This window comes from Pseudomonas sp. QD4, assembly GCF_049199125.1.
Taxonomy (GTDB): domain Bacteria; phylum Pseudomonadota; class Gammaproteobacteria; order Pseudomonadales; family Pseudomonadaceae; genus Aquipseudomonas.
On record NZ_JBLZOM010000005.1, the window covers coordinates 1 to 56029 of the forward strand.

The following is a 56029-nucleotide window of genomic DNA, read 5'->3' on the forward strand; positions in this document are numbered from 1 at the left end:
GCTGTCAAGTGATTATTTTCAGAAGTTTTCGAAGATTTCTTCAACAACTTCAACCACTTGCGCTTCCGATCTCTCGTTAGCGGGAGGCGAATTCTACAGCGTTACTCGCTGTTGTCAACACCTTCTTCTCACCGCTTTCGACCGAGAAGATCGAACCGTTAATAGAGCCAAACAACACCGCTCTATCAACTCCTTCTGGGCTTCGATGACCTGAAGCAGCTCACTGTCGAAAACCGCGTAACTCTTTGTTTACCAAGGAGTTTTCCGTTTCGACTGCGCCGGAAGTGGGGCGAATTATAGACTTCCAGAATCTGCCGTCAACCCCTAATTTCACAATTCTGTCATATCGATCAAAAAAGCCCTTAAAAGCAAAGGCCGGCCCCTGTGGGGCCGGCCTTTACCTTTCTACCTACAAGCTAGGGAAGGCGAATTGCGAGGCTTCGTGGCTCGCGCGTTGCGGCCAGCGCTGGGTAATGGCCTTGCGACGGGTATAGAAGCGCACACCATCCGGGCCATAGGCATGCAGGTCACCGAACAGCGAACGCTTCCAGCCGCCAAAGCTGTGGTAAGCCACCGGCACCGGCAGCGGCACGTTGACACCCACCATGCCCACTTCAATCTCATCGCAGAACAGGCGCGCCGCTTCACCGTCGCGGGTGAAGATGCACGTGCCGTTGCCATACTCGTGATCGTTGATCAGTTGCATGGCGTCTTCCAGGCTGTTGACCCGGACCACGCACAGCACCGGGCCGAAGATCTCTTCTTTATAGATGCGCATCTGCGGGGTTACCCGATCAAACAGGCAGCCACCCAGGAAGAACCCGTCTTCGTTACCCGCCACACTCAGGCCACGACCATCGACCACCAGTTTGGCGCCCGACGATACGCCGTCTTCTATATAGCCACTGACCTTGTCCCGCGCCTGGGCGGAGACCAGCGGCCCCATGTCCAGGCCACACGAAGTGCCGGCACCGATTTTCAGCGCCTTGATCTGCGGCACCAGCTTGGTAATCAGGGCGTCCGCCACCTGGTCGCCGACACACACGGCCACGGAGATCGCCATGCAGCGCTCGCCGCAGGAGCCATAGGCCGCGCCCATCAGCGCACTTACTGCGTTATCCAGGTCGGCATCCGGCATCAGCACCGCATGGTTCTTTGCCCCACCCAGCGCCTGAACGCGTTTGCCGCGCTTGGTGGCTTCGGAATAGATGTACTCGGCAATCGGCGTCGAACCCACGAAGCTCAACGCTTTGACTTCCGGCGCCTCGATCAGCGCATCCACTGCACCCTTGTCGCCGTGCACCACACTCAGCACACCTTTAGGCAAGCCGGCTTCCAGCAGCAGCTGGGCGATCAGCAGCGTCGAGCTTGGATCACGTTCCGAGGGTTTGAGGATGAAGCAGTTGCCGCAGACGATCGCCAGCGGGTACATCCACAGCGGCACCATGGCTGGGAAGTTGAACGGGGTGATACCGGCCACCACGCCCAGAGGCTGGAAGTCGGACCAGGCATCGATGTTCGGGCCGACGTTGCGGCTGTACTCGCCCTTGAGAATTTCCGGAGCCGAGCACGCGTACTCGACGTTCTCGATACCGCGCTTCAGTTCACCGGCAGCGTCTTCCAGGGTCTTGCCGTGCTCTTCGCTGATCAGTTGCGAGATCCGCGCCTCGTTCTGCTCCAGCAGTTGCTTGAAACGGAACATCACCTGAGCGCGTTTGGCCGGTGGCGTGTTGCGCCAGGCCGGAAACGCAGCCTTGGCCGAGTCGATGGCGACTTGCATGGTTTCACGGCTGGCCAGCGGCACCTGGTGGATCACTTGGCCGGTGGACGGGTTGAAGACATCAGCGCTGCGACCGTTGTCGGTCACCAGTTCGCCGTTGATCAAATGCTGGATAAGGCTCATGCAGGGCTCCTGAAAGTTGTCCACAGGCGCCCATCGCTGCGCGCCTGATCAGTGTTCTATATAGAAGGGCGAATCAGTCGATCTTGTTCAGCACTTCGCCGACCGCGTCGAACAGGCGATCCAGGTCCTGCGGCTTGCTGTTGAAGGTTGGGCCGAACTGCAGGGTGTCGCCGCCAAAGCGCACGTAGAACCCGGCCTTCCACAGGGCCATGCCGGCTTCGAATGGACGGACAATCGCATCGCCATCGCGCGGGGCGATCTGGATCGCGCCGGCCAGGCCGTAGTTGCGAATGTCGATCACGTTTTTCGAGCCCTTGATGCCGTGCAGGGCATTCTCGAAATGCGGCGCAACCTCGGCCACGCTCTGCACCAGGTTTTCCTTCTGCAGCAGATCGAGTGCCGCCAGGCCGGCCGCGCAGGCCACCGGGTGAGCCGAATAGGTATAGCCGTGGGGGAATTCCACCGCGTACTCGGGCGTCGCCTGGTTCATGAAGGTCTGGTAGATCTCGGAGCTGGCAATCACTGCCCCCATCGGGATCGCGCCGTTGGTGACTTGCTTGGCGATGCACATCAGGTCCGGGGTCACGCCGAAGCTGTCGGCGCCGAACATCGAGCCGGTACGACCGAAGCCGGTGATCACTTCGTCGAACACCAGCAGGATGCTGTGCTGATCGCAGATTTCACGCAGGCGCTTGAGGTAACCCTGTGGCGGCACCAGGACACCGGCGGAACCGGCCATCGGCTCGACGAACACCGCCGCGATATTCGAGGCGTCGTGCAGTTCGATCAATTTCAGCAGCTCATCGGCCAGGGCGATGCCGCCCTGCTCCGGCATGCCACGGGAAAACGCGTTGCTGGCTAACAGGGTGTGCGGCAGGTGGTCGACGTCCATCATCGACTGGCCGAACAGCTTGCGGTTGCCGTTGACCCCACCGAGGCTGGTACCGGCGATGTTCACCCCGTGATAGCCACGGGCGCGGCCGATCATCTTGGTCTTGGTCGACTGGCCTTTCAGGCGCCAGTAGGCACGCACCATCTTCACTGCGGTATCGGCACATTCCGAGCCCGAGTCGGTGAAGAACACGTGGTTCAGGTTGCCCGGAGTCAGGTCGGTGATTTTTTCGGCCAACTGGAACGACAGCGGGTGGCCGTACTGGAAGCCCGGCGAGTAGTCGAGGGTGCCCAGTTGCTTGGAAACGGCTTCCTGGATTTCCTTGCGCGTGTGACCAGCGCCGCAGGTCCACAGACCGGACAGGGAGTCGTAAACCTTGCGCCCCTTGTCGTCGATCAGGTAGCTGCCTTCTGCAGCAACGATCAGCCGTGGGTCGCGCTGGAAGTTGCGGTTGGCGGTGTACGGCATCCAGTGAGCATCGAGCTTGAGCTGGCTGGCCAGGGAAGCTGGAGCGTTTTCAGGCATGTTCATGAGCAAAACCTCGCGGGGCAATAAGCGGCGTAGGAAGCCAAAAGCGTTGTTGCAGCTAAGTTGCCACGGCTATAAAGTCTGTGAAATCCAACTTTTATAACCTTCAGTCAGGCCTTTACTAAACTATGAGCAGCCGTCGAGCCGATCCGCTGGCCCAAGTCAGCGACTTTGATATCCGCCTGCTGCGGATCTTTCGCAGCGTGGTCGAATGTGGCGGATTCTCTGCGGCAGAGACCGTACTCGGGATCGGGCGCTCGGCCATCAGCCAGCAGATGAGCGATCTGGAACAACGCCTCGGCCTGCGCCTTTGCCAACGCGGGCGCGCGGGGTTCTCGCTGACCGAAGAGGGCCGCGAGGTCTATCAGTCGGCCTTGCAACTGTTGAGTGCCCTGGAAAGTTTCCGCACCGAAGTCAACGGCCTGCACCGCCACCTGCGCGGTGAATTGATCATCGGCCTGACCGATAACCTGGTGACCCTGCCCCACATGCGTATCACCCACGCCCTGGCGCAGTTGAAGGAGCGCGGGCCCGACGTGCAAATCCAGATCCGCATGATCGCCCCCAACGAAGTCGAGCAGGGCGTACTCGACGGCCGCCTGCACGTCGGCGTGGTGCCCCAGGCCAGCGCCTTGTCCGGTCTCGAATACCAGCCGCTGTACAGCGAGCGTTCGCTGCTCTACTGCGCGGTCGGCCATCCGCTGTTTTATGTCGACGATAAAAAGCTCGAGGATGCGCGCCTCAACGATCAGGACGCCATCGCCCCGACCTTCCGCCTGCCGGGGGAGATCCAGGCCCATTACCAGGCACTCAATTGCACCGCCAGCGCGTCGGACCGCGAAGGCATGGCGTTCCTGATTCTCACCGGGCGTTACATTGGCTACCTGCCGGACCACTACGCCCAACTCTGGGTGCAACAGGGGCGGCTGCGTGCGCTCAAGCCCGCTTCGCGCTTCTATGACCTGAGCCTGGCATCGGTCACGCGCAAGGGCCGACGCCCCCATCTGGTGCTTGAAAGCTTTCTCGAGAGCCTGGCGGCCACTCGCTGAAGATTATTAGCCCCCACGGAAAACCCGTATCCATTGGGCACCGGCAGCCATACGGGAAAATAACCTGAGCACCTGGACAGCTTTTTGCAGGGCATGGAGACCTTGAACCGTCAGCCCAGAGTTCCACGCCCATGCAAGAACAATCGTCCACCCCCAACGATCTGATCTACGGCCTCGATGATCGCCCCAAACCCCTGGCGGCCCTACTTGCCGCGTTGCAGCATGTGCTGGCGAGTTTTGTCGGCATCATCACTCCGCCGCTGGTGATCGGCTCGGCCCTGGGCCTGACGGCCCACCTGCCCTACCTGATCAGCATGGCGCTGATGGTGTCCGGGGTCGGGACCTTTATCCAGGCGCGCCGTCCGTTCGGCATCGGTGCCGGGATGATCTGCCTGCAAGGCACCAGCTTCGCCTTCCTTGGCGCCGTGCTTTCGGCCGGGTTTCTGGTCAAACAGCGCGGTGGCAGCCCGGAAGACATCCTGGCGATGATCTTCGGCGTGTGCTTTTTCGGCGCACTGGTGCAGATCGTGCTCAGCCGTTTTATCGGCCAGCTGCGCCGGGTGATCACCCCGCTGGTGACCGGCATCGTCATCACCCTGATCGGCATCAGCCTGATCAAGGTCGGCATCACTGACCTGGGAGGTGGCTTCAATGCCGCGGACTTCGGCGCGCCGGGCAACCTGGCAATGGGCCTGTTCGTGCTGCTGACCATCATCCTGCTCAACCGCTCCAATACCCCGTGGATCCGCCTTTCAGCCATCATCATCGGCCTGGCCCTGGGCTGCGTGGCGGCCTGGTTCAGCGGCAAGCTGGTGCCCCAGCCCCTGCCCGACCTGCCGCTGGTAAGCCTGCCGATCCCGTTCAAGTTCGGGTTCAATTTCGACTGGAGCGCCTTTCTGCCGGTGGCCCTGATCTACCTCATCAGCACCATCGAAACCGTGGGCGACCTCACGGCCAACTGCATGCTCGCCCGCCAGCCCATCAGCGGCCCTTCTTATATAAGCAGGCTCAAGGGCGGGGTCCTGGGGGATGGCGTCAGTTGCATGATCGCCGCCACCTTCAGTGCCTTTCCCAACACCACCTTTGCCCAGAACAACGGGGTGATCCAGTTGACCGGCGTGGCCAGCCGCTACGTCGGCCTGTACATCGGCCTGGTGCTGTTCTGCCTGGGGTTGTTCCCGCTGATTGGCGCGGTGTTGCAGCAGATTCCCAAGCCGGTGCTGGGCGGCGCAACCCTGGTGATGTTCGGCAGCGTGGCCGCCGCTGGTGTGCGCATCCTGGCCCAGGCGCCGCTGGACCGGCGCAGCATGCTGATCATCGCCACCTCGTTTGGCGTGGGCCTGGGCATCGCCGCGCAGCCCAACCTGCTGCACCTGCTGCCCAAGCTGGTGCAAAACCTGTTCGACTCGGCGATCACCAGCGGCGGCCTGACTGCGCTGATCATGTGCCTGCTGCTGCCGGAAACCTCCCGCGATGCCCGTGACACAAAACCGGCCCTGGAAAGCGATACCCTGGAACCGCTTTAAGGCTTTTATGGCCATAAGGCTTGTCTGATGCCTGTGGGTGCGCTATCAACGCACTGGTTGCACCCACATACCCGCTCGGAAATGCCTATGACCCTTGAAGTCCCTGCCCACGCCGGTGCTCATTCCGGAAAACCCGCCAGCCGCATTCGTCAAAAGAACGAAGAGGCGATCATCAAGGCCGCCGAAGACGAGTTCGCCCGTCATGGTTTCAAAGGCACCAGCATGAACACCATTGCCCAGAATGCCGGGCTGCCCAAGGCGAATCTGCATTACTACTTCACCAACAAGCTTGGCCTGTACATCGCCGTGCTGAGCAACATCATCGAGTTGTGGGACAGCACCTTCAACGCCCTGAACGCCGATGACGATCCCACCGAAGCCCTGACCCGCTACATCCGCGCCAAGATGGAATTCTCGCGTCGCCAACCCCAGGCCTCGCGGATCTTCGCCATGGAAATCATCAGCGGCGGCGAATGCCTGAGCGAATATTTCAGCCAGGACTATCGCGCCTGGTTCCAGGGCCGTGCCGCGGTGTTCCAGGCCTGGATCGACGCCGGCAAGATGGACCCGGTGGACCCGGTGCACCTGATTTTCCTGCTGTGGGGCAGCACCCAGCACTACGCCGACTTCGCCACCCAGATCTGCCGCGTCACCGGACGCAGCAAGCTGACCAAGCAAGACATGGAAGACGCCGGCAACAACCTGATCCGCATCATCCTCAAAGGCTGCGGCCTCAAGCCCGTCATCTAAGAAACCTGCGCATGCCCTTTACCCTTGCCGGCCTTTGCGAGTACCGCGAAGAGATTCGCAAAAGCCGCTTTATCGCCCTCGCCGCGCCTATCACTAGCGCGGCCCAGGCCCAGGCCTTTATCGAGCAACACAGCGACCTCAATGCCTCCCATAATTGCTGGGCCTGGAAGCTGGCCGACCAGTACCGCAGCAGTGACGACGGCGAACCCGGCGGCACCGCGGGGCGGCCGATCCTGGCGGCCATCGAGGCTCAGGATTGTGATCAGGTGGCGGTGCTGGTGATCCGCTGGTACGGCGGTATCCAGCTCGGCACCGGCGGCCTGGCCCGGGCCTACGGCGGGGGCGCCAACAAGTGCCTGCAAGGCGCCGAACGCATCGAGCTGATCAAGCGCGTGCCGGTGCACTGCGCCTGCGCGTTCAGCGAGTTGGCACTGGTCAAGCTGCGGGTTGCGGAACTGGGTGATCTGGTGGTCGCCGAAAACTTCACCGCCAATGGCGTGGAGTTGCAACTGGCACTGGGCGAGGCGCAACTCGACACCCTGCAAAACCAACTGGCGGATTTGAGCCGCGGACGCATCCTCTTGCAGCGCTGATTGCACCAAGACGGCCCGGCACCGCCTCGCCCACCTGTGCACAACCTTTTGCGCCGCTCCGAACTTGCCCACATCTGCTGTGCACCCGGCTGTGGATAAACTGGGCACATCCGGCTGTAACCCTTCTGTAACGTGGCTTTGCGGCGGTTGTTCAGTTTTTGTCCAATCCGCGACTGATACGCTTTTTTCCACAGCAAAACAGCGGCTTAGGCCGGTTTATCGCCTTTGGAACAAAGCCCCTCGACGCTTATGCCCGCGCGCAGCGCTTGCACACAAATACTGTGGAGCAAGCTGTGGATAACCCGTGCAACGCTGCGCCAACTCCATATCCTTCCTGGCTCGCAGACGCCTGACTGTTTTTTGATCAGGAAAATTTTCGCACCTCGCCGCTTTTTTCAGCCACTTGCCCCGAAGTGGTGCCGCCGCGGCCTGCAATAAATCCCCCCAAGGTGCACGCAGCCGCAGCCCGCTGCGCTTTTTGGCGGTTTCCTGACTCACTGGCCAGGAAATTGCTTTATCCACAGGCATAACGCCAAGCGACCCGAGTCCGTCATGCCAAACCCCGTGCCCGTCCCTGATCCAACGCCTCGCCTGCAACTGCGCCGAATCAGCAAGCGCTACCCCGGTTGCCTGGCCAACGACGCCATCGACCTGAGCATCCAGCCCGGTGAAATCCACGCCCTGCTGGGTGAAAACGGCGCCGGTAAAAGCACCCTGATGAAGATTATCTACGGCGTGACCCAGGCCGACTCCGGAGAACTGCTGTGGCAAGGACAACGCCAGCTCATGCGCAACCCGGCCCAGGCACGGAGCCTGGGGATCGGCATGGTGTTCCAGCATTTCTCGCTGTTCGAAACCCTCAGCGTGGCGCAGAACATTGCCCTGGCCATGGGTGCCAAGGCGGGTACGCCGAAAGCGCTGGAACCGAAGATCCGCGAAGTCTCGCAGCGCTATGGCATGGCCCTGGAACCGGACCGTCTGGTGCACAGCCTGTCGATGGGTGAACGTCAGCGGGTGGAGATCATTCGTTGCCTGATGCAGGACATCCGCCTATTGATTCTCGACGAGCCGACCTCGGTCCTGACCCCGCAGGAGGCCGACGAGTTGTTCGTGACCTTGCGCCGCCTGGCCAGCGAAGGCTGCAGCATTTTGTTTATCAGCCACAAACTCGGCGAGGTCCGTGCCCTGTGCCACAGCGCCACGGTGCTGCGCGGCGGACGGGTGGCCGGGCATTGCGTGCCGGCCGACTGCTCGGACCAGAAACTGGCGCAGTTGATGGTCGGCGAGGCCGCGGGATTGCTCGCCCACTACCCGAAAGTCAGCGGTGGCCCGGCCTTCCTGCGGGTGCAGAACCTTGCGTGGCACAACCCCGACCCGTTCGGCTGCTCGTTGCAAGGCCTGGACCTGGAGGTGCGCAGCGGTGAAATCGTCGGCATTGCCGGGGTCGCGGGCAATGGCCAGGACGAACTGCTAGCGTTGCTCAGCGGCGAACAGACATTGCCCCGCGCGGACAGCCAGCGCATCTGCTTTGCCGAGCACGCCGTGGCCCACTTGCGGCCCGATGCGCGCCGCGCCCTGGGCCTGGCATTCGTCCCCGCCGAGCGCCTGGGCCATGGTGCGGTGCCGGAATTGAGCCTGGCGGACAACGCCCTGCTGACCGCCTTCCAGCAAGGCCTGGTCAGCCATGGCCTGATCCAGCGCGACAAGGTGCAAGCCCTGGCCCAGCAGATCATCCAGCGTTTCGGGGTCAAAACACCCGACGCCCAGACCCCGGCGCGCAGCCTGTCGGGGGGCAATCTGCAGAAATTCATCCTGGGCCGGGAAATTCTCCAGCAACCCCGGCTGCTGATTGCCGCGCACCCGACCTGGGGCGTCGACGTCGGCGCCGCCGCCACCATCCACCGCGCGCTGATTGCCCTGCGCGATGCGGGGGCGGCGATCCTGGTGATCTCCGAAGACCTCGATGAACTGTTCCAGATCAGCGACCGCCTCGGCGCCCTGTGCAGCGGCCGCCTGTCGGCGCTCAAAGCCACCGGCGACACCACCTTGGTGGAAGTGGGCGGCTGGATGGCCGGCCAGTTCGACGCACCCTGCCACCCAACCGCCCCGGCGCTTTGACGGAGTTTCCCATGCTGCTTTCTCTCGAACCCCGTGGCCAGCAATCGCGCCTGATGCTCTGGTGCTCGCCGCTGCTGGCGGCGGCCTTGACCCTGAGCTGCGGCTCGCTGCTATTTATTGCCCTGGGCCATGACCCGCTGCTGACCCTGCACACGCTGTTGATCGCCCCCATCAGCGACCTCTACGGCGTCTCGGAATTGCTGGTCAAGGCCTTGCCGATTCTGCTCTGCGCCCTGGGCCTGGCCGTGGCCTACCGGGCGCGGATCTGGAACATCGGCGCCGAAGGCCAACTGCTGCTCGGCGCCCTGGCCGGCAGTGCCCTGGCGGTGAACATCATCGATATGCAAAGCCGCTGGGCGCTGGTGCTGATCCTGCTCACCGGGACCCTGGCCGGCGCCGCCTGGGCCGGGCTCACGGCCTGGCTGCGCACGCGCTTCAACGCCAATGAAATCCTCACCAGCATCATGCTCAACTACATCGCCCTCAACCTTTTGCTGTACTTCGTCCACGGCCCGCTCAAGGACCCGGAAGGGTTCAACTTCCCGCAATCGGCGATGTTCGGCGACGCCAGCCGCCTGCCGCTGCTGCTCGACGATGGCCGGGTCCACGCCGGGGTGTATTTCGCCCTGCTGGCCCTGGTGGCGGTCTGGGTGCTGCTGCAAAAGAGCTTTGTCGGATTTCAGATCAAGGTGCTCGGCCTGGACCCGCGCGCTGCCGGCTTTGTCGGCTTTCGCGAGAAGCGCCTGATCTGGCTCGCGCTGTTGATCAGCGGCGGGCTTGCGGGGCTGGCCGGGGTCTGCGAGGTCACCGGGCCGATCGGCCAACTGGTGCCGCAGGTATCCCCGGGTTACGGCTATGCGGCGATCACCGTGGCCTTTCTCGGGCGCTTGAACCCGATCGGCATTCTGTTCTCCAGCCTGCTGATGGCCCTGCTGTACATCGGCGGCGAAAGCGCGCAAATGAGCCTCAACCTGCCCCAGGCCATCACCCAATTGTTCCAGGGCATGATGCTGTTCTTTCTGCTGGCCAGTGATGTGCTGATTCTCTATCGGCCACGCCTGAACCTGCGCTGGGCCCGCCGCGCCGCCACCTCTTCCGTGCACGCAGGAGCCCTGTGATGGATATCGATCTGCTGAGCAATATTTTCTACGCCATGGTCCGTTGCGGCACGCCGTTGCTGCTGGTGGCCCTGGGCGAACTGATCTGCGAGAAAAGCGGCGTCCTCAACCTGGGCCAGGAAGGCATGATGCTGTTCGGCGCGGTGATCGGTTTTATCGTCGCCCTGAGCAGCGGCAACCTGTGGCTCGGGGTGCTGCTGGCGATGCTCGCCGGGATGCTGCTGTCGGCGCTGTTTGCCCTGGTGGCGCTGGTGTTCAATGCCAACCAGGTGGCCACCGGCCTGGCCCTGACCATCTTTGGCGTGGGCCTGTCGAGCTTTGTCGGCGCGGCCTGGGTCGGCAAGCCCCTGGCCGGTTTCGAGCCCCTGGCGATCCCGCTGCTCAGCGAGATCCCGTTGATCGGGCGCATGCTGTTCGCCCAGGACCTGTTGGTCTACCTGTCATTCGCCCTGTTTGCCCTGGTGGCCTGGGTCATTCTCAAAAGCCGGATCGGTCTGATCATCCAGGCGGTGGGCGAAAACCCCGATGCCGCCAGTGCCATGGGCCTGCCGGTGCTGTGGGTGCGTACCCTGGCGGTGCTGTTTGGCGGGGCCATGGCCGGGCTGGCCGGGGCCTATCTGTCGTTGGCCTATACACCGATGTGGGCCGAGAACATGAGCGCCGGGCGTGGCTGGATCGCCCTGGCCCTGGTGGTGTTCGCCAGTTGGCGGGTGTGGCGCCTGCTACTCGGCGCCTACCTGTTCGGTCTCGCCAGCATCCTGCACCTGGTGGCCCAGGGGCTGGGGCTGGCGATCCCGTCGAACCTGCTGGCGATGCTGCCGTATGTGGCGACCATCGTGGTCCTGGTGCTGTTGTCGCGGGATGCATTGCGCACCCGGCTGTATGCCCCGGTGTCACTGGGGCAGCCGTGGCAGGCGGGGCATTGAAGCCGGGCCCGGCGTTCAGCTCAGGAGCCTGGGGGTTCAGGGTTTACGCCTGCTGCGCAGGCGAGCGGAAGCCCGTTCCCTCGCTAGATTGCACCGGCAGCAGTTGCGCGATGCACCAGGCCAGTTCGAAAAACACGATGCCCCACAACAGCGCCGTGGCGCCGTGGGCGATGGCGTAGATCTGCCAGGTGGCGAACAGGATGCGCCCCACCGCGTCATAACGGCCGAACGCTTGCTGCGGATCGCGGATACGCAGCACTGACCACACGCAGACAATCGAACCCATCAGGTTGGCCATCAACAGATGAGCGGGTTCGAACGCCGGTAATTCACCGGGCAGGTTCAAGCTCTGGGCCAGCCCTTGCAGCAGCCCGTGCAGGGCCAGGAAACTCCAGGGGGTGACAAACGCCACGGTCACCAGCAGGTCGTACCAACCGCTGGCGCGGACCAGTGTCCGGTAATGCTGTGCAGTCCACATAAAACTCGCTCCGAATATTCAAGGAGCGCGCAGGCTAAAGCCTGGAGTATGCTCCAGGGTCAAGCCCTCTTGAGCGATCCCCATGCGCATCGGCGAACTCGCCCAGGCCTGCGACGTCAGCCGCGACACCCTGCGTTTCTATGAAGAACGCGGGCTGATCGCCGCACAACGTAGCGCCAACGGTTACCGGCACTACCCGGCGGAAATGGTGCAACTGGTGCTCTACATCAAGACCGCCCAGCGCCTGGGCTTTAGCTTGGGCGAGATCGGCAGCAGCGTCGGCGCACTGTGGCAAGCGGCCGACCCCGACAGCGCCGTCAGCCAACTGCTGCGAGACAAACTGACCCTGATCGAAACCCGCATCAATGAACTGGGCGAGCTGCGCCAGGAGCTGCAACAAAGGCTCGGGCAAAGCTGTCCATTGAATCCGTGACATTCATTTATCAAGGAAGCCACTCATGTCTACGCCTAAACACGCCCTGATCATCGGCGCCTCCCGCGGCCTCGGCCTGGGCCTGGTCCAGCGCCTGCTGGAAGATGGCTGGCAGGTCACCGCCACCGTGCGCAACCCGAACAAGGCTGAGGCCTTGCAGGCGCTGGGCGCGGTGCGCATCGAACAGTTGGACATGGATGACCAGCAGGCCGTGATCGCCCTGAACCAGAAGCTCAAGGACCAGGTGTTCGACCTGCTGTTCGTCAACGCCGGGGTCAAGGGCCCGGATGACCAGACGCCGGGCAAGGCGACCCTGGCCGAAGTCGGCCAATTGTTCTTCACCAATGCCGTGGCCCCGATCAACCTCGCCCAGCGCTTTGCCGGGCAGATTCGCGATGGCAGCGGCGTACTGGCGTTCATGAGTTCGGTACTGGGCAGCGTGACCATGCCCGACGCGCCGGACCTGGCGTTGTACAAGGCGAGCAAGGCGGCGCTCAATTCCATGACCAACAGTTTCGTCAGCCAGCTTGGCTCGCAGAAGCTCACCGTGCTGTCGTTGCACCCGGGTTGGGTGAAAACCGATATGGGCGGCGAAGGCGCCGACATCGACGTGGAAACCAGCACCCGAGGCCTGATCGCCCAGGTCAATGCCTACACCGGCAAGGGTGGGCACCACTTCGTGAACTACAAGGGCGAAACCATTCCCTGGTAAGCCGAGAGCCGCTGTAGCCGTGGCCCCTGGCTGCGGCTGCAAGGCGCCGCCGAGAAGTTTTGTCGAGCGCCCGATCTTTCGCTAGACTGCGCACCTCGTCCCCGCGACGAACCTGGATCAGCAGACAGGAAAACACTGAGCTGGCTAACCTGAACCCACTTTCAGAGGAGCCGGCCACCATGCCTGCGACCCGTACCTGGTTAAAAAACCCCCTCGCCATTTTCACCGGCAATGCCCTCGACGCCCGTGGCGGCCTGGTGCTGCAAGACGGCCTGATCGTCGAAGTGCTCGGCGCCGGACAGCAACCGTCCGTGCCCTGCGCGCAGGTCTTCGACGCCCGCGAGCATGTGCTGCTGCCCGGGCTGATCAACACCCACCATCACTTCTATCAAACCCTGACCCGCGCCTGGGCGCCGGTGGTCAACCAGCCGTTGTTTCCCTGGTTGAAAACCCTGTACCCGGTCTGGGCCCGACTGACTCCGCAGAAGCTGGCCCTGGCCACCAAGGTCGCCCTGGCCGAGCTGCTGCTGTCGGGCTGCACGACGGCGGCGGACCACCATTACCTGTTTCCCGAGGGTCTGGAAAACGCCATCGACGTGCAGGTCGAAAGCGTCCGTGAGTTGGGCATGCGCGCCATGCTGACACGCGGCTCCATGAGCCTGGGCGAAGCCGATGGTGGCCTGCCGCCACAGCAGACGGTGCAACAGGGGCAGGTGATTCTCGATGACAGCCAGCGCCTGATCGCGCAGTACCACGAGCGCGGAGCCGGGGCGCAGGTGCAGATCGCCCTCGCGCCCTGCTCGCCGTTCTCGGTGACGCCGGAAATCATGAGCGCCAGCGCCAAATTGGCTGAACAGTTGGATGTGCGCCTGCACACGCACCTGGCGGAAACCCTGGATGAAGAAGACTTCTGCCTGCAACGCTTCGGCCTGCGTACCGTGGACTACCTGGACAGCGTCGGCTGGCTCGGCCCCCGCACCTGGCTGGCCCATGGCATCCATTTCAACCCCGATGAAATCGCCCGCCTCGGGGCCGCCGGTACCGGCATCTGCCATTGCCCGAGTTCCAACATGCGCCTGGCTTCGGGCATCGCCCCAACCCTGGACCTGATCGCCGCCGGCGCCCCCGTGGGCCTGGGGGTGGATGGCTCGGCGTCCAACGACGCCTCGAACATGATCCTCGAAACCCGCCAGGCCCTGTACCTGCAACGCTTGCGTTATGGCGCCGAGAAGATCACCCCCGAATTGGTCCTGGGCTGGGCTACCCGTGGCTCGGCGCAACTGCTTGGGCGCAGTGATATCGGGGAACTGGCGGTGGGCAAACAGGCTGACCTGGCCCTGTTCAAGCTCGATGAACTGCGCTTTTCCGGCAGCCACGATCCGTTGTCGGCGCTGCTGTTGTGCGGCGCTGATCGGGCGGATCGGGTAATGGTCGGCGGTCAGTGGCGGGTGGTCGATGGCCAGGTCGAGGGCCTCGACCTGAAAGGCCTGATCGCCGATCACAGCCAGGCGGCCCGGCAGTTGATTGCCGGCAGCTGATCGCCGGCTTTCGTCGACCCGCTGCAAGCGGCGGGTCGGCGAAAGGGCTACAGCCCCAGCAGCGACAACATGATGAAAGTGGCAAACAGCACGAAGTGAGTCATGCCTTCGATGGCATTGGTTTCACCGTCATTGAGGTTGATCGCGCTGACGATCAGGGTGATGAAAATCATCACGGTCTGCACCGGGGTCATGGCCATCTGGAACGGCTGGCCGGTGTACAGCGCCATGGCTTCCATCACCGGCACCGTGAGGATCACCGTCGACAGCGAGGCTCCCAGGGCGATGTTGACCACCGACTGCATGCGGTTGGCCAACGCGGCGCGCAATGCGGTGAGGATCTCCGGCGCAGCGGAAATCGCCGCCACCAGGATCGCCGTGATCACCGGCGGCGCCCCCGTGCCTTCCAGCCCCAGGTCGAGAGGCTTGGACATCACCTCGGCCAACGCGCCGATCACCACCACACCAAAGACCAGGATGCCGATGCTCAGCCCGAGGTTGATCGCCGGCGCCTGCTCGGACGGGTCCTTGGCCCGGCGCTTCTGCGGGTAGCTGTAGCTGAAGAAGTAACTGTGGGGCCCGACCTGCATCCGCAGGAACAACGTGTAGAGCACCACCATCGCGCCGATGGTGAAGGCCGAGTAGACCTTCCAGTCAGACTCGGGAATGAACTCCGGCACCACCATCGACACGCCCATGGCGGTGAGGATCATCACGCTGTAGGTGCGCGCCGAATCATCGTTGTACGACTGCTCGCCGTGCTTGATCCCGCCCATCAGCGCGGCCAGGCCGAGAATGCCGTTGATGTCGAGCATCACCGCCGAGTAGATGGTGTCGCGCACCAGGGTCGGCGAGGCCTCGTTGCTCATCATGATCGCCAGGATCACCACTTCCACCAGCACCGCAGCCAGGGTCAGGATCATGGTGCCATAGGGGTCGCCGACTTTTTCCGCCAGCAGCTCGGCATGGTGCGCCACGCGCATCGAGGCGGCGACGATAAAGCCGATCAGCACCAACCCGGACCCCAGCGCCACGCCCTGGCCACTGTTGAGCAATACATGCTCCAGGGGATAGGCCACCAGCGCGGCGACCAGCGCCAGCAACAGGAAGGTTTCTTGCTTGAGTGACGTGAGCATTGCAGTCCTTTACACAATTCGAAACAAAGACAGGAGATGAGCTACAGACTGCTGCGAGTCACTAACGTTTCGTTACACCTTAGTGCACCAGGGGTTGGCATGCCGGGCGGCCAGCGCACCGGGTTGGCTCCCGGGGCTGTTCGGGCCACCTTCACGCCCCTCATCTTCCACCCGCCGAACCGCCGTGCCAGGGCCTTCAGCCCAGGTAAAACCTGCCCCGGGCGTTTTGTTGTCTTGTTGGTCAGCTATTTGCATTGGGCTGTCAGAGCCTGAAAGCCCAGCCCTCCCCACAACAAAATGGAGTTCGAATTCATGCATAAACGTCCGTTGAAAAAGCTGCTGTGCGCCCTGACCGCGGCCATCGGCCTGAGTACCGGCCTGAGTGCCAGCGCGGCCGATCCGTTGAAAGTCGGATTCGTCTACATCGGCCCGATCGGCGACCACGGCTGGACCTATCAGCATGAACAGGGCCGCAAGGCGTTGGTGGAAAAGTTCGGCGACCAGATCAAGACCAACTACGTGGAAAACGTCGCCGAGGGCGCTGATGCCGAGCGGGTGATCCGCAATATGGCCAAGGACAAGTACGACCTGATCTTCACTACGTCCTTCGGCTATATGAACCCGACGCTGAAGGTTGCCAAGCAGTTCCCCAAGGTCACCTTCGAACACGCCACCGGCTACAAGCAGGACAAGAACCTGGGCACCTACCTGGCGCGCACCTATGAGGGGCGCTACGTCGGTGGCTTCCTGGCGGCGAAGATGACCAAGACCAAGAAGATTGGCTACGTCGCCTCCTTCCCGATTCCGGAGGTGATTCGCGACATCAACGCCATCCAGTTGGCCCTGAACAAATACAACCCGGGTACCGAGATCAAGGTGGTGTGGGTCAACTCCTGGTTCGACCCGGGCAAGGAAGCCGACGCCGCCAATGCCCTGATCGACCAGGGCGCCGACGTGATCTTCCAACACACCGACAGCCCGGCACCGATCCAGGCCGCCGAACGTCGTGGTGTGTACGCCGTGGGTTATGCCTCGGACATGGCGCACTTCGGGCCCAAGGCCGTGCTGACCTCCATCGTCAACAACTGGGGCCCGCATTACATCCAGGCCACCCAGGGCGTGCTCGACCACAGCTGGAAACCGCAGGACTACTGGGGCGGCCTGAAGGAAGGCACGGTTGAACTGCCCATCAGCGACCTGGTGCCGGCCCCGGTCAAAACCGAAGCCGAACAGATCATCGCCGACATCAAGAGCGGCGCCTTCCACCCCTTCACCGGCCCGATCAAGGACCAGGCCGGCGTCGAAAAACTGGGCCCTGGCGTCAGCGCCAGCAACGCCGAACTGGCCTCGATGAACTACTACGTCGAAGGCATGAAAGCCGATATCCCGAAATAACCCCTCTGAACCTGTAGCCGCTGCCGCAGGCTCTTGCAGCGTTTGGACGCTGGCCTCACCTCAAGGCACTGCGGATGTTCCCGACAGTGCAGGCGTACGGGAGGGCCAGCGCAGCCTCGGCAGCGGCTACAGTTATCGCGAACAACAAGGAGAAGATCCTCTTATGAACCAACTGCCCGTCATCGATATCAGCCCGCTCTACCAGGATCATCCCCAAGGCTGGCACAGCGTTGCGCAACAGATCGACCAGGCCTGCCGCGAGTGGGGCTTCTTCTACATCAAGGGCCACCCGATCAGCGCCCAGCGCATCGAACACCTGCTGGACAGCGCCCGGCAATTCTTCGCCTTGCCCACCGCCGAAAAGCTCAAGATCGACATCACCCAGACCCGCCATCACCGCGGCTACGGCGCCATCGCCACCGAGCAACTGGACCCGAGCAAACCCAGCGACTTGAAGGAAACCTTCGACATGGGCCTGCACCTGCCGGCCGATCACCCGGAGGTATTGGCGGACAAACCCCTGCGCGGGCCCAACCGTCACCCGGACCTGCCTGGTTGGGAAACCCTGATGGAACGCCACTACCAGGACATGCAGGCCCTGGCCCAGACCCTGCTGCGGGCCATGACCCTGGCCCTGGGCATCGACCGCGACTTCTTCGACAGCCGCTTCGAACAGCCGGTGAGTGTGCTGCGGATGATCCACTACCCGCCGCGTCACACCGCCAGCTCCGAGGAGCAGCAAGGCGCCGGCGCACACACCGACTACGGTTGCATCACCCTGCTCTACCAGGACACCGCCGGTGGCCTGCAAGTGCGCAATGTCCGGGGCCAGTGGATCGATGCACCGCCGATCGAGGGCACGTTCGTGGTCAACCTGGGGGACATGATGGCGCGCTGGAGCAACGACCGTTACCTGTCGACGCCGCACCGGGTCATCAGCCCGCTGGGAGTCGATCGCTATTCGATGCCGTTCTTCGCCGAGCCCCATCCCGACACCCGCATCGAGTGCCTGCCCGGCTGCCAGAGCGCCGAACAGCCAGCAAAATACCCGGCCACCAGTTGCGCCGAATTCCTGCTCTCGCGCTTTGCCGACACCTATGCTTACCGGCGTGAGCTGGAAGACGCCTGAGCAACCGCTTGGTCAGGTTTTACCGAATATTTCAGCGGGCGCCTGTAGAATGGCGAGCTTTTCGCAGCACCCGACTGCACCTGATGAGACTGAACCATGTACGACTGGCTAAACGCCCTGCCCAAGGCCGAGCTGCATTTGCACCTTGAAGGTTCGCTGGAGCCCGAGCTGCTGTTCGCCCTGGCCGAACGCAACAAGATCGCCCTGCCGTGGAGCGACGTCGAAACCTTGCGCAAGGCCTACGCCTTCAACAACCTGCAAGAGTTTCTCGACCTGTATTACCAGGGCGCGGACGTGCTGCGCACCTCCCAGGATTTCTACGACCTGACCTGGGCCTACCTGCTGCGCTGCAAGGCACAGAACGTGATTCACACCGAGCCCTTCTTCGACCCGCAGACCCACACCGACCGTGGCGTGCCGTTTGAAGTGGTGCTCAACGGCATCGCCGCTGCGTTGAAAGATGGTGAACAGCAACTGGGTATCACCAGCGGCCTGATCCTGAGCTTCCTGCGCCATTTGAGCGAAGACGAAGCGCAGAAAACCCTGGACCAGGCGCTGCCGTTCCGTGACGCCTTTGTCGCCGTGGGCCTGGACAGTTCGGAAATGGGTCACCCGCCGAGCAAGTTCCAGCGCGTGTTCGACCGAGCGCGTCACGAAGGCTTTCTGACCGTGGCCCACGCCGGCGAAGAAGGGCCACCCGAATACATCTGGGAAGCCATCGACCTGCTGAAAATCCAGCGCATCGACCATGGCGTGCGCGCCATCGAAGACGAGCGTTTGATGCAGCGGATCATCGACGAGCAGATCCCGCTGACCGTGTGCCCGCTGTCCAACACCAAGCTCTGCGTGTTCGACCACATGTCCCAGCACAACATCCTCGACATGCTCGAGCGTGGGGTGAAGGTCACGGTGAACTCGGACGACCCGGCCTACTTCGGCGGCTACGTCACCGAAAACTTCCACGCCCTGCACACCCACCTCGGCATGACCCAGGACCAAGCCAAACGCCTGGCCCAGAACAGCCTCGACGCGCGCCTGGTCAAACCGTAAGTCTGTCGCCGCTGCCGAGCCCGCGAGGCTGCGCGGGCCCGGGAGATCGCCCAGAGGTGTCAGGTGAGTGGGCGGTGTCTGGTGTGGCCAGCGCAGCCTGCCGGCAGCGGCTACACCGTGGCTTCGCTCAACTCCTCGAGGGTTTTGCCGCGGGTTTCCGTGCCGAACAGCCAGACCACCGCCGCGGCAATCGCGAAGCACAGTGCACCCAGGGCGAACACCCCGCCCTGTCCGGTGATCGGGAACACCAGCCCGGTCACCAACGGCCCGAGCAACGAGCCCACCCGCCCGATCGCCGAAGCAAACCCGGAGCCGGTGGCCCGCGCCGATGTCGGGTACAGCTCAGGGGTGTAGGTGTAGAGCACCGCCCACATGCCGAACAGGAAAAACTGCATCAACAGCCCGGAGCCGATCAGCAGGCTGACGTTGCCGCCAAACACCGCGCTCTGCCCGTAGAGAAATGCCATCACCCCGCCGCCCAACAGGGTGACGATGCACACCGGCTTGCGCCCCCAGCGCTCCACCAGCCAGGCCGCCATCAAGAATCCGGGAATCCCGCCCAGGGAAATCAGCACCGTGTAATACACCGACTGCGTGACCGCAAACCCCGACTGTTGCAGCAACGCGCTAAGCCAGGACGTGAGCCCGTAAAACCCGAGCAGGGCGAAGAACCACACACTCCAGATCATCATCGTGCGCTGGCGATAGAGCGGCGACCAGATCTCGCGCAACGCCGAAAAGAACGTGCCCGGCGTACTTGCAACCCGTGGCAAGGCAATCGGCTCGGGCAAGTCGACACGCTGCAACGACGCGCGGACTTTGTCCTCGATGGCGCACAGCACCCGGTCCGCATCGGCGTGTCGCCCGGCCTGCTCCAGCCAGCGCGGCGACTCGGGAATAAAAAAGCGGATCACCAGCACAAACACCGCCGGTATCGCCAGCACCAGGAAGATATCGCGCCAGCCAATCAACGGCAGCAGGAAGTACGACAGCACCCCGGCGGCAACAAACCCCAGGGGCCAGAACCCGTCCATCAACGCGATGTAACGCCCGCGGCGCTTGGCCGGAATCATCTCCGACAGCATCGATTGAGCGATTGGAAATTCCATGCCCATGCCGATCCCCAGCAGGATGCGAAACAGCGTCAGGCCCTCGACGGTCTGCGCCGTGGAGCACAGGTAGCTGGCGATCCCCCAGAGCACGATGCTCCACTGGAACACCGGCTTGCGGCCGAAGCGGTCGGCGAGCATTCCCGACAGGGACGCCCCGACCACCATGCCGAAAAAGCTCGAACTGGCGAGCAACCCGGCCTGGGCCGAACTCAGGCCGAACTCGGTTTTGATCGAGCCCAGGAGGAACGTCATCATCGCCAGGTCCATGGAGTCGAAGAAAAACGCCAGGGCAATGATGATGAAAATAACCCGGTGATAGCCACTGATGGGCAACCGTTCCAGTCGCTCTGCGGCGCTGTACCCCTGAATATTCATAGCCTGCCCCCGATTGATGGTCTGCAATCGAGTGTGCGCGATCGAGGCTGGCGGCTATTGCTGGATGCGACTCGGCTGCGTCCGAGAACGACGCGCGGGCCCCGTAATCATTGATCCAAAGCGCTGCCGACGGGGTAGTGGGCGGAAATCGCGGCGCAGCGCGACTGGAGCATCTCGCGCAGCAGATTGACCGGTTTGCTCAACTGCGCGCGGTGAGCGCACAACAGGTTCAGCGGCGCACGCTCGCAGAGCAGTTCCGGCATCAGCACTTTCAGGCGCCCGGCCAGCACGTCGGCGGCCACATCGAGCCAGGATTTGTAGGCAATCCCCGCCCCGGCCACCGCCCACAGGCGCACCACATCGGCATCGTCACTGAAGCGGTCGCCGTTGACGGTCAGGCCCACTTCGCGCTTGCCGTCATGGAAACTCCAGTGGTCGTGGACTCGGCTGCCGAGCATATAAAGCAGGCAGTTGTGCTGCGCCAGTTGCTCCAGCTGGCGCGGCTCGCCATGCCTGGCCAGGTAGCCGGGGGCGGCGCACAGCACCCGGCGATTCTGCGGAGCGACCGGCAGCGCCACCAGGCTTGAGTCTTCGGGCTCGCCGTAGCGCAGAGCGATGTCCACCGGCTGGCGAAAAAGATCAGCGATGCGGTCACCCAGCAGCAGGCGCAGGGTCAACCTGGGGTGCTCGCGCTGGAATTCGTCGAGCCAGGGCAGCAGCAGATTGCGCCCGAAATCCGAGGGTGCGGACAACTGCAGAATCCCGCTGACCTGATCCTGGCCGCTGGCCAGCAGGCGCCGGCCTTCGTCGAGGTTGCTCAGGGCCGCACGGGCATATTCGAGAAACCCCTCGCCCTCGGCCGTCAGGCGCAGGCTGCGAGTCGAGCGCGCCAGCAAACGCGCCCCCAACTGCTGTTCGATCCGCTTGAGGGCGGCGCTGGCCACGGCCGCCGACATGTCCATGACCCGCGCCGCGGCCGACAGGCTGCCCAGGTCGGCCGCGCGCACAAACAATTGCAGGTCGTCGAATCGCAGCATCTTGCACCCGGCATTATCAAAAAAAAATTGAAAGAGCCTGCTCTTTTAGCCGGTTTTATCTTCAAGAGAAATAGCCAATCATCTGTCCATCGCCTAGCTACCTACTTCAGGAACACCACATGTCCCAGTCCTTCACCGCCATTGCCACCCTGATTGCCAAGCCCGAACAACAGGCCAGGCTGCAGCGCGAGCTCAGCGCCCTGGTCCCACCGAGCCGCGACGAAGCCGGCTGCCAGTACTACGAACTGCACCAGGACGCCGCGCAGCCCGATACCTTCTACGTGCTGGAGCGCTGGGACGATGAGGCGGCCCTGGAGTTTCACAACAACACCGCGCACTTCCAGCATTTCATTGCCCAGACCCGCGAGGCGATCGAGCACTTCGAGCTCAAGCGCCTGCAGTTGATTATCTGACCCTCTTCGCCCCCTTCATCAGGAACCCAGCATGAAAGCCATCGCTTATTACAACGCCCTGCCGATCAACGACCCCAAGTCCCTGCAGGACATCGAACTCCCCGAGCCCGTCGCCGGCCCCCGTGATCTGCTGGTGGAAGTCAAAGCCATCTCGGTCAACCCGGTGGATACCAAGGTGCGCCAGAACGCCCAGCTTGAAGGTGGCGCGGCCAAGGTCCTGGGCTGGGACGTGGCCGGTGTGGTCAAGGCCGTGGGCAGCGAAGTCAGCCTGTTCAAGGCCGGCGACAAGGTGTTCTACGCCGGCTCCATCGCCCGTGCCGGCGGCAACAGCGAGTTGCACGTGGTCGATGAACGGATTGTCGGCCATATGCCCAAGACCCTGGGCTTTGCTGAAGCGGCGGCCCTGCCCCTGACCGCGATCACCGCCTGGGAGCTGCTGTTTGAACGCCTGCAGATCCGCGAAGGCCGCGAAGACGTGGGCCAGAGCCTGCTGATCGTCGGCGCCGCCGGTGGCGTGGGTTCGATCCTGACGCAGTTGGCCAGCCAGCTCACGGGGCTCAAGGTCATCGGCACCGCATCACGGGAGCAGACCCAACGTTGGGTCCAGGACCTGGGGGCCGACCTGGTGATCGATCACAGCCAGCCGCTGAGCGAAGAACTCAAGCGTGCCGGCCAGGCCAGCGTGACCCACGTCGCCAGCCTGACCCAGACCGACCTGCACCTGGACCAACTGGTGGAAGCCCTGGCCCCCCAAGGCAAGCTGGCGCTGATCGACGACCCGAAAAGCCTCGACGTGACCAAGCTCAAGCGCAAGAGCCTGTCGCTGCATTGGGAGTTCATGTACACCCGTTCGTTGTTCGAAACCCCAGACATGCAAGAACAGCATGTCTTGCTCAACCGCATCGCCGAGCTGATCGACGCCGGCACCTTGAAAACTACGGTCGGCGAGCACTTCGGCACCATCAATGCGGCCAACCTGCGGCGGGCCCATGCGCTGCTGGAAAGCGGCACGGCCAAGGGCAAGATTGTCCTCGAAGGCTTCTAAGAAACTGCTCACGATCTGCTGCGCTTAGCTCATGCGGCGTTAAAAACGGCTTCGAAATGCTCATTTAGGACCCTAAACTGCGCTTTCTCAGCCATTTTTGCCTTGCCTGAGCGTCGCTCGCTAGATCGTGAACAGGTTCTGAAGGCCGGGGCAGACGGCATTGCCGGAGGGGCAATGCCGTCAGTCCGAGAGTTGACGCTTGTCATATTCATGACCGTATTCGGGTCTACACTGGAGGCCTTTGCAACGCAGTCTTTTACCCGAGGAGGTCAGCAATGAAGATCCTGATAAAAGAATTGGCGAAACCCCAAGGCTCCCAATGGCAGGTCCGCCTGGACCAGCATGCGGTCACCTTTCGCAGCGAAGCCGAAGCCCGCGCCTTCGCTCAAACCCTGGAAGCCCGTCTGCAAGCCCCCCACCGATTCCCCGAAAGCCAGCAGCGCGCTGCCGGCTGAGTCAGAGCTTCGCCGCCTCAACTGCCCTGGCGTTTTGCAAACGCCGGGTGAGCACGGCCATCGTCACCGCGAGGATGCCGCACAGGCTGATCACCATGGCCATCGGCATGGCGCTGCCATCGTGCAGGAACCCCACCAGCCAGGCTGCCCCGGCCGCCACACTGAACTGCAGGCAACCGAGCAAGGCCGAGGCACTGCCGGCGCGTGCGCCCTGCCCGTTCATGGCGCATGCCGAGGCATTGGGAATAATGCAGCCAAGGCTGGCAATACACACAAACAGCGGCAGCAACAGCGGCCACAGCTTTTGCGTGTGCATTGAACTGATGCCCAGCAGGACCAGGGCCGCTGCCAGGTAAATCCACACCGTGCGCGCCAGCAGGAAGGTCGGGCCACGCTTGGCCAACAGCCGCGCATTGATCTGCGCCACCAGGATAAAACCGCCAGCGTTGATCCCGAAGAACCAGCCAAAATGCTCGGCCGGCACCTCATACAGCTTGATGAAGATAAAGGGCGAACCGGCAATGTAGGCAAACATCCCGGCGATCGCGATGCCGCCGGTCAGGGCGTGGCCGAGGAATATCCGGTCGGCCAGCAGGCGCCCGTACTGGCGCAACGAACCGGACAGCGGCTGGCGTGGCAGGCCGGCCGGCAGGCTTTCCGGCAAGCCCAGGGCCACCGCCAGACCGGACAGGGCACTGAACGCCGTGAGCATGATGAAGATCGACTGCCAGCCATAGAGGTTCACCAGCAGGCCGCCGAGCATCGGCGCCAGGATCGGCGCCAGGCCCATCACCAGCATCAGTTGGGAAAACACCTTGGCCGAACCCACGGCATCACATTTATCGCTGACCACCGCCCGGGAAATCACCATCCCTGCGCAACCGCCCAGGGCCTGGACGAAGCGTGCCGCAATCAACCACTCAAGGTTCGGCGCATAGGCACAGGCCAGCGACGCCAGGGTGAACAAACTGACGCCGACCAGCAACGGCATGCGCCGCCCGAAGCGGTCCGCCACCGGGCCATAGGCCAGTTGGCCGATGGACAGCCCCAGGAAGTAGGCCGCCAGGGTCAGTTGAACGTGTTTTTCATCGGTGCCAAACGCCAGCGCCATCGCCGGAAAAGCCGGCAGATAGAAGTCGATCGCCAGCGGGCCAAAGGCGCTCAAGGCGCCCAGAATCAGGATCGTGCGTAAATTCATCAGGCATCCAAGTCGAGCATCAGTCAGCAACCCGACAGTCTAGCCGCGCTTGGATGCCTTGAACATTCCGATAGGTCGCTACCTATCAAAAAGACTCAGGCCAATTGCACCTTGTAGCCTTCGCCGCTGATCAGGCCGATGACCTCGTCGTCGGTCAGCCGGCTTTGCACACCGACCTCCTTCGCGCCCAGGTCGACCTTGACCTCGGCCGCCGGGTCCTTGGCCTGAAGCACCTGGGTGATGGCCTTGACGCAGTGGCCGCACGACATACCTTGAACATTGAATACTTGCATGAGGTTGCTCCTGTTGTGAGGGTTGGACGCAGTCTCTTCCTTGCCACCATGGCAAGGTCAAGTTCTGCTTTGCGCTGCCGGGCTGGCAATCAGCGCCGCGCTCGGCCAAGCTTGACCCTCTATGACACGACAGTAGGAGATTCAGCCATGCGCTGGTCAGCTTTCAGCCTATTCAGCCTGCTTGGTTTATTGGCAGCCGCGCCTGCGGCCAGCGCCGCCGGGGAAGACTACGGGGTTCTGATCATTTCCAGGGAACGCCTGGAAGTCGCCACCTCCTGCGAAATCGGCCTGTACATCCAGGATCAGTTGGCAGGCCGACTGTTTCAGGAGCAGTCCGCCTCGTTCAACCTGCCGCCAGGCAAGGTTTCGCTGCGCCTGAAACTGCTGCCGGGCCAGGCCCCGGGTTGCAGCCCGGGCCTGCTTGCACCGGGTTCCCAGGACATTTCCCTGAGGGCCGGTGACGTCGTCAAATACCGCATCGCCATGAGCGAGTCCGGTATTTACCTCAAACCCGCCGCCCTGGGTTATTGAACGCGGGCCTCACACGGGGCCGGCGAGACAAATTGAAGCACCCCGCGTCATGGCGCTTGACCTTGCCCGCATGGCAAGGTTGATCCTGTAGGCAACTTTTACAGGGAGTGTCAGCGATGCCTGAATCAACCACCTTCGACCTGCCCATTGCCGGCATGACCTGCGCCAGTTGCGCCGGGCGCGTGGAGCGCGCCCTGAGCAAGGTCGTCGGCGCTCGCGCGGTCAGCGTCAACCTGGCCACCGAACAGGCCCGGGTCGAGGCGCCCACGGACAGCTTGCCGGCATTGCTGGAGGCGGTGCACAGCGCCGGCTACAGCGTACCGGCCCAGAGCCTGGAACTGAGCATCGGCGGCATGACCTGCGCCTCCTGCGCCGGCCGTGTCGAGCGGGCCTTGAACAAGGTGACGGGGGTCAGCCGCGTCAGCGTCAACCTGGCCAACGAACGGGCACATGTGGAGTTGCTGGGCCAGGTCGAGCCTGCGGTGTTGATAGACGCGGTGACCAAGGCCGGTTACAGCGCCAGCCTGTGGCAGGCCGACCAGAAAGCGCCCGATGACCAACAGCAACGCCTGCGCCGCGAACGCTGGACCCTGGTGCTGGCCATCCTCCTCGCACTGCCTCTGGTCCTGCCGATGCTGGTGGAACCCTTTGGCCTGCACTGGATGCTGCCGGCCTGGGCCCAGTTCGCCCTGGCCACTCCGGTGCAATTCATCTTTGGCGCGCGTTTTTACGTGGCTGCCTGGAAAGCCGTACGCGCCGGTGCCGGCAACATGGACCTGCTGGTGGCCCTGGGCACCAGCGCCGGTTATGGGCTGAGCATCTACGAATGGGCCACGGCGATGCATGGCCACACCCCGCACCTGTACTTCGAAGCCTCGGCCGTGGTGATCGCCCTGGTCCTGCTGGGCAAATACCTGGAGAGCCGGGCCAAGCGCCAGACCGCCAGCGCCATCCGCGCCCTGGAAGCCCTGCGTCCGGAACGAGCCATACAAGTGATCGACGGTCGCGAACAGGACGTCGCCATCAGTGCCCTGCGCCTGGGCGACCTGGTCATGGTCAAGCCGGGCGAGCGCTTCCCGGTGGACGGCGAAGTGATCGAAGGCCAGAGCCACGCCGATGAAGCCTTGATCAGCGGCGAAAGCCTGCCCGTGCCGAAACAGCCGGGCGACAAAGTCACCGGCGGTGCCATCAACGGTGAAGGCCGGCTGCTGGTACGGACCCTGGCCCTCGGTGCGGAAACCGTGCTGGCACGCATCATCCGCTTGGTGGAAGACGCCCAGGCCGGCAAGGCACCGATCCAGAAGCTGGTGGATCGGGTCAGCCAGGTGTTCGTCCCGGTTGTGATCCTGCTGGCAGCGGTGACCCTGATCGGCTGGTGGCTATACGGCGCACCGCTGGAAACCGCCGTGATCAACGCCGTCGCGGTACTGGTCATCGCCTGCCCCTGTGCCCTGGGCCTGGCCACGCCGACCGCCATCATGGCCGGCACCGGGGTCGCCGCCCGCCACGGCATTCTGATCAAGGATGCCGAAGCCCTGGAACGCGCCCATGAAGTCAGCGCCGTGGTATTCGACAAGACCGGCACCCTGACCTCCGGCACACCGCGCATCGCCCACCTGCGCGCGGTGGATACCGATGAAAGCACCCTGCTGCAATTGGCCGGCGCCCTGCAACGTGGCAGCGAACACCCGCTGGCCAAGGCGGTGCTTGACCTGTGCGCCGAACGTCAATTGCCGGTGGCCGACGTCACCTCCAGCCAGTCGCTGACCGGACGCGGCATCGCCGGCAGCCTCGACGGCCGACAACTGGCCCTGGGCAACAAGCGCATGCTCGAAGAAAGCGGCCTGAGCGCCGGCGACCTGGCCGAGTCGGCCCAGGCCTGGGAGACCGAGGGCCGGACCTTGTCCTGGCTGATCGAGCAAAGTCCGCAACTGCGGGTCCTGGGCCTGTTCGCCTTTGGCGACACCCTCAAGCCGGGCGCCCTGCAAGCGGTGCAACAACTCAACGCACGCCATATCAGCAGCCACCTGCTGACGGGCGACAACCGTGGCAGCGCCAAAGTCGTGGCCGAGGCCCTGGGCATCACCGATGTGCATGCCGAAGTGCTGCCGGCGGATAAAGCCGCCACCGTCGCCGAACTGAAGAAAACCGGGGTGGTGGCCATGGTCGGCGACGGCATCAACGACGCCCCGGCCCTGGCGGCCGCCGACATCGGTATTGCCATGGGGGGCGGCACCGACGTGGCGATGCATGCGGCCGGGATCACCCTGATGCGTGGCGATCCGCGCCTGGTGCCTGCGGCCCTGGAGATCAGCCGCAAGACCTATGCGAAAATCCGCCAGAACCTGTTCTGGGCCTTCGTCTATAACTTGATCGGCATCCCGCTGGCGGCCTTCGGCCTGTTGAATCCGGTGCTGGCGGGCGCGGCGATGGCGCTGTCCAGCGTCAGCGTGGTCAGTAACGCCCTGCTCTTGAAGACCTGGAAACCCAAAGACCTGGAGAAGCTGGAATGAACATCGGCCAAGCAGCCAGCCACAGCGGCCTGAGCGCGAAGATGATCCGTTATTACGAATCCATCGGCTTGCTCAAGCCGGCCCATCGCAGCGACAGCGGCTACCGCCTGTATGGCGAGGATGACCTGCACACCCTGGCCTTTATCAAGCGTTCGCGGGATTTGGGGTTTTCCCTGGAGGAAGTCGGCAAGCTGCTGACCCTGTGGCAGGACCGCCAGCGGGCCAGCGCCGATGTCAAAGCCCTGGCTCGGCAGCATATCGACGAGTTGAACCAGAAGATCCGCGAACTGGCCGCGCTGCGCGACACCTTGCAGGACCTGGTGGAGCATTGTCAGGGCGATCATCGACCGGACTGTCCGATTCTCAAGGAATTGGCGTCGGGTAGCTGCTGCGAGCCTGTTCCGGCCTGAGGCACAGCTGTAGCCGCTGCCGAAGGCTGCGCTGGCCCCCTGCAACGCTCTTCATACCGCTGACCTTCCATAGCGGCCCGTCCAACCACCGTCCGAACGCCGCCCAAGCCTTCGGCAGCGACTACAGAACCAGGGGCAAAAAAAATCCGGCTAAGGCCGGATTTTTTTGAGGCTTACTGCATCCAGGGCGGAGGCGGCGGCTCTTCGGACTTGCCGGGAGGCGCATCGTCAGCCGCACGGACCGCTTGCCGGCGTTCTTCGTCGAGACGCGCTGCTTCGATCTCGCGCATGATCCCGCCGACATCTGCCAGCTCTTCCGGTTCGTCGAACTCACCGGTCAGGACGCTGGCCGGGTGCAAGGTCCCGGCTTCGTACAGGGCCCACATTTCCTTGGCGTACTTGGTGCGCTTGAGCTCCGGGGCAAAGCGCCCGAAGTAGGACGCCATGTTGCCGACGTCACGCTCCAGCATGCTGAACGCGTGGTTGTTGCCCGCCGCATCCACCGCCTGTGGCAGGTCGATGATCACCGGACCGTCCGGCGTCAGCAGCACGTTGAACTCGGAAAGGTCACCGTGCACCAGGCCGGTACACAACATCAGCACAATCTGCGAGATCAGGAACGCGTGATATTCACGGGCCTGGTCCGGCTCCAGCACCACGTCATTGAGGCGCGGGGCGGCGTCGCCGTATTCGTCGGCCACCAGTTCCATCAACAACACGCCTTCGAGGAAATCGAACGGCTTGGGCACTCGCACGCCGGCACTCGCCAAACGGAACAAAGCCGCCACTTCAGCGTTCTGCCAGGCATCCTCGGTTTCTTTACGACCGAACTTGGAGCCCTTGGCCATGGCTCGCGCCTGCCGGCTGTTACGCACCTTGCGGCCTTCCTGATACTCGGCCGCCTGACGAAAACTTCGTTTATTCGCCTCCTTGTAAACCTTGGCGCAACGTAACTCGTTGCCGCAGCGCACCACATAAACAGCTGCTTCTTTACCACTCATGAGTGGGCGCAGCACCTCGTCGACCAGACCGTCCTCGATCAGGGGTTCAATGCGTTTTGGAGTCTTCATCAGCTTTTATTGTGGGTCCTTTATTACCGAACACGCGAATGTCACTCGTTATACGGCAATCCTCGCATGGCGGGGAGAGGTTGCCGACCTATGAACCGCAGATAGCAACGGTAAAGATGCACTCAATGTGCCAGATAAATCGAACACATCAGCCGACGCCTATCGACCGACGCAGATCATAGCCCAGTGGCAGCCAGGCCGTGGGGATGCAAGTCGCAGACATTTCCAATAGAGGCCGAGATATTTTTCCTTGTTTAGCGGAGGAATTTTCTCGAAGCACCTCAATTTTCCCTTTATGCAGCCGAAGTCATCAGGGACAAAAGGAGTTTGTTCGACAATCCGATAGAGACGTCAGCACCCGGCATTGGTTCGCCCTGCCTCGCTCGATGCCCGCCCAACGGACGCAAATCACCGCATTGTTTAAAGCTGCCGTTAATCCGCGAGTCATGTGCACGTCGTGGGCCCACAAGAAAAAACTCTGGAGCGCGGATGAACATCAAACAGAAACTGACCTGGGCGTTTGCAATCATCGCCTGCTTGCCGGTGGTGCTGGTCGCCACGCTCGTGGTGCTGAACCTGCGCAGCGAGGCCAAGGACAATTTCGTCGACGGCAGCGCCCGGGAGATCCGCCAGGTCAGCAACGCCATGCAGCTGTTTTTCGAGGGCATCAGCCAGAACGTCGATTACCTGGCCAGCCAACCCTTGGTCAAATCGGCCGACGCCAGCGTGAAAAGCCGTGTCGGCGCCGATGCCGCGCAACTCCCCGACGGCGAGCTGGACAAGCAGTTGTTTGATCTGTTCGCCAGCCTGGCCGCCAGCCATCCCGCGTACTCCTATGTGTCCTACGGCCTGTCCAGTGGCGGTTACGCCTTCTGGCCCGGGGACCCGAAAATGTCCAACTATGACCCGCGCATCCGCCCCTGGTACAAGACCGCCATGGCCAACCCGGGCAAGACCGTACGGACCGCCGCCTATTACTGGGCCGGTGACGACGCCGTGCTGGTCAGCACCGTGCGCGCCGTGGCCAACCAGCTGGGCGCCCAAGGCGGCGTGGTCAACATCGACGTGTCGCTCAAGCAGCTCACCGAGATCGTCAAGCAGATCAAACTGGGCGAGTCCGGCTACCTGATGCTCCTGGAAAACACCGGCACCGTGCTGGTGGACCCGAAACTGCCGGAACACAACTTCAAGGCCCTCGACAGCCTCGGCGCGGGTTATGCCCAACTGGCCAAGGCCGGCAAGGGCCTGGTGGAGGTCGAACTCAATGGCGAACGCTACATGGCCAACGTCTGGCCGTCGGAGCAATTGGGCTGGACCTTTATCGGCCTGATCAAGCAGAACGAAGTGATGGGCGCAGCGACCCAACTGACCTGGTTGATCGCAATCATTGCCGGCGTGCTGGCGGTGCTGTTCGCGGTGGTGGGCGCCAGTTTCGCCAGCGTGATCGTGCGCCCGATCCGCAGTGTGGCCAGCGGCCTCGAAGGCATTGCCCAGGGTGAAGGCGATTTGACGCAGAACCTCAACATCCGGGGCAGCGATGAAACCGCGCAACTGGCCAACTGGTTCAACCAGTTCCTGACCGCGATCCGCAACCTGATCCAGAGCATCGGCCAGGCGGCGAACAAGATTCTCGCCACCTCCCGCAGTTCGACCCAGGTCTCCAGCGACATGGCCGAAGCCGCCGGACGCCAGCGCGAAGCCGTGGACATGGTCTCCACCGCGTTCCACGAAATGGTCGCCACCGCCAACGAAGTCGCACGCTCCTGCAGCCAGGCCGCCGAGTCGGCCGACAGCGGCCAGCGCCAGGCCCGGGAAGGCCAGCAGCAGATCGACGCCGCCGTGCACAGCGTCGATCAGTTGAGCCAGGAAATCGAACAGTCGGCGCAGTCGATGCAACAACTGGAACGCGACAGCAATGACATCCAGTCGATCCTCGGCACCATCCGCTCAATTGCCGAACAGACCAACCTCCTGGCCCTGAACGCGGCCATTGAAGCGGCCCGTGCCGGTGAACAGGGCCGCGGCTTTGCCGTGGTGGCCGACGAAGTGCGCGCCCTGGCCAAACGCACTGCCGATTCCACCGCGGAAATCGACGGCCTGCTGGGCAACCTGGCCAAGCGCACCAGTGCGGTGACCCAGCAGATGCACGCCAGCCTGGAAGTGTCGCAGCAGTCGGTGAGCCGTATCGGTCTGGCGCGCAGCAGCTTCGGGCAGATCCGCGAGTCGGTGGACGTGATCCGCGACATGAACACCCAGATCGCCACCGCCGCCGAAGAACAGCATCAGGTGGCGGAAGACATCAACCGCCACATCAGCCAGATCCATGGCGATGCGCAGTTGGTGGCGGAACTGGCCAACTCGGCGCGCCTGGACTCCCAGAGCCTCGCCGGCTTGTCCGATGAACTGGACAGCCTGGTCCGCCGCTTCAAGACCTGATGCAAGCGGCGCCTGCACCTATCCTGCAGGCGCCCCCCCTTCAGCGCTCGACAATCGCCGTCACGCCCTGGCCACCGGCGGCGCAGATCGAGATCAGCCCGCGCCCCTGCCCTGCCACCTCCAGCAACTTGGCCAGATTGGCCACGATGCGCCCGCCCGTGGCCGCAAACGGGTGCCCCGCCGCCAGCGAACTGCCCTTGACGTTGAGGCGACTGCGGTCGATAGCCCCCAACGGTGCCTCAAGTCCGAGGCGGTTTTTGCAGTAGTCCGCGTCTTCCCAGGCCTTGAGGGTGCACAGCACCTGGGCTGCGAACGCCTCATGGATTTCGTAGTAATCAAAGTCCTGCAGCGTCAGCCCATTGCGCGCCAGCAAGCGCGGCACGGCATACACCGGTGCCATCAGCAGGCCTTCGGCGCCGTTGACGAAATCCACCGCCGCCGCCTCGCCATCACGCAGGTAGGCCAGCACCGGCAAGCCGCGTTCTTTGGCCCATGCTTCGCTGCCTAGCAGCACCAGAGAAGCACCATCGGTCAGCGGTGTGGAGTTGCCGGCGGTCAGGGTGCCCTTGGCGCTGCGCTCGAACGCCGGCTTGAGGCTGGCGAGTTTTTCCAGGGTCAGGTCCGGGCGCAGGTTGTTGTCGCGGGTCAGGCCAAGAAAGGGCGTGATCAGATCGTTGTGCCAGCCTTCGGCGTAGGCCGCGGCCATTTTTTGATGGCTTTCCAGGGCCAGTTGGTCCTGCTCGGCGCGGGGGATGTTCCAGGTCTGCGCCATCAGTTCGCAATGCTCGCCCATGGACAGCCCGGTGCGGGGCTCGCCATTGCGCGGCAGCTCGGGCTTGAGGTGATGGGGACGCAACTGGAGAAAGGTCTTGAGCTTGTCGCCCAGGCTCTTTTCCCGATTCGCCTGCAGCAGAATTTTGCGCAAGCCCTCATTGACCCCGATCGGCGCGTCGGAGGTGGTGTCCACACCGCCGGCAATCCCGCACTCGATCTGCCCCAGGGCAATTTTATTGGCCACCAGCAACGCGGCTTCCAGGCCGGTGCCGCACGCTTGCTGAATGTCATAGGCCGGCGTGGTCGGCGCCAGGCGCGAGCCGAGCACGCATTCGCGGGTCAGGTTGAAATCCCGCGAGTGCTTGAGCACCGCCCCCGCAGCGACCTCCCCCAGGCGCAGGCCGTGCAGGTTGTAGCGTTCGATCAGTCCCTCGAGCGCTGCGGTCAACATCGCCTGGTTGCTCGCGGTGGCGTACGGGCCGTTGGAGCGGGCAAAGGGGATGCGGTTACCGCCGATAATCGCGACGCGGCGCAGCTGAGTCATGGAAAGCTCCCTATTCTGTGAGTGCGACAACCCACAAGCGTAGGTTGTATCTCGTGGATCGAACGACTGAAGGCCCGAGGTGGTCCACAGTCTTAACCCCCCAGCAACCAGGCTGAGAGTGGACCGGGCGCCGAACGCGTTCAGCACGCAGTAGTTTTCAGACAGCCTGAATCGGAGAGCATTCCATGTCTGACCGTTATATCGACTTCGCCAATTCGGCCTTCGGCCATCGTCTGGTCTCGGCCATTGGCCTGCCGTCACCGGTACGTCTGGAGCGCTGGCAGGCCGGTCGCCTGCGGCCCATCGACGGCGCCCTGCTGATCGGCGGCGGGCCGCTGGCGCAGCAGGTGGGCGAGTTAGCCAAGCGCCTGACCGATGCCACCTATCACTACGGCAACGACCCCAGCCTGGGCACCCCATGGATTCCCGGCCACGGGCCCAAGCTCAAGGCGGTGGTGTTCGATGCCAGTGACCTGGTCCACACCGACCAGCTCAAACAGTTGCGCGAGTTCTTCCAGCCGCTGATGAAAAACCTCGATCACAGCCCCCATCTGGTGATTCTCGGCCGCGCCCCGGAAACCATTGACCAGCCCTTTGCCGCCAGCGCCCAGCGAGCACTGGAAGGCTTCAGCCGTTCCCTGGCCAAGGAGCTGCGCGATGGCGGCACCCTGCAGTTGTTGTACGTGGGGGCCGGTGCCGAAGAACAGCTGGAAGGGGCGCTGCGGTTTTTCCTGTCGCCCAAGAGCGCGTTCGTCTCCGGCCAGGTCGTGCGCCTGCAGGCCTGCGCGGCCCAGGTGCAGGATTGGAGTCGCCCCCTGGCCGGGCGCAAGGCCCTGGTCACCGGGGCCGCCCGGGGCATTGGCGCCTCGATTGCCGAAACCCTGGCCCGGGATGGCGCCGACGTGGTGCTGCTGGACGTGCCCCCGGCCAAGGCCGATCTTGAAGCCCTGGCCGCACGCCTGGGCGGGCGCAGCATTACCCTGGACATCTGTGCCGCCGACGCTGCCGAGCAATTGATCGAACAGTTGCCCGATGGCATCGACATCGTGGTGCACAACGCCGGCATCACCCGCGACAAGACCCTGGCCAACATGACGCCCGAATTCTGGGATGCGGTGCTGGCGGTCAACCTCAATGCGCCGCAGGTCCTGACCCAGGCCCTGCTCGACAGCGGAACCCTGCATGACGAGGGCCGGGTGATTCTGCTGGCCTCCATCAGCGGCATCGCCGGCAATCGCGGGCAGACCAACTACGCCGCGAGCAAGGCCGGTCTGATCGGCCTGGCCCAGGCCTGGGCGCCGCTGTTGCAGCAACGCACCATCAGTATCAACGCGGTGGCACCGGGCTTTATCGAAACCCAGATGACTGCACATATTCCCTTCGCCCTGCGCGAAGCCGGGCGTCGCATGAGCTCCCTGGGCCAGGGCGGCCTGCCTCAGGACGTCGCCGAAGCCGTGGCCTGGCTGGCCCAGCCCGGCAGCGGCGCGGTCACCGGACAAGCCCTGCGCGTCTGCGGGCAAAGCGTATTGGGAGCATGACTATGGCTGAGCATTGGCACCAACTCGACGCCCCACCCAAGCTGCCCGAGCTGTACCTGCGGGCCGCCCTGCGCCGCAAGATCACCGGCACCGAGCTCCCCGAATCCGGCCTGCAGTTGTGGCTGGATGTCGAGCCCAGCAACCTTGCGGCCTATCGCAAGGTCTGCGGCTTTGCCGAGAACGGCCTGCTGCCGCCCACTTATCCACACGTGCTGGCGTTCGCCCTGCAGATGCAATTGCTGACCGCCAGGGACTTTCCGTTTCCGTTGCTGGGGCTGATTCACCTGGCCAACCGGATCCGTGTCATCCGCCCCTTGGGGGGTATCGGCCGGCTGCAGGTCGGGGTGCGGGTGCGCAATCTGCAAGCCCATGCCAAGGGCGCGGTGTTCGATGTCATCACCCAGGTCGACGACCAGCTTGGCCCATTGTGGGAAGCCGAGAGTCGGATGCTGTGCAAAGGTGTGGAGCTGCCCGGTACGCCGCCGGCCGATAGCCTGCAGGCATCCGCCGCCCTTGAAGAGTTGACGCGCTGGCCAGCCCCGGCGGACATCGGTCGGCGCTATGCCAAGGTGTCCGGGGACTACAACCCGATCCACCTCAGTGCTGCGAGTGCCAAACTGTTCGGCTTCCCCCAGGCCATCGCCCATGGCCTGTGGAACAAGGCACGTACCCTGGCCGCGCTGGCCGAGCATCTGCCGGCGGCGAACATCGAGATTGCAGTGGAGTTCAGGAAACCGGTGCGCCTGCCCAGCGAGGTCACGCTCCTGAGCAGCGCGCCGGGCTCAAGCGGCGATCTGCAACTGATGGGTGCAGGCGAGTTGCAGCACATGTTGGGCACTTGGCGCCCGATTGCCTGAGGGGCGTCTCAACCGCGACGAATCAGGAACACCCCCGCCAGGATCAACACCAGCCCGGCGGCCTTGCCGACACTGATCGGAGCCTCGCGAAAACCGGCCCAGCCGAAGTGGTCCAGGGCCAGCGCCATGCCCAGCTGGCCCGCCAGGACCAGGGACATAAACAGCATGGCGCCGATCCGCGGGCCGGCGAAGGCCGCCGTGGTGATGAAAAAAGCCCCCAGCAGGCCACCGCACCAATGCCACCAGGTCAGGCCCTTGAGCGCCCCCAGGCTCGGCACTTCACGCTGCATCATCACCAGCACCAACAGGGCCAGGGTCCCGACAAAAAAGGAAATCAGGGCGGCGGCCAGCACACTGCTGACCTGTTTGGCCAACTGGCCATTGATTCCGGCTTGCAGGGGCAAAAAGGCGCCGGCAATAAAAGGCAGGCACAACAGCCACCAGACTGGGGCGGGCATAGGGAACTCCGGCAGGATTTTTGGCTGCGCAGTATAGGTTAATCCGCCCGGCGATAAAGATGGGTGTAACGGGCCAACACTTTAACCCCCCTCACCCAGCGCCTTGAGCGCTGAATCCAATGATTAATTGTATATATATAACTTAAGTTTTAAGCCGCCCCACACCCGCCGGCAGAAAACTGACAGCCTTTGATTTATAAGGATTTTATCGCGAAACAATACCGTCACCCCTACCCTTGGTATTAGTCACTACGCAAGGTCTGAGAGCGAATATATAAGTTGTTAATACCAAGTTGAGAATGGTGGGAAACAGCCCCTGAGCCTTTTATGTAGACAACGGACGAAGGCATCCCCAGCGACAGAACTGGAGAGCTATCGAAAACAACGAACGTTGTACAGGTGCAAGGAATTTCTCTCATGAACACTCAAGTTTGGTTGAAAGCAAGCACAGCAGTAGCCCTTATCCTCTCTCTCAGCCTGGCAGGCTGCAGCAGCGGCGGTGGCGGCCACAAAAGCAGTTCCAGCAGCTCCGCCCCTGACAGCACCACCGGTACCGGCGGCGGCACTGGCGGTGGCACCGGTGGAGGCACAGGCGGCGGTACAGGCGGTGGCACTACCACCCCACTGGTCACCAGCAGCCTGGTGTCCACCGTTGGTAGCACCGTCAGCGGCGTAGGCAATGGCGTCAGCGACTTGGGCGACTCCCTGGCCGCGGTTCCAGTGGTCGGCGGCGTGGTCCAGAGCGCTGTCAATACCACCGGCAATGTGGTCGACACCGTGGGTTCGAGCTTGACCAACGGCCTCGGCAAACTGGGTACCGACCCTAAAGCCGTGAGTAAAACCACAGCCGTGGTGGGCAATGTAGTGAGCGATGTCGGCAACGGTGTTTCCGACCTCAGCGGCAAACTCGCCACCACGACCCAAAGCGTTCCCGTGGTAGGTGGCATCGTCACCAAAGTCGCTCCGGTCCTGGACGGCGTGGGGGACAAGGTGACCATGCTCGGCAACACCCTGAATACCGTTACCAGCAGCGGCCCGGTCGGCAACTTGACCGATGGCGTGGGCAACAATGTCCTGGTGCCCGTGGTCACCCTGGCTGAAGGCCTGACCGGCAAAGTCGGCAGCGCAACCGGTCTCGGCGCTCCGGTCAAAGGGGTACTCAACGGGGTCGCCCAGGCTGTGGACGGTGTCGGCGATAAGGTCACCGATGCCGGCGATGGCAACCCGCTCACCGATACCCTCGGTGGCGCCCTGAGCAACGTCGGCACCGCGGTCGGCAAAGTCGGCGGCTATGTCAGCCCCAACGGCACTGGCACAGGTACTGGAGGCACCGGCAACAACAACGGCCTGCTGGAAACCGTGGGCGGCGCAGTGGCCAATCTGAGCAATGGCCTGAACGCCGGCAGCAACAATGGCGTGGTCAGCGCTGGCGGCGTGGCCGGTGCCTCGATCGGCGGCCTGATCGCTTCGGTCGGTGGCGCCCTCGGCGGCAGCGGCAGCCCGAACCTGGTGGTCAGTGCTCCTCTGGCCAGTGTCGGCGGCAACTTCGGCTCGGCGCTCAACCCGGTCACCAGCAGCGTCACCGGCCTGACTCAACAAGTCGGTGCAGCCACCGGCCTCGGCGGCCCGGTCAGCGGCCTGCTGGGCCAAGTGGGCGGCGCAGTCAGCGGCGTCGGCACCACCCTCAGCGCCGGCAACGGCAATCCAGTGGCCGGTGCCCTGGGCCAAACCGTCACCAGCCTGGGCGGTGCCGTGGCCTCGGTCGGTGGCCTGGTCAACGGCGGCACAGGCGGTGCCGGTCTGGGTGGTCTGGGTGGCTTGACCGGTAGCCTGGGTGGCAGCGCCAGTGTCGGTGCGGGAGCCGGGGTCGGCGTCAGCGGTGGCCTGGGTGGCGTATTGGGTGGCTTGACCGGCGCACTGGGCGGCGGCAAAAAATAAATTGCACCTGGCCGATTCGACGGCCTTACCTACAGCGCCTACGCTTGGTTGGGACGAGAGATTCAGATGAGTCTCTCGTCTTTTTCTTTTTGGAGCAGGACAGTTTTGCGTTTCCCATCTCGACCAAGATCCTGACGGACGACTCGACTGAAGATTTTTCGCGATGCTGCGGTTTGACCATGGAGTGTCCTATGCGCGCTTTGGCTTCCTTGCTGTTACTGGGCTTTTGCTCTTACGTTCACGCTGACTCCCTCCCGCGTTTTCTCAATGGCAACGACACCATCCGCAATCTGCCCCAGCCCAACCTGCCGGCCGATGCCTATCGCCCGGCCACCCCGCAATTGCAGTTGCCGGAGCCGAGTGCCGCTCAGGGGCAGCCCCTGATGACGGGGACCAAGGTCACCATCCGCAAGCTGCAGATCGAAGGCGGCACCGTCTACCCCCTCGAAGAACTGGCGGCGATCTACCAACCGCTGATCGGGCACGAAAGCAACCTTGGCGCGCTGATCGAGGCCACGCGCAATATCACTCGCCGCTACCAGCAGGACGGTTACCTGCTGTCCTACGCCTTCCTGCCCCAGCAGAATTTCGACCAGGGCCTGGTACGCGTGGTACTGGTGGAGGGCTATATCAAGGACTACCAGTTGCAGGGCGATATCGGCCCGGTCTCGGCCTACCTGGACAAACTGGTGGCCAAGCTCAAGGCCGAACGGCCACTGACGCGCAAGACCTTCGAGCGCTACACCACCCTGATGAGCCGGGTGCCAGGGGTGACCCTGCAAGCACAGGTTCCGCCTCCCGGCACCACCGATGGCGCGACTTACCTGATTGCCCAGGCCAGCCGCAAACCGTTCACCAGCACCCTGGGCACCACCGAGGACAACCGCAACGGCCTGCAGGCGTTGCTGGGAGTGAGCAGCAACTCGCAGACCTCCATGGGCGAGCAATTGGGCATCAGCGGGCTGTTTCCGCCAGGCAAGGACCACGAAAAGTACTACCGCGTGGACTACAACCAGTTCATCAACGCCGAAGGCACCCAACTGGTGCTCTACGGCACCCGCTACCGTGCCGACCCACGCGCCAGCCTGCAATTGGGCAACGGCCTGGAGCTGGACCCGCACCGCGAGAACGATCGTTTTTCCATCGGCCTCACCCACCCCTTCATTGCCTCGCCCAACGAAATGCTCAGCGCCGGCGCACGCTTGTATGCGATCAACGACAAGACCCGCTACAAGGTAAACGGCACATCGCTGACCCTGGATGAAAAAACCAACACCCGCGCCGTAGCCTTTGAAGGCGACTGGAGCAAATCCGACCCGCGCCAACTGCGCATCCTCAGCGCCGGGGTGTACCAGGGCATCGATGGCATGGGGGCCAAGACCGACAACAAGCTGGACCTGGACTTCTTCCGCCTGCGCCTGGCCGGGGTGCAGAGTGACAAGTTTCTCGACAATTGGCAGGGGGTGATGTCGGCCGCGCTGTACTGGACCGACGACACCGTGCCAGACAGCGAACGCGCGACTTTCGGCGGGCAGAACTTCGGCCGTGGCTACCCGGACGACCAGGGCCTGGGCGACAAGGGTTGGGGCGTGGCCTATGAAGTGAACTACAGCTTCTATCGCGAAGGCGCCTGGGTCAGGGTGCTGCAACCCTACGTGGTGCTGGACCGGGCGAAGACCTGGTTCAACGAACTGCAGATCAAGGGCAGCGATATGTCTTCGGCCGCGGCAGGCCTGCGCTTCGGTGACGCCAAGTACTACAACATCGCCCTTGAGGTCGCCAAGCCGATGTCCGATGAAGCCCTGGACACTTACAACCGGCGCCCACGCTACACCTTGAGCTTCAGTTACCAGCTTTAGTTGAACACCCCCACAAAAACAACCCGCGCCAGGCGGGTTGTCTTGTTGTTATTCATTCATATGTTGCAGACGGTTTTCCCAGGAACCTGAGTAGCCTGTTGCTACTTGAAAGTATCGACAGGCTTACAAACTTTTCCGCTCGTCCTCAACTAGCCGACACCCAGCCATTGGATCACCTGCATCTAGTGAGGCCCCACCAAGTGCAACTTAGGCTGGGGAAACAAGTTGTCGAGGGTTTCCAGCAGGCGCACGTGATAGATGGGTTTGCGAAACAGATCCAGTACCTGGAGTCGTAACAGGTCGCTGACATCATCCATGTCGGCGTGCCCGGACGTGACAATCACCGGCAGGTGCTGGCGCGAGGTGTGCTCGCGCAGGCGCCTGATCAACGACAGGCCGCTTTCCTCCGGCATGCGCAGGTCGGTGATGACCAATGCGATATCCGGATGGCGCGTGAGGTGGGCCAGGGCGAGTTTTACCGAGGTTGCGGTGAAGCAGCAAAAGCCTTCGCCTTCCAGCAGCTCGGCCAGTTCAAGCACTGCATCCTCCTCGTCGTCCACGAGGAGAAGCTGCTGGCGTGGAGACGATGAAGCAGTCATGAGCAACACCTTGGCGCTGAATATTGGGAAACCTTGATCGCAGGCAACAATCGACCTCAAGGCACCGTTGGTCGTGTCACCGCCGTGCCTTGCAGAGCCACCAGCAGGTTGTTGAATATCGCTACAACGCGGTCGCCCACGGGGGTCACGAAGACCAATACCACCACAGCGACCATGGCGATCACGATTGCATACTCAATCGCAGAGGCGCCTTCGGTGCAGAGCAGCCAAAGGCGCATGCGCAGTACAAGATAGTCAAGAATCATGGACAGACCCCGTAGCGACCAACCAGCCGGCAACCCGATGCTCCCGGCTGATTACATCATCAAGATCAACGAGCGGCTGTCATGGGGTTGGACGAGTGACCGCGGTACCTCCCAGGGCGACCAGAACGTTGTTGAAAATGGCCAGGACCCGTGCGCCCATTGGGGTCACGAAAGCCACCACGACAACCGCCACCATCGCTACCACAATCGCATATTCGATCGCTGAGGCACCTTCGGTTCGGTCGAAGAAAAGACGTGCTCTGAGTATCAGATATTGAAGAATCATCTTACTTCTCCTTGCGCCAAGGGCGCCGATATAACACTACTGCGCTGCAACATTGACCTTCTTTGCAACCAGAGCATTGTCAACAATCGGCCGACCTACAACTGTAAGAACTGATTAATCACTAAGTATTAATTGGAAGGTTGACGCCAGAAAACCTTGATTCAATGGCGCCCATCATACTTTCGTTAGTTATTTTCAGAGGAGTAATGGCGTTTCGTCCTAGCTGGGCTACCTTCAAATAGCGAAATAGTTGCATGTTCATAGCTGCCTTATTTGCGATGTTGAGTCATTTGCAAGCGCAGGCTTAGTAGTGCAGCAGGAAAGGGAGAACCTAATATGAACAGTCGCGTCACCATGATTCTGGCTGGGCTGCTGCTGTTGGGTGCGGTGTTCGTCGGTTACTGGGGCTTGGTTGTCAGCCGCCAGCCCCCGCCGCCGGCTCCGGTCGCCCAGCCCGCCACCCCTGGTACCGTGGAAAAAACCGTCGCCACGGCCGAGGACCAGACCCGCCAACCGGTGGTGGTCCTGGCCCATGATGTGCCGCCGTTTGTCGCCCTCAGCGCTGCCGACCTGACCCTGGAGCGGCTGCGCACAGTGCCGCCCGGCAGCCTTACCAGCATCGACCAGGCCGTCGGGCGCACGCCCTGGCGCCAGTTGGCCGGCGGCACCTGGCTCAGCGACGAAAGCTTCACCACCGGCGGTGCCCTGGCCCGCATGATCCACCCCGATGAACGGGCCCTGGCAGTCGCGGTAGACGAGGTGATAGGCGCCGCCGGCCAACTGAGCCCGGGGGATTACGTCGATGTGCTGCTGTTCCTGCGCCAGGACGCCACCAACCTCCAGCAATCGGCCCAGATTGCCGTCCCGGCGATGCGGGTACTGGCCGTCGGCGACCAGCTGGGCCTGACCAACGACGGCAAACCGGCATCCCCGGCGCTGAGCGTCGATGAACGAATCAAGCAGGACCAACGGCGGCTGGCCGCACGCACGGTGGTGCTGGCAGTGCCGGAACAACTGCTGAGTCGGATGATGCTCGCCACCCAGGTCGGCACCCTGCGCCTGGCCGTGCGCAGCAGCGAGGAGCAGCGCCTGGCGCGCTACTGGGCCGGGGATCAGGACTCCCTGGCCAATATCGATGCCGCCAACAGCAACCTGTTCCAGTTCACCCAACTGGCCCTTGGCAGCGGCCCCGCGAGCCCGGCGACGCATGGCGGCGGAACCCGCCGTGCGGTCGAGGTGATTCGCGGTAACCAGGTCACCCAACAAACTCCCTGATTGAGCAAGGATGCACACATGCGCAGTCGTTCCATGCTGATGTCCCAAGCCGCACTCCTGACCCTGATGCTGGCCAGCCAGCCTATGGGTCAAGTGCTGGCCGCCAGTACCGCAGGCTGCGGCGGCCTGGCGCCGTTACCCGCCGTACTGCAAATCGGCGAAGGCCTGCAGCAGGAGCTGCAGTCACCGGTAGCCATTACCCGGCTGGCGGTGGGCGACCCGAAAATCGCCGACGTCCACCCCAACGGCGACAAGGCGTTCCTGCTGACCGGCATGGCGCCGGGCGCCACCACCCTGATGGTCTGGACCGCCTGCGCCAGCACCCCGCGCCAGAGCATGGTGTTCGTCCAGGGCCGGGCGACGACCGACATGACCGGGCGCGTGGCCCTGGCCTCGCAAGACCCTCTGCTGCCGAGCCAGGTCCAGACCGATATCCGCTTTGTCGAGGTCAGCCGCACCAAGCTCAAGGAAGCCAGCACCTCGATCTTCGGCCGTGGTAGCAACTTCCTGTTCGGCGCCCCGGGAACCGCGCCCAATACCGGCGGCACCACTCCCACTTTCGGTGGCGCGCGGACCAACATTCCTCTGGACAACGGCAGCTTCAACCTCGGTTTCGGCAACGGCCGGGTACTGACCCTGATCAACGCCCTTGAGGGCAGCGGCTTTGCCTACACCCTGGCGCGCCCCAGCCTGGTGGCCCTCAGCGGACAGAGTGCAAGCTTCCTGGCCGGGGGCGAGATTCCGATTCCGGTACCCAGTGCCGGCAGCGACAGCGTCACCATCGAATACAAGGAATTCGGCATCCGCCTGACCCTGACCCCGACCATCGTCGACAACCAGCGCATCAGCCTGAAAGTGGCCCCGGAAGTCAGCGAGCTTGACTACAGCAACGCCGTGACCATCGCCGGCACCCAGGTTCCGGCGCTGACCATACGCCGCACCGACACCAGTATTTCCCTGGCCGACGGCGAGAGCTTCGTCATCAGCGGCCTGATCAGCACCCGCAACAGCTCCCAGGTCAACAAATTCCCGGGCCTGGGCGATATCCCGGTACTGGGTGCGTTCTTTCGCGACACCAACATCAGCCGCGAAGAACGCGAGCTGCTGATGATCGTCACCCCGCACTTGGTGCAGCCGCTGGCGGCCGATGCCCGGCTGCCATCCCTGCCCGGCGAACGCCTGCGCAACTACGACCCTAACTTCTACCGCATGTTCTTCCTGGAAAACGGTAACTTCGATAAACGCAGTGGGTTATCGCAATGAGCCAAAGCCTGAGCCAGACCTTTCTTGCCATCACCCGCAACGACACCGACCTGGAGTGGCTGCAAGGCGCCCTCGCGCCCCTGGGCCAGGTGGTGAGTGCCGGCGGCGGCAGCCTCGACGAGTTGCTGGCCCTGGTCGACGTCACGTTCGCCAACCTGGTGTTCATCGGCCTCGACCGCGAGCACGTCGTGGCCCAGTCGGCCTTGATCGAGGGCGCCCTGGAGGCGAAGCCGATGCTGGCCATCGTCGCGCTGGGCGACGGCATGGACAATCAACTGGTGCTCAATGCGATGCGCGCCGGCGCACGGGATTTCGTCGCCTATGGCTCGCGCTCCAGCGAAGTCGCCGGCCTGGTCAGGCGCCTGAGCAAACGCTTGCCCCCGGTGGCGCCGAGCACTCTGCTCGGCGGCCTGACCGTGCTCTACGGCACCAAGAGCGATACCGACGGCGCCCTGATCTCCAGCCATCTGGCGCTGGTGGTGCAAAAAAGCGGACAGCAGACCCTGCTGCTGGACCTGGGCCTGCCTCCGGGTGACAGCCTGGCGCTGTTGGGCCTGGAAAGTTCGTTCCACTTCGGCGATGCCCTGCGCCATCTGCGCCGCCTGGATTCGACCTTGATCGACAGCGCCTTTACCACCGCCGAGGCCGGCCTGCGGATTCTCGCCTATGCGGCCAATGACGAGCCCCTCGATCGCACCAGCGCCGCCGAGCTCTACATGCTGCTAAGCGCTCTGCGCCAGCACTTCCAGCACATTGTGGTGAACCTCACCGGGCAGCCCGACAGCGAGGCCCTGCGCACGTTTGTCAGCCATTGCGACAAATTGCTGTGGTCTACCGACCAGAGCGTTCTGGACTGCCGGCGCAATCTGGCGGTGCTCAATCTGTGGCGCGAAAAAGGCATGAAACTGGACCATGCACGGCTGCTGGTGGACCGCTACCTGCGCAATGTCGCCCCGGACTCCGACACCCTGGGCAAGACCTTCGGCCTGGAAGTGATCGCAGCCCTGGCCCATAGCCCGGAGGTGCGCCTGAACGCCAAGAACCAGGGAGTCACCCTGTTTGAAATGGCCCCCCGGGAAAACCTCACCCAATCCCTGCGCGTTCTTGGCGAACGCCTGGCCAAGCGCTCCGAAGGCCTGGCCAAACCCAAGTCCAACTGGTTCAACCGCATGCGAGGAACCAAATGAACGGAGAAAAACTGTTCGGCGCACAATCGCGCGGCCCGGTCGGCAACACCGACCATGAAGGGCTGAAACTGGTCCTGCATCGCTACATCATCGACGCCATCGAAGAGTCCGGAAAAAACCTGCTGGAAGGCTCGCGGCAGAACCTTTCACAGTTCGTCACCGACAAGGTGGCGGAGTACATCGCCCGCATGCACTTAGCCATCTCCCGCTATGAAATGGAGCGCCTGGCCGAAGAGATAGTCGATGAGCTGACCGGCTTCGGCCCGCTGGAAGTGTTGCTTCGGGACCCGGCCGTCACCGAGATCCTGGTCAACGGCCCGCACCGGGTGTTCGTCGAACGCGACGGCGTGCTGCACCAGAGCGACCTGCGGTTCATCGACGCGCACCATGTCGAACGGGTGATGCAACGAATCCTCGCGCCCCTCGGCCGACGCCTGGATGAGTCCTCGCCGATGGTGGATGCGCGCATGCCCGATGGCAGCCGGGTCAACGCCATCATCCCGCCGATCGCCCTCGACGGGCCCTGCCTGTCGATTCGGAAGTTTCGCAAGGACATGCTCAAGAGCGCCGATCTGGTGGCCATGCAGACCATCGACCAGGCGATCTTCGAGTTTTTCCAGGAGGCCGTGAGCAAGCGCTGCAACATCCTCATCAGCGGCGGGACCGGGACCGGCAAGACCACTTTGCTCAACATCCTCAGCCAGCTGATCAACCCGCACCAACGCCTGGTCACCATCGAGGACGTGGCCGAACTGCAACTGGGCCACCCCCATGTGGTGCGCCTGGAAACCCGTCCGCCCAATGCTGAAGGCCATGGCGAAGTGAAAGCCAGCGACCTGATCCGCAACGCCCTGCGGATGCGCCCGGACCGGATCATCCTCGGCGAGATCCGCGGCGTCGAAGTGCTCGACGTACTGACCGCGATGAACACCGGGCACGACGGCTCCATGAGTACGGTGCACGCCAACACCGCCCAGGACGCCTTGCTGCGCCTGGAAACCCTGGTGGGCCTGACCGGGCGCCAGATCGCCGAACGTACCCTGCGCCAGATGATCTGCGCCGCGCTGGATGTGGTGATTCAGCTGACGCGCATGCCCGATGGCCGGCGCTGTGTCAGTGAAGTGGTGGAGGTGGTGGGTGTGCGCGATGACATTTACGTCACCAACACCCTGTTTCGACTCGATCGACGCAACGGCTTCGGTTTCCTGCGCGAGGCGATCAACCCGGCGGGCGACAAGCTGCGTCGCGAACATGACCTGAGCCTTAACTGAGGCGGAGCGAGCCCATGATCGGTCCCTTGCTGGCCCTGATTTGCCTGGTGCTCCTGGGCCTCTCGCTGTGGCTGTTCTACAACGGCATCCGCAAGACCAACACCGAAAAGGTGCTCAATCGCCTGGCCGAAGGACAGCCGGAACTGGTGCCGGAGAAAACCACCTGGACTGGCCTCGAACGGGCCTTCCTGCGGGCCGGCCTGGGACGGCCCACCGAACGCCTGGGGCTGTGGCTGGCCCTGTGGGCGCTCTCGGTGCTGCTGGCCCTGGCAGCGGCGGGCTGGGTCGGCGCACTGTGCCTGGTGCTGTTGCCGCCCCTGGCATTGCGCACCTACGTCGCCTGGCTGTACAAGCGCCGGATCAAACGCATGATCGAGCAGTTGCCGCAGTTGCTCGACCACACCGTGCGCAGCCTGAAATCCGGACGCACCCTTGCCGACGCGGTACTGGGCAGCATCGACGCCAGCAGCCCGCCGCTAAAAACCGCCATGGGCCGGGTCGAGCGCAACGTGCAACTGGGGGTCAACCTGCCGGAGGCGCTGCATGATTTTGCCGAGCTGTACGATCAGGACGAACTGCGCATGTTCGCCCTCGGGCTCAAGGTCAATCACCGTTATGGCGGCAACGCCAGCGAGCTGCTGGAAAACCTGATCAAGCTGATTCGCGAGCGCGACCAGGGCGCACGGCAACTGCGCGCACTGACCGGTGAAACCCGCATGACCGCCTGGGTCCTGGGCGCCTTGCCGTTGCTGCTGGTGGCGTACTTCATGGCCACCAACCCGGGCTACATGCTCGGCATGTGGAACGACCCGAGCGGCAGGACCATGCTGATCACCGCCATTCTCCTGCAAGCCTTCGGCTGCCTGGCGCTGTGGCGCATGTTGCGGAGTATCTGAGATGGCCCTCCTGGCAAGTGCCCTGCTGTTTCTCGGCGCCCTGTTACTGGTCGCCAACAGCCTGCTGGAACAACGCCGGCGCGAACGCCAGGTGACCCAGCGCCTGCAAGGCCATATGGTGCGCGACAACCGCCTGAGCAGTTGGCTGCGGATACTGGGGGACAGCCGCTTCGGCCAGCGCTCGGTGAGCATCGACAGCGAGACCCTGACCCTGCTCAACCGCATGGGCTGGCGCCGCGCCAGCCAGCGCTCGTTGTTCGCCGCCTGCCAGGTCGGCGTGCCGCTGCTGGTGCTGGGCGTGGCGCTGTTTGTCCAGGAGCTGCTGTTTCCCCAAGCCGACAACAAATGGCTGGCACCGCTGCTGGCGGCGGGTGCCGGCTACCTGATTCCAAAGCGGGCCCTGGCCTACCTGGCCAAGCGCCGGCAGAAACTGATCGCGGTCGAGGTCTCCACCTTTATCCCGCTGCTGCGCATCCTCTTCGAGTCGGGCATGGCGGTGGAGCAGGCGTTGCGCGTACTGGCCAGCGAAGGGCAAAAACTTCTGCCGCAATTGACCCACGAGTTGCGCCTGATCCTGACCCGGGTCGACTCCGGGCTGGAGCTGGGCCACGAATTGAACCAGACCGCCGTGCTGCTGGCGGTCGATGAATTCACCGACACCTGCGTGATCCTCCAGCAATTGATCCAGCAGGGCGGCGGCGCGATGAAATCGCTGCAGTCGCTCAAGCAGTTGCTCGACGATCGGCGCCTGACGCGCCTGCAGGAATACATCTCGAAAATGTCGGCCAAGATGTCGGTGGTGATGATGCTGTTTCTATTCCCGGCCTTGCTGATCGTATTGGCAGGGCCTGGATTCACCGCCATCGCCCGGGCTTTTGCTTCCTAGAGGGAACCTGATGAAAGTCATACTCGCCATGATTAGCCTGGTGCTGCTCAGCGGTTGTGCCACCAATGGACAAACGCCTTGGGCCGCCCTGACGTCCTCAACCAGTTGCGCCAAGCCCAGCCCCGATCAGGAGCTGTCCCTGAGCCTGGCCGACGACATGGCCAATGAAGGCAAGCTGCACGCCAGCCTGGCCAACCTGCAGAGCCTGCCGGAAAATCTCGGTGAAGTGCGCCTGCGCAAGGCCAAGGTCTACCGGCTGCTGGGCCGCAGCGAAGCCGAGCCGCTGTATCGCAGCCTGCTTGGCACTTGCCTGGCGGCCGACGCCGAGCACGGCCTCGGGCAGATTGCCGCCGGCCGGGGCGATAACGGTCAGGCCCAGGCCCATCTGCAACGCGCCGCGCTGCTGGCACCGACCAATGAAAAAATCCGCAACGACCTGGGCGTGGTCTACCTCAATCAACTGCGGATTGAAGACGCCCGTTTCGAGTTCCTCACCGCCATCGAACTCAAGCAGAACGATCCACTGGCAGCGGTCAACCTGGTGACCCTGCTGATCTATCAGGACAACTGGAAACAGGCGGCCGAGGTGGTCAGCCGCGCCGGCCTGAGCCCGGAGCAATTCAACCAGGCCCAGGAGCGCGCGCAGAAACTCAAGGCGCCGGTCGGCAGTTCGGCAGCCAAGGGCCAGGTCGCTGTGGTCGACGATCCGTTGTCACCGAGTATCAAGTAAGCCAAAGGAGTGCTCATGATGAAGCCGCAGACTCTTTGCTGCATCGCCCTGCTGATGCTGCCCGTAGCCGCCCAGGCCATAGAGCCGGGGCCGGCCTCGGCCCAGCAACAGGAAACCGAAGGCTGGTTGCTGCTGCAGAATCGCAACAAGGTCGCTTCACAGATCCCACAGACCGCCACACCCACCGAACGCGAGTTGGCACTGCAGCGCTGGCTGAAAAAATACAGCTACGAGATTCCAGACTTCTACGATCCGGATGCAGGCGGCAAGGTTTCTACCAAATAAGCGGCGGGCAGGTAACGGTCAATTAGCCACTGCCCGGCTTGGGCAGTGGTCCGGCCTAGTGGGCGGTCACCCCGCGCTGGCGCAACCCCGAATTGCTCGGAGACAGCGCCAGGGCCAATTGGGTGCGGTTATGCATATGGGTCAGGCGCAGCACCTGGGACACATACAGCTTCACGGTGTTTTCAGTAATGCCCAGCTCACAGGCAATCTGATAGTTGGTCTGGCCCTTGCCCACCAGTCGCGCCACATCCAGCTGACGCGGTGACAGTTGGTGGAAAATGGCCGGCATCTCGATGGCCTCGGCATCGCTGAGCGCCTCTGTGTCCTCGCCGCGCACGGTTTGCGGCGCGCGGCGCACCTTGTCGAGGTCCTGGTAGAGGTCGTCGATGGATTCGGAAAGAAATTGCAGCTTCTGGTTCAAGTGCCCCAGGTGCAGGTTTTTTTGCCGTTCCTGCAGGGCCACTTCCTGGCGTTGCAGGCCTTCGAGCAATTCGTCCAGATTGATTGGCTTCTGGTAATAGTCGGCGATCCCGGCGCGCAGGGCCTTGATTACGTCCTGCTTCTCGGCGCGGCCGGTCAGCATGATGGCCTCGAACACCCGTTGTTTGCCGGCAATGCGTTGCAGCTCCTGCACCAACTGGATGCCATCCAGGCCCGGCATATGTAAATCGCAGAGCACCAGGGAGATCTCAGCGTCTTCGCTGAAACGCTCGATGGCCTCGCGGCTTGATTCACAGGGGACACATCGGTAACCACTGCTCTCGAGAAACTCGCAGAGCTCTTCGACGATCAACGGTTGGTCGTCGACGACCAGCACCTTCATCTGCAATCTAGGCTTGTTCACATGTAACTCCATGCCTGGTCAGCCAGAGCCTGACCGCTCCTGTTCCGCCCGCAATAAGGGCCGATACACAAATTAAACCTAGACGTACTTTCCGACTATGTACATAGCGCTAGAGGGCACGGCGACTAGTGGATCCAGAGGACAGTCAAGACCATTCCCACCAGGACGAAAGGCGCGAAGGCGTATTTTTTTGACTGTTTTGGATCAAGATATTGCAGGCGCAACCTAAGTTTCTGACTTATATGGGGCCAGACTTTTGGCGCGAGCAACACCCAGAGCAGGCTGCTGACCCCGGCACCGATAAAGGTGCCTAAAAGATACAGATGATCGGTCGCCAGCCCCAACGCCGCCAGCAGCTTCACATCCCCCGCGCCCATGCGCGACATGGCGTAACCGGGCAAGGTGAACGCCAGGGCCAGCAGCAACGCCCAGCCGCCCTGCGCCGCATTGGCCCCCAGCCAGGTGCTGCCGGTCCATAACAGGTAAACCAGGGCCAACGCCGCCGCCCCCAGGGTCAGGCTGTTGGCGATATGGCGCTGATGGATGTCCTGCGCCGCGCAGAGCGCCAGCCAGATAAACAGTACGAAATACGGCATCCGGTAAAAAACGTCCCTTTTGGCGGAATGGTCCTATGCTCAATATCAGGCAGCCATTGTCAGGGTAGACGCAGTCATGAAATCGAGCCTCCCCCGCAAGCAAAAAGGCGCCGTGGCGATAGAGTTCGCCGCGGTGTTCGTGATCTTTTTTGCCGTGTTTTATGGTCTGGTCAGCTATAGCCTGCCGCTGCTGATGATGCAGTCATTCAATGAGGCCACTGCCGAAGCCGTGCGGCGCGCGGTGGCGGTCGACCCCAATACCGCCAACTACGGCACCACGGTGCAGAACCTCGCCAACTCGGTGATCGCCACCCAACTGGCGTGGATTCCATCGGCCTTCAACTTCGCCGCCACCGATTACAGCTCGGTGTACAGCGGCGGCGTGCTGACCGTGAGCGTGAACTACCCCACCAGCAAACTGAACCAGGTGGTGCCGTTTCTGGTACTGCCCGGGATAGGCACCGTTCCCAGCCTGCCAACCACCCTGACCGCCTCGTCGAGCCTGCAATTTTGAGTTCAGGAGACACCCTGTTCGACCGCATCCTGGGTCGCCAGGCGGCCCCTGCCCCTCTCGTTGTCCCTCAGGCTATCGGCTTGCAGTTGCAACTCGATGCCCAGGGCCGGGTGCTGCATATGGCCGGCCCGTTGCGCCATGCCCTGGGGCAACAGGCGCCCAGCGAGCAGCCGCTACTGAGCGAATTTCTATTGCCCCACAGCCGCACCAGTGTCGAAGGCCGCCCGGCCGACTGGACCGGGCAGACCCTGGACCTGGACTTCGAGCGCCTGGGGGGCCAGGCCCTGCATTTGCGTGGCTGGGTCCAACCCTTGGCCGAGGGCTGGATCCTGCAATTGCTGGATATCGGCGACTTGCTTGAAGAGCGCGAGCAGGCGCGAATCCGCGAACACTGCCAGCAGTTGGCGGCGCACATCGGCGAACAGTTGCGCCTGTGCAGCATGGCGCGCCTGCCCGAGGTGCTGAACGAGCAACTGCAGAGCCTGGCCCAGCGCTGGCGCGTTCCCTGTATCGCCCTGGCCCTGCTCGACGAGCAGGACCAGCGTTGGCAGATCCACGGCTATTACGCCGCCCATGATGCCCCCGAGCTCTGGCACGTCGGCCAGGTACTGGGCACCAGCCTGGACAGTTTGAGCGGCAATGCCCCGCTGCACCTGAACCCGATCCATGGCCTCAGCGAGCACCCACGGCTGATCAGCGCCTTCGGCCATCACGAGGGTTTCCTGGTGCCCTACCGTGACGACCACGGCCTGGCCGCCTGGCTGCTGTGCGCGCCGTATCCGGTGCAGCATCTGGCACCGCAGTTGAGTGATCGCGACTGGCTGATGCTGGCTGCAGCCCTGGCCGGCCCCTTGCTCGGGCGCCTGCGGGAACAACGCCACCATCAGCACCTGGAGCGACTCGAAGCCTTGCAGGATCTGCTCGGCACCGGCTGGTGGGAGCTGTACCCACATAGCGCCGAAGTGCAGTTGGCGCCGCAACTGACGGCCAGCCTGCAACTGGACACCGACACCACGCGCCTGCCTTTGGAAGACTGGCTGCAACAGGTGCACCCGGCCGATCGCCAGGAGCTGGGCAGCCGCTTGCGCGACCTCGAACAGGGCAAGCCGCTGCTGGTGTGCGTGCGCCTGCTGCGCCCGGATCCGAGCCTGCCGGCGATCTGGTACCGGGTCCAGGGCCAGGCCCTGGGGGTGGGTGAAAACCAGCGACTGGTGGGGTTCATGCTCGACATCAGCGATATCAAGAACCAGGAGCAGCAGGCCGCGGCTGCCTGCGCCCGCTTGAACAACCTGATCGCCAGTTCGCCAGCGGTGATTTATGTACAGCGCTATGTCGAAGGCGCCCTGCAACCCAGTTTTTTCAGCGACAGCCTGCAGCCGCTGCTGGGCTGGACTCTGGCTGACTGCCAGAACGACTCGCTGCCGGAGCGCCTGCACCCGGATGATCGCGAGCTGTATTTCCAGCGCACCCGACAACTGCTGCGTGAAGGCGCGGTGCGCAGCCGCTATCGCCTGCGCGACAGCCAGGGCCACTACCACTGGCTGCTGGACGAAGCCAAATTGCTGCGCGACGACCTGGGCCTGCCGACCGAAGCGGTCGGGCTGTGGCTGGACGTCACCGAGGCGACCCAGAGCGCCGAGTTGGTCAGGCAGAGCGAGGAGCGCTACCGAATCCTGGTGGAAGATTCGCCAGCGATGATCTGCCGCTACCAGCCCGACCTGACCCTGACCTTCGGCAACCGGCCCCTGGCGGCGTACCTGGAGTGCGCGCCCGCAGAACTGCCCGGCAGCAACCTCGGACAGTGGCTGTCGGACGAGCAACGAGAGGCCTTTGTGCAGCGTATCGGCCGGCTCAGCCCCGACGTACCGGTGAGCACCGCGGAAATCAGCCTGCAATTGCCGGGTCGCGAACATGCCTGGTGGGTCTGGTCGGACCGCGGCGTGTTCGATGCCCAGGGCCGGCTGCTGGAGGTCCAGGCCGTGGGCCGCGACAACACCGAAGTGCGCCGCTCCCAACTGCAACTGATGCAGAGCGCGAAGATGGCCACCCTCGGTGAAATGGCCACCGGCCTCGCCCACGAGATCAACCAGCCGCTGAACGTGATGAGCATGGCCATCGTCAATGTCCTCAAGCGCCTGGGTAACGGTGATGTCCAGGTCGACTACCTGCAGGACAAGCTCAAGCGCATCGACGCCCAGGTCCAACGGGCCGCGCGGGTGGTGGACCATATGCGGGTGTTCGGCCGGCGCTCGGAGATCGAACAGCAGCCCTTCAACCCGGCACAGGCGGTGGACGGCACGCTGTCGTTGCTGGCCGAAGCGATGCGCGGCAAAGGTGTGGAACTGCGCATCAGCGACTTCGGTTTCGAGGTGCAGGTCCAGGGCTATGCCGATCAGCTGGAGCAGGTACTGATCAACCTGATGGTCAACGCCCGGGATGCGTTGCTGGGCAAGCGCGAGAAACAGCCGGACTTCCAGCCCTGGATCGCCCTGCACGCCGAGCGTGATACGCACAAGGTACGGCTGTGGGTCGAGGACAATGGCGGCGGTATCGACCCACGCCTGCTGGAGCGGATCTTCGAACCGTTTTTCACCACCAAGCCGGTGGGCGTGGGCACGGGGCTCGGGCTATCGGTGAGCTATGGCATCGTGGAAAACATGGGCGGCTACCTCAGCGTCGAGAACGGTACTGAAGGCGCGCGATTCTGCATCGAACTGCCAATAATCCAGGCCGATCAGATCACCAGGTAAGCCTTGCCGGTCTGGCCACAGGTCAGGTTGGCGCCGACGTCGACCCCCAGCAGGCTGATCCCCAGGGACGACAACAAGTTGTTGAGCAAGGGGTCGAGCACGGGGCTGATTACAGCGCTGATCAATGGCATCAGCAGGTTGGTGACACCACTGACCAGCCCACCCACACCCGCGACTATCGAGCCCAGGGGGTTGGCACCCACCGGCTGGTAGGTCACCAGGTTGATTCCGGCCAGGGTACTGGCCAGGCTGCCGACGATATTGGTACTTGGCGCCGCAGTCTGGTAAGTCGGCGGCAGCTTGACGTTGGGCGGAGTCGCGAACGGCGTGCCGCTGGAGTACACCAGATCCTGGCTGGTCTTCACCACCGGGCTGTCGACCATAAGGCCGATCCCGCCGGCGGCAAACGCCGTGCGTGCGGGACCACAACTGCCGAGGCCAAGGATTTTGTGACAGGTCCAGATCCCCAGGTCGATCACCGGCAACGGCGTTACCGTGGGCTCGGCCGATGAGGAGAAAGCATTGGTCGGGTCAATCTTGCCGACCTTCAGATCAGCCAGCGAGGTGATGGTGTGCGCGGTCAGGCTCTTGGTTCCGACCGCGCCCGTCGGGCAGCTGTAGTCAGTGACGTAGGTCACGCCGCCACCGGCATCCAGGGCGATGCTCAGTTGCGGCGATGGCAATAGCCTGGGGTCGATCTGATCGCAGCCCGCGCCCAGCAGGCAGCCCAGGGAATCGATGGTCGCCGCCAGGTTCAGGCTCAACAGGCTATTGAGGGTCGGGGTCAGGTTGCCCACCAGCCCCAACAGGGCATTTGCAATCCCGGTGACCCCGGCCAGCCCTGTGAGGTTGGCCGTGATCAGGGTGCGTACCTGGGCAGTACGCACATAGATCCGGTTGGCCCCCAGGGGGTTGGCCTTGGCCAGTTTCGGATCGCCGAGGGCGGACAATTGCGGCGGCTCGATCACCTTGACCTGCACCGTGATGTTGGCCAACCCCAGCACGTTGACCGGCAGGGTCGCCGCCACCGCGCTTTTGCTGTTGGACAACTGCACCACCGCCTGTACCAGTTGGAACAGTTGCAGACTGGCATCCAGCGCGGTCGTGGGCAGGCCGGTCTGCAGATTGAGCAGATCACCGAGCTTGACCGGCGTGGCATTGGCCGCCGCCAGTTGCAGGTTGCCCAGGGCGGTCATCACATCGGCTGTCGCGCCATTTGCCTGAACCACAGTGGCCGCCGCCTGGATCAATTGGGTGATGCTCACCGTGGTGTTGAGCAACTGGGTGTAGTTGCCGGCGGCCACATTGAGGTTGATCGCCAGTTGGTTGAGGTAACTGAGCAGGTTGATGTTGGTGTTGAGCAAGCCGGTCCAGCCCGCAGCCGTGACACTCACACTGCCGCCCAACAGCCCGCCGACAATTGGATTGAGCAGATTCGACTTGGTGCTATCGATCGTCGCCAGCGTGCTGCGAATGGTCAACTGCGCCACGGACGGGGTGGGTACGGCTGCCACAGCGGTGGCGGTGAGCCGGGTATTGAAGCTGGCCGGACCGCCGGAAAACAGCGCGCCGATGCCGGCGGCGACACTGGTGGAAACCGCGTCGCTGGCAATCACTCGGACCGCCGAAGACTGAGTGGCATCCACCGTGTAGGTACGCAGGTTGTTGGCACCGGTCACCAGCGAGCCACAGGTGGTCACCAAGGTGGTATCGGCGTCGACGACAAAGCCGTTGCGTACCGCGCTTTGCCCGGCGTAGGCGGCAGCCGTCAGCCCAGACAGGCAGGTGCCGCCACGGCTCACGGCTTCCAGCGCGGCGTTGTCGGCGACCCGTTGCAGCTTGCGCTGCTCCATGTACAGCCGACCGCTGTCGATCACCAGCAACATGAACAGCAGCGCCAGACCCAAGGTCACCGCCGCTATCAGACCGATGGCGCCACGTTGGTGGCCCGGCCCGGAAAACTGCACACACCGATACACGGAGCACTCCTTTACCGGCGCGATGCCGGGTGCCATCTCCCTGAATGTTCAGCAGTGTAGTCAAGCCCGCGACAGCGCGCAGGCAAGGGGCCGACGCAGGCGACTGGCGGTGCCTGCGGGCGGGTGGGAAGGCTTAGCGGGGTGGGTAGTTGCTCAGGATGCGGGCCACGGTGGCACGCACTGCGGCGCTGCGGTCAGCCGGGTTCGGCGTGCTGCTGAGCATCTGCTCGTCGCTGCCGCGCCATACCAGCTTGCCGTCCTTGTCATCGAGC

General features: G+C 63.2%; 52 protein-coding genes and 1 pseudogene (1 of these 53 cut by a window edge). 35 read left to right on the forward strand and 18 right to left on the reverse strand.

The annotated features are described in order from the left end of the window. Positions 1 to 409: 409 nt before the first annotated feature. Both ACOZJV_RS25675 and ACOZJV_RS25680 read right to left on the reverse strand, forming a co-directional pair. Positions 410 to 1903, reverse strand: a complete 1494-nt coding sequence (locus ACOZJV_RS25675; protein ID WP_421548808.1) for a CoA-acylating methylmalonate-semialdehyde dehydrogenase — start codon at positions 1901 to 1903, stop codon at positions 410 to 412. A 73-nt stretch (positions 1904 to 1976) separates the two neighbouring features. Continuing rightward, positions 1977 to 3326, reverse strand: coding sequence for an aspartate aminotransferase family protein (locus tag ACOZJV_RS25680; RefSeq protein WP_078469680.1), 1350 nt, complete (start codon positions 3324 to 3326; stop codon positions 1977 to 1979). A 125-nt stretch (positions 3327 to 3451) separates the two neighbouring features. On the opposite strand from ACOZJV_RS25680, the gene ACOZJV_RS25685 reads away from it, so the two are divergent. From ACOZJV_RS25685 to ACOZJV_RS25715, 7 genes are all read left to right on the forward strand, one after another. Continuing rightward, entirely contained in the window at positions 3452 to 4372 is a 921-nt protein-coding gene (locus tag ACOZJV_RS25685; protein ID WP_020299385.1) for a LysR family transcriptional regulator, read from the forward strand. A 131-nt stretch (positions 4373 to 4503) separates the two neighbouring features. Then, positions 4504 to 5898 carry a uracil-xanthine permease family protein gene (locus tag ACOZJV_RS25690; protein ID WP_421548809.1) on the forward strand — a complete coding sequence of 465 codons (1395 nt, stop codon included), beginning with the start codon at positions 4504 to 4506 and terminating at the stop codon, positions 5896 to 5898. 87 nt (positions 5899 to 5985) lie between these two features. Continuing rightward, the gene (locus tag ACOZJV_RS25695) at positions 5986 to 6648 is read left to right on the forward strand and encodes a TetR/AcrR family transcriptional regulator (RefSeq protein WP_020299383.1); all 663 of its coding nucleotides are present in this window, start codon (positions 5986 to 5988) and stop codon (positions 6646 to 6648) included. Positions 6649 to 6659: 11 nt separating this feature from the next. Then, positions 6660 to 7241 carry an IMPACT family protein gene (locus ACOZJV_RS25700; protein WP_421548810.1) on the forward strand — a complete coding sequence of 194 codons (582 nt, stop codon included), beginning with the start codon at positions 6660 to 6662 and terminating at the stop codon, positions 7239 to 7241. Positions 7242 to 7793: 552 nt separating this feature from the next. Then, entirely contained in the window at positions 7794 to 9359 is a 1566-nt protein-coding gene (locus tag ACOZJV_RS25705) for an ABC transporter ATP-binding protein (RefSeq protein WP_421548811.1), read from the forward strand. Positions 9360 to 9370: 11 nt separating this feature from the next. Beyond that, a complete protein-coding gene (locus ACOZJV_RS25710) occupies positions 9371 to 10477 on the forward strand; it encodes an ABC transporter permease (RefSeq protein WP_201129306.1) in 1107 nt (368 codons plus the stop codon). Beyond that, entirely contained in the window at positions 10477 to 11403 is a 927-nt protein-coding gene (locus tag ACOZJV_RS25715) for an ABC transporter permease (protein WP_201129304.1), read from the forward strand. Before ACOZJV_RS25710 ends, ACOZJV_RS25715 begins: the two co-directional genes overlap by 1 nt. Before the next feature lie 43 nt (positions 11404 to 11446). Here the strand turns inward: ACOZJV_RS25715 and ACOZJV_RS25720 are convergent, their stop codons facing one another. After that, positions 11447 to 11881, reverse strand: coding sequence for a hypothetical protein (locus tag ACOZJV_RS25720; protein WP_078469674.1), 435 nt, complete (start codon positions 11879 to 11881; stop codon positions 11447 to 11449). Between the two features lie 82 nt (positions 11882 to 11963). Between ACOZJV_RS25720 and ACOZJV_RS25725 the strand changes: the two genes are divergently transcribed. From ACOZJV_RS25725 to ACOZJV_RS25735, 3 genes are all read left to right on the forward strand, one after another. After that, positions 11964 to 12314 (forward strand): MerR family transcriptional regulator, encoded by a 351-nt coding sequence (locus ACOZJV_RS25725; RefSeq protein WP_078469673.1) that lies wholly within the window; start codon positions 11964 to 11966, stop codon positions 12312 to 12314. A 25-nt stretch (positions 12315 to 12339) separates the two neighbouring features. After that, the gene (locus ACOZJV_RS25730) at positions 12340 to 13026 is read left to right on the forward strand and encodes an SDR family oxidoreductase (RefSeq protein ID WP_078469672.1); all 687 of its coding nucleotides are present in this window, start codon (positions 12340 to 12342) and stop codon (positions 13024 to 13026) included. A gap of 179 nt (positions 13027 to 13205) precedes the next feature. Continuing rightward, entirely contained in the window at positions 13206 to 14564 is a 1359-nt protein-coding gene (locus tag ACOZJV_RS25735) for an 8-oxoguanine deaminase (RefSeq protein WP_078469671.1), read from the forward strand. A 47-nt stretch (positions 14565 to 14611) separates the two neighbouring features. Here ACOZJV_RS25735 and ACOZJV_RS25740 read toward each other — a convergent pair whose 3' ends face one another. Continuing rightward, positions 14612 to 15700 carry a calcium:proton antiporter gene (locus tag ACOZJV_RS25740; protein ID WP_078469670.1) on the reverse strand — a complete coding sequence of 363 codons (1089 nt, stop codon included), beginning with the start codon at positions 15698 to 15700 and terminating at the stop codon, positions 14612 to 14614. 312 nt (positions 15701 to 16012) lie between these two features. Here ACOZJV_RS25740 and ACOZJV_RS25745 point away from each other — a divergent pair, with 312 nt between their 5' ends. The 3 genes from ACOZJV_RS25745 to ACOZJV_RS25755 all read left to right on the forward strand — a co-directional run bounded on the left by ACOZJV_RS25745 (position 16013) and on the right by ACOZJV_RS25755 (position 19274). Beyond that, complete coding sequence (locus tag ACOZJV_RS25745) at positions 16013 to 17095, forward strand: BMP family ABC transporter substrate-binding protein (protein ID WP_078469699.1); 1083 nt, start codon at positions 16013 to 16015, stop codon at positions 17093 to 17095. A 163-nt stretch (positions 17096 to 17258) separates the two neighbouring features. After that, positions 17259 to 18224: a 2-oxoglutarate and iron-dependent oxygenase domain-containing protein gene (locus tag ACOZJV_RS25750; protein WP_421548812.1), complete on the forward strand. Its 966-nt coding sequence runs from the start codon at positions 17259 to 17261 to the stop codon at positions 18222 to 18224. A 96-nt stretch (positions 18225 to 18320) separates the two neighbouring features. Continuing rightward, entirely contained in the window at positions 18321 to 19274 is a 954-nt protein-coding gene (locus ACOZJV_RS25755; RefSeq protein WP_078469668.1) for an adenosine deaminase, read from the forward strand. Positions 19275 to 19384: 110 nt separating this feature from the next. On the opposite strand, the gene ACOZJV_RS25760 is transcribed toward ACOZJV_RS25755, so the two are convergent. Next, positions 19385 to 20761 (reverse strand): MFS transporter, encoded by a 1377-nt coding sequence (locus tag ACOZJV_RS25760; protein ID WP_421548813.1) that lies wholly within the window; start codon positions 20759 to 20761, stop codon positions 19385 to 19387. 107 nt (positions 20762 to 20868) lie between these two features. Beyond that, positions 20869 to 21798 carry a LysR family transcriptional regulator gene (locus ACOZJV_RS25765; protein ID WP_421548814.1) on the reverse strand — a complete coding sequence of 310 codons (930 nt, stop codon included), beginning with the start codon at positions 21796 to 21798 and terminating at the stop codon, positions 20869 to 20871. Positions 21799 to 21917: 119 nt separating this feature from the next. Between ACOZJV_RS25765 and ACOZJV_RS25770 the strand changes: the two genes are divergently transcribed. The 3 genes from ACOZJV_RS25770 to ACOZJV_RS25780 all read left to right on the forward strand — a co-directional run bounded on the left by ACOZJV_RS25770 (position 21918) and on the right by ACOZJV_RS25780 (position 23711). Beyond that, the gene (locus ACOZJV_RS25770; RefSeq protein ID WP_421548815.1) at positions 21918 to 22211 is read left to right on the forward strand and encodes a putative quinol monooxygenase; all 294 of its coding nucleotides are present in this window, start codon (positions 21918 to 21920) and stop codon (positions 22209 to 22211) included. 31 nt (positions 22212 to 22242) lie between these two features. Continuing rightward, entirely contained in the window at positions 22243 to 23256 is a 1014-nt protein-coding gene (locus tag ACOZJV_RS25775; protein ID WP_421548816.1) for a zinc-binding alcohol dehydrogenase family protein, read from the forward strand. 275 nt (positions 23257 to 23531) lie between these two features. After that, positions 23532 to 23711 (forward strand): hypothetical protein, encoded by a 180-nt coding sequence (locus ACOZJV_RS25780; RefSeq protein ID WP_020299366.1) that lies wholly within the window; start codon positions 23532 to 23534, stop codon positions 23709 to 23711. A gap of 1 nt (position 23712) precedes the next feature. Here the strand turns inward: ACOZJV_RS25780 and ACOZJV_RS25785 are convergent, their stop codons facing one another. Both ACOZJV_RS25785 and ACOZJV_RS25790 read right to left on the reverse strand, forming a co-directional pair. Further along, complete coding sequence (locus ACOZJV_RS25785; RefSeq protein WP_020299365.1) at positions 23713 to 24909, reverse strand: multidrug effflux MFS transporter; 1197 nt, start codon at positions 24907 to 24909, stop codon at positions 23713 to 23715. Positions 24910 to 25004: 95 nt separating this feature from the next. Next, entirely contained in the window at positions 25005 to 25202 is a 198-nt protein-coding gene (locus tag ACOZJV_RS25790) for a heavy-metal-associated domain-containing protein (RefSeq protein ID WP_020299364.1), read from the reverse strand. Between the two features lie 147 nt (positions 25203 to 25349). On the opposite strand from ACOZJV_RS25790, the gene ACOZJV_RS25795 reads away from it, so the two are divergent. The 3 genes from ACOZJV_RS25795 (at position 25350) to cueR (ending at position 28656) form a co-directional block, all read left to right on the forward strand. Beyond that, complete coding sequence (locus ACOZJV_RS25795) at positions 25350 to 25733, forward strand: hypothetical protein (RefSeq protein ID WP_201129290.1); 384 nt, start codon at positions 25350 to 25352, stop codon at positions 25731 to 25733. Between the two features lie 116 nt (positions 25734 to 25849). Further along, positions 25850 to 28246, forward strand: a complete 2397-nt coding sequence (locus ACOZJV_RS25800; RefSeq protein ID WP_421548817.1) for a heavy metal translocating P-type ATPase — start codon at positions 25850 to 25852, stop codon at positions 28244 to 28246. Continuing rightward, the gene (gene cueR, locus ACOZJV_RS25805; protein WP_078469661.1) at positions 28243 to 28656 is read left to right on the forward strand and encodes a Cu(I)-responsive transcriptional regulator; all 414 of its coding nucleotides are present in this window, start codon (positions 28243 to 28245) and stop codon (positions 28654 to 28656) included. Before ACOZJV_RS25800 ends, cueR begins: the two co-directional genes overlap by 4 nt. Before the next feature lie 173 nt (positions 28657 to 28829). On the opposite strand, the gene ACOZJV_RS25810 is transcribed toward cueR, so the two are convergent. Next, on the reverse strand, positions 28830 to 29726 hold the full coding sequence (locus ACOZJV_RS25810; RefSeq protein WP_020299360.1) for a PA4780 family RIO1-like protein kinase: 897 nt from the start codon (positions 29724 to 29726) through the stop codon (positions 28830 to 28832). Positions 29727 to 30371: 645 nt separating this feature from the next. Between ACOZJV_RS25810 and ACOZJV_RS25815 the strand changes: the two are divergent. After that, positions 30372 to 31304: pseudogene (locus tag ACOZJV_RS25815) on the forward strand (cache domain-containing protein); the annotation flags it as partial. 129 nt (positions 31305 to 31433) lie between these two features. Beyond that, entirely contained in the window at positions 31434 to 32162 is a 729-nt protein-coding gene (locus ACOZJV_RS25820) for a methyl-accepting chemotaxis protein (protein ID WP_421548916.1), read from the forward strand. A 40-nt stretch (positions 32163 to 32202) separates the two neighbouring features. Here the strand turns inward: ACOZJV_RS25820 and ACOZJV_RS25825 are convergent, their stop codons facing one another. Then, on the reverse strand, positions 32203 to 33480 hold the full coding sequence (locus ACOZJV_RS25825; protein ID WP_421548818.1) for an acetyl-CoA C-acetyltransferase: 1278 nt from the start codon (positions 33478 to 33480) through the stop codon (positions 32203 to 32205). Positions 33481 to 33665: 185 nt separating this feature from the next. Here ACOZJV_RS25825 and ACOZJV_RS25830 point away from each other — a divergent pair, with 185 nt between their 5' ends. Continuing rightward, on the forward strand, positions 33666 to 35018 hold the full coding sequence (locus tag ACOZJV_RS25830) for a 3-oxoacyl-ACP reductase (RefSeq protein ID WP_421548819.1): 1353 nt from the start codon (positions 33666 to 33668) through the stop codon (positions 35016 to 35018). A 2-nt stretch (positions 35019 to 35020) separates the two neighbouring features. After that, a complete protein-coding gene (locus ACOZJV_RS25835; RefSeq protein ID WP_421548820.1) occupies positions 35021 to 35875 on the forward strand; it encodes a MaoC family dehydratase in 855 nt (284 codons plus the stop codon). An 8-nt stretch (positions 35876 to 35883) separates the two neighbouring features. Here ACOZJV_RS25835 and ACOZJV_RS25840 read toward each other — a convergent pair whose 3' ends face one another. Further along, positions 35884 to 36333: a DMT family transporter gene (locus ACOZJV_RS25840; protein ID WP_020299355.1), complete on the reverse strand. Its 450-nt coding sequence runs from the start codon at positions 36331 to 36333 to the stop codon at positions 35884 to 35886. A gap of 417 nt (positions 36334 to 36750) precedes the next feature. Between ACOZJV_RS25840 and ACOZJV_RS25845 the strand changes: the two genes are divergently transcribed. Together ACOZJV_RS25845 and ACOZJV_RS25850 are read left to right on the forward strand one after the other, a co-directional pair. After that, on the forward strand, positions 36751 to 38271 hold the full coding sequence (locus ACOZJV_RS25845) for a collagen-like triple helix repeat-containing protein (RefSeq protein ID WP_421548821.1): 1521 nt from the start codon (positions 36751 to 36753) through the stop codon (positions 38269 to 38271). Positions 38272 to 38462: 191 nt separating this feature from the next. Further along, positions 38463 to 40130, forward strand: coding sequence for a ShlB/FhaC/HecB family hemolysin secretion/activation protein (locus tag ACOZJV_RS25850; protein WP_421548822.1), 1668 nt, complete (start codon positions 38463 to 38465; stop codon positions 40128 to 40130). Positions 40131 to 40312: 182 nt separating this feature from the next. On the opposite strand, the gene ACOZJV_RS25855 is transcribed toward ACOZJV_RS25850, so the two are convergent. The 3 genes from ACOZJV_RS25855 to ACOZJV_RS25865 all read right to left on the reverse strand — a co-directional run bounded on the left by ACOZJV_RS25855 (position 40313) and on the right by ACOZJV_RS25865 (position 41281). After that, a complete protein-coding gene (locus tag ACOZJV_RS25855) occupies positions 40313 to 40729 on the reverse strand; it encodes a response regulator (RefSeq protein ID WP_043230252.1) in 417 nt (138 codons plus the stop codon). A gap of 56 nt (positions 40730 to 40785) precedes the next feature. Beyond that, complete coding sequence (locus tag ACOZJV_RS25860; protein ID WP_078469698.1) at positions 40786 to 40995, reverse strand: Flp family type IVb pilin; 210 nt, start codon at positions 40993 to 40995, stop codon at positions 40786 to 40788. A 79-nt stretch (positions 40996 to 41074) separates the two neighbouring features. Continuing rightward, positions 41075 to 41281, reverse strand: a complete 207-nt coding sequence (locus ACOZJV_RS25865; RefSeq protein ID WP_078469653.1) for a Flp family type IVb pilin — start codon at positions 41279 to 41281, stop codon at positions 41075 to 41077. Positions 41282 to 41617: 336 nt separating this feature from the next. Between ACOZJV_RS25865 and cpaB the strand changes: the two genes are divergently transcribed. From cpaB to ACOZJV_RS25905, 8 genes are read left to right on the forward strand one after another with little or no spacing between them, the layout of a single operon-like run. Beyond that, positions 41618 to 42556, forward strand: coding sequence for a Flp pilus assembly protein CpaB (gene cpaB / locus ACOZJV_RS25870; protein WP_078469652.1), 939 nt, complete (start codon positions 41618 to 41620; stop codon positions 42554 to 42556). A gap of 18 nt (positions 42557 to 42574) precedes the next feature. Further along, a complete protein-coding gene (locus ACOZJV_RS25875) occupies positions 42575 to 43819 on the forward strand; it encodes a type II and III secretion system protein family protein (protein WP_078469651.1) in 1245 nt (414 codons plus the stop codon). Beyond that, entirely contained in the window at positions 43816 to 45006 is a 1191-nt protein-coding gene (locus ACOZJV_RS25880) for a pilus assembly protein (protein WP_078469650.1), read from the forward strand. The genes ACOZJV_RS25875 and ACOZJV_RS25880 overlap by 4 nt, the downstream gene beginning before the upstream one ends. After that, positions 45003 to 46277, forward strand: a complete 1275-nt coding sequence (locus ACOZJV_RS25885) for a CpaF family protein (RefSeq protein ID WP_201129274.1) — start codon at positions 45003 to 45005, stop codon at positions 46275 to 46277. The genes ACOZJV_RS25880 and ACOZJV_RS25885 overlap by 4 nt, the downstream gene beginning before the upstream one ends. Before the next feature lie 14 nt (positions 46278 to 46291). Then, on the forward strand, positions 46292 to 47173 hold the full coding sequence (locus tag ACOZJV_RS25890; RefSeq protein ID WP_078469648.1) for a type II secretion system F family protein: 882 nt from the start codon (positions 46292 to 46294) through the stop codon (positions 47171 to 47173). A gap of 1 nt (position 47174) precedes the next feature. Further along, positions 47175 to 48059, forward strand: coding sequence for a type II secretion system F family protein (locus ACOZJV_RS25895; RefSeq protein WP_078469647.1), 885 nt, complete (start codon positions 47175 to 47177; stop codon positions 48057 to 48059). A gap of 10 nt (positions 48060 to 48069) precedes the next feature. Then, positions 48070 to 48789, forward strand: coding sequence for a tetratricopeptide repeat protein (locus tag ACOZJV_RS25900; protein ID WP_078469646.1), 720 nt, complete (start codon positions 48070 to 48072; stop codon positions 48787 to 48789). An 18-nt stretch (positions 48790 to 48807) separates the two neighbouring features. Further along, a complete protein-coding gene (locus tag ACOZJV_RS25905; RefSeq protein ID WP_020299174.1) occupies positions 48808 to 49074 on the forward strand; it encodes a DUF3613 domain-containing protein in 267 nt (88 codons plus the stop codon). Positions 49075 to 49129: 55 nt separating this feature from the next. On the opposite strand, the gene ACOZJV_RS25910 is transcribed toward ACOZJV_RS25905, so the two are convergent. Together ACOZJV_RS25910 and ACOZJV_RS25915 are read right to left on the reverse strand one after the other, a co-directional pair. After that, the gene (locus ACOZJV_RS25910) at positions 49130 to 49930 is read right to left on the reverse strand and encodes a response regulator (RefSeq protein ID WP_421548823.1); all 801 of its coding nucleotides are present in this window, start codon (positions 49928 to 49930) and stop codon (positions 49130 to 49132) included. Between the two features lie 113 nt (positions 49931 to 50043). Beyond that, positions 50044 to 50514 carry a prepilin peptidase gene (locus ACOZJV_RS25915; RefSeq protein ID WP_020299172.1) on the reverse strand — a complete coding sequence of 157 codons (471 nt, stop codon included), beginning with the start codon at positions 50512 to 50514 and terminating at the stop codon, positions 50044 to 50046. A 76-nt stretch (positions 50515 to 50590) separates the two neighbouring features. Between ACOZJV_RS25915 and ACOZJV_RS25920 the strand changes: the two genes are divergently transcribed. Further along, positions 50591 to 51028 (forward strand): TadE/TadG family type IV pilus assembly protein, encoded by a 438-nt coding sequence (locus ACOZJV_RS25920; RefSeq protein WP_078469644.1) that lies wholly within the window; start codon positions 50591 to 50593, stop codon positions 51026 to 51028. Continuing rightward, positions 51025 to 53778: a PAS domain-containing sensor histidine kinase gene (locus ACOZJV_RS25925; protein ID WP_421548824.1), complete on the forward strand. Its 2754-nt coding sequence runs from the start codon at positions 51025 to 51027 to the stop codon at positions 53776 to 53778. Before ACOZJV_RS25920 ends, ACOZJV_RS25925 begins: the two co-directional genes overlap by 4 nt. Here ACOZJV_RS25925 and ACOZJV_RS25930 read toward each other — a convergent pair. Together ACOZJV_RS25930 and ACOZJV_RS25935 are read right to left on the reverse strand one after the other, a co-directional pair. Continuing rightward, a complete protein-coding gene (locus ACOZJV_RS25930; protein ID WP_421548825.1) occupies positions 53763 to 55757 on the reverse strand; it encodes a pilus assembly protein TadG-related protein in 1995 nt (664 codons plus the stop codon). The two genes, ACOZJV_RS25925 and ACOZJV_RS25930, sit on opposite strands and share 16 nt — an antisense overlap. A 133-nt stretch (positions 55758 to 55890) precedes the next feature. Further along, a protein-coding gene (locus ACOZJV_RS25935; RefSeq protein WP_421548826.1) for a DUF4136 domain-containing protein crosses the window boundary here: on the reverse strand, positions 55891 to 56029 show its 3' portion. It continues 419 nt past the right edge of the window; only the last 139 of its 558 coding nucleotides appear in the window; the start codon falls outside the window, past its right edge — the gene reads right to left on this strand; the stop codon is at positions 55891 to 55893.

Coding starts and splice junctions, on each gene's coding strand:
- cpaB (WP_078469652.1), top strand. CDS start 41,618: ATGAACAGTCGCGTCACCATGATTCTGGCTGGGCTGCTGCTGTTGGGT.
- ACOZJV_RS25910 (WP_421548823.1), bottom strand. CDS start 49,930: ATGGAGTTACATGTGAACAAGCCTAGATTGCAGATGAAGGTGCTGGTC.
- ACOZJV_RS25675 (WP_421548808.1), bottom strand. CDS start 1,903: ATGAGCCTTATCCAGCATTTGATCAACGGCGAACTGGTGACCGACAAC.
- ACOZJV_RS25830 (WP_421548819.1), top strand. CDS start 33,666: ATGTCTGACCGTTATATCGACTTCGCCAATTCGGCCTTCGGCCATCGT.
- ACOZJV_RS25745 (WP_078469699.1), top strand. CDS start 16,013: ATGCATAAACGTCCGTTGAAAAAGCTGCTGTGCGCCCTGACCGCGGCC.
- ACOZJV_RS25900 (WP_078469646.1), top strand. CDS start 48,070: ATGAAAGTCATACTCGCCATGATTAGCCTGGTGCTGCTCAGCGGTTGT.
- ACOZJV_RS25860 (WP_078469698.1), bottom strand. CDS start 40,995: ATGATTCTTGACTATCTTGTACTGCGCATGCGCCTTTGGCTGCTCTGC.
- ACOZJV_RS25690 (WP_421548809.1), top strand. CDS start 4,504: ATGCAAGAACAATCGTCCACCCCCAACGATCTGATCTACGGCCTCGAT.
- ACOZJV_RS25735 (WP_078469671.1), top strand. CDS start 13,206: ATGCCTGCGACCCGTACCTGGTTAAAAAACCCCCTCGCCATTTTCACC.
- ACOZJV_RS25840 (WP_020299355.1), bottom strand. CDS start 36,333: ATGCCCGCCCCAGTCTGGTGGCTGTTGTGCCTGCCTTTTATTGCCGGC.
- ACOZJV_RS25750 (WP_421548812.1), top strand. CDS start 17,259: ATGAACCAACTGCCCGTCATCGATATCAGCCCGCTCTACCAGGATCAT.
- ACOZJV_RS25770 (WP_421548815.1), top strand. CDS start 21,918: ATGTCCCAGTCCTTCACCGCCATTGCCACCCTGATTGCCAAGCCCGAA.
- ACOZJV_RS25740 (WP_078469670.1), bottom strand. CDS start 15,700: ATGCTCACGTCACTCAAGCAAGAAACCTTCCTGTTGCTGGCGCTGGTC.
- ACOZJV_RS25760 (WP_421548813.1), bottom strand. CDS start 20,761: ATGAATATTCAGGGGTACAGCGCCGCAGAGCGACTGGAACGGTTGCCC.
- ACOZJV_RS25880 (WP_078469650.1), top strand. CDS start 43,816: ATGAGCCAAAGCCTGAGCCAGACCTTTCTTGCCATCACCCGCAACGAC.
- ACOZJV_RS25725 (WP_078469673.1), top strand. CDS start 11,964: ATGCGCATCGGCGAACTCGCCCAGGCCTGCGACGTCAGCCGCGACACC.
- ACOZJV_RS25680 (WP_078469680.1), bottom strand. CDS start 3,326: ATGAACATGCCTGAAAACGCTCCAGCTTCCCTGGCCAGCCAGCTCAAG.
- ACOZJV_RS25705 (WP_421548811.1), top strand. CDS start 7,794: ATGCCAAACCCCGTGCCCGTCCCTGATCCAACGCCTCGCCTGCAACTG.
- ACOZJV_RS25720 (WP_078469674.1), bottom strand. CDS start 11,881: ATGTGGACTGCACAGCATTACCGGACACTGGTCCGCGCCAGCGGTTGG.
- ACOZJV_RS25845 (WP_421548821.1), top strand. CDS start 36,751: ATGAACACTCAAGTTTGGTTGAAAGCAAGCACAGCAGTAGCCCTTATC.
- ACOZJV_RS25775 (WP_421548816.1), top strand. CDS start 22,243: ATGAAAGCCATCGCTTATTACAACGCCCTGCCGATCAACGACCCCAAG.
- cueR (WP_078469661.1), top strand. CDS start 28,243: ATGAACATCGGCCAAGCAGCCAGCCACAGCGGCCTGAGCGCGAAGATG.
- ACOZJV_RS25905 (WP_020299174.1), top strand. CDS start 48,808: ATGAAGCCGCAGACTCTTTGCTGCATCGCCCTGCTGATGCTGCCCGTA.
- ACOZJV_RS25695 (WP_020299383.1), top strand. CDS start 5,986: ATGACCCTTGAAGTCCCTGCCCACGCCGGTGCTCATTCCGGAAAACCC.
- ACOZJV_RS25920 (WP_078469644.1), top strand. CDS start 50,591: ATGAAATCGAGCCTCCCCCGCAAGCAAAAAGGCGCCGTGGCGATAGAG.
- ACOZJV_RS25710 (WP_201129306.1), top strand. CDS start 9,371: ATGCTGCTTTCTCTCGAACCCCGTGGCCAGCAATCGCGCCTGATGCTC.
- ACOZJV_RS25855 (WP_043230252.1), bottom strand. CDS start 40,729: ATGACTGCTTCATCGTCTCCACGCCAGCAGCTTCTCCTCGTGGACGAC.
- ACOZJV_RS25755 (WP_078469668.1), top strand. CDS start 18,321: ATGTACGACTGGCTAAACGCCCTGCCCAAGGCCGAGCTGCATTTGCAC.
- ACOZJV_RS25790 (WP_020299364.1), bottom strand. CDS start 25,202: ATGCAAGTATTCAATGTTCAAGGTATGTCGTGCGGCCACTGCGTCAAG.
- ACOZJV_RS25890 (WP_078469648.1), top strand. CDS start 46,292: ATGATCGGTCCCTTGCTGGCCCTGATTTGCCTGGTGCTCCTGGGCCTC.
- ACOZJV_RS25865 (WP_078469653.1), bottom strand. CDS start 41,281: ATGATTCTTCAATATCTGATACTCAGAGCACGTCTTTTCTTCGACCGA.
- ACOZJV_RS25885 (WP_201129274.1), top strand. CDS start 45,003: ATGAACGGAGAAAAACTGTTCGGCGCACAATCGCGCGGCCCGGTCGGC.
- ACOZJV_RS25715 (WP_201129304.1), top strand. CDS start 10,477: ATGGATATCGATCTGCTGAGCAATATTTTCTACGCCATGGTCCGTTGC.
- ACOZJV_RS25875 (WP_078469651.1), top strand. CDS start 42,575: ATGCGCAGTCGTTCCATGCTGATGTCCCAAGCCGCACTCCTGACCCTG.
- ACOZJV_RS25835 (WP_421548820.1), top strand. CDS start 35,021: ATGGCTGAGCATTGGCACCAACTCGACGCCCCACCCAAGCTGCCCGAG.
- ACOZJV_RS25765 (WP_421548814.1), bottom strand. CDS start 21,798: ATGCTGCGATTCGACGACCTGCAATTGTTTGTGCGCGCGGCCGACCTG.
- ACOZJV_RS25915 (WP_020299172.1), bottom strand. CDS start 50,514: ATGCCGTATTTCGTACTGTTTATCTGGCTGGCGCTCTGCGCGGCGCAG.
- ACOZJV_RS25825 (WP_421548818.1), bottom strand. CDS start 33,480: ATGACTCAGCTGCGCCGCGTCGCGATTATCGGCGGTAACCGCATCCCC.
- ACOZJV_RS25800 (WP_421548817.1), top strand. CDS start 25,850: ATGCCTGAATCAACCACCTTCGACCTGCCCATTGCCGGCATGACCTGC.
- ACOZJV_RS25850 (WP_421548822.1), top strand. CDS start 38,463: ATGCGCGCTTTGGCTTCCTTGCTGTTACTGGGCTTTTGCTCTTACGTT.
- ACOZJV_RS25820 (WP_421548916.1), top strand. CDS start 31,434: ATGGTCTCCACCGCGTTCCACGAAATGGTCGCCACCGCCAACGAAGTC.
- ACOZJV_RS25730 (WP_078469672.1), top strand. CDS start 12,340: ATGTCTACGCCTAAACACGCCCTGATCATCGGCGCCTCCCGCGGCCTC.
- ACOZJV_RS25685 (WP_020299385.1), top strand. CDS start 3,452: ATGAGCAGCCGTCGAGCCGATCCGCTGGCCCAAGTCAGCGACTTTGAT.
- ACOZJV_RS25780 (WP_020299366.1), top strand. CDS start 23,532: ATGAAGATCCTGATAAAAGAATTGGCGAAACCCCAAGGCTCCCAATGG.
- ACOZJV_RS25810 (WP_020299360.1), bottom strand. CDS start 29,726: ATGAAGACTCCAAAACGCATTGAACCCCTGATCGAGGACGGTCTGGTC.
- ACOZJV_RS25795 (WP_201129290.1), top strand. CDS start 25,350: ATGCGCTGGTCAGCTTTCAGCCTATTCAGCCTGCTTGGTTTATTGGCA.
- ACOZJV_RS25785 (WP_020299365.1), bottom strand. CDS start 24,909: ATGAATTTACGCACGATCCTGATTCTGGGCGCCTTGAGCGCCTTTGGC.
- ACOZJV_RS25700 (WP_421548810.1), top strand. CDS start 6,660: ATGCCCTTTACCCTTGCCGGCCTTTGCGAGTACCGCGAAGAGATTCGC.
- ACOZJV_RS25895 (WP_078469647.1), top strand. CDS start 47,175: ATGGCCCTCCTGGCAAGTGCCCTGCTGTTTCTCGGCGCCCTGTTACTG.